The sequence below is a fragment of the Bradyrhizobium sp. MI1.3 genome (assembly GCF_055811695.1).
Window position 1 is genome coordinate 57,672 of record NZ_JBVVPQ010000017.1, and the last position, 57,671, is coordinate 115,342.

Consider the following 57,671-nt stretch of genomic DNA (forward strand, 5'->3'; position numbering starts at 1 on the left):
CAGGGTCGGCGGGCTCGACGAGTTGATCGAGACCACCGAATGCTTCGTCCATGCCGCTGTGCCCAGGGGGGACCGGCTCGCCGCAGTGACGCTATCCGGCGGCAAGCGCGGCATGCTGATCGACGCCTTCGATGCAGAAGGCCTGAATTTTGCACCACTCAGCTCGCATGTCCGCTCGGAGCTGGCAAAGATGCTCGGGCCGGGCTCGATCGTCGGCAACCCGCTCGACGCTGGCTTCGCCGCGGTGGTCGATCCCTCCGTCTACCTGAAATCGATCGGGCTGATGATCGACGACCCCGAAATCGACATCGTCATCATCGATGCCGAGCTGCCGAAAGCCCCGCACGAGCTGCGCGAGCGCAATCTGCGCATCGTCGACGAGATGGCGAGCCGGGCCGGCAAGCCGGTGATCTATATCAGCGCGATGTCGATCGGCTTCACCGAGTTCACCAAGACCTTGCGCAAGTCGCTGCCGCATCTTGCGGTGATGCAGGGCATGGACCGCGCGGTGACTGCGATCAAGTCGCTGCTCGACTACGCCAAGCTGCGCAAGGAAGTGCCCGATATCGTCTCGAGCTCGAAGCCGGCCGCGCGTGCCGTGCTTGAGAAGGCGCTGAAATCGGCAACGGGCGCCGCGCTCGACGAGGTCGCCTCGAAGAAGCTGCTGAAGGCCTATGGCATCCCGATCTCGAAGGAGGCAATCGCGCAGACGGCAGCCGAGGCCGTGAAGATCGCCAAGCAGATCGGTTTCCCGGTCGTGGCAAAAGTCGTCAGCGCCGAGATCCTGCACAAATCAGATATCGGCGGCGTGGTGCTGAATCTTACCAACCCGGCCGAAGTGAAGAAGGCGTTCGCCGACATCACCGCGCGGGTGAGCAGGCTGAAGGGCAAGCCGAAGCTCGACGGCATCCTGATCGCGCAACAGGTCAAGGCCGATCTGGAGCTCGTGGTCGGCGCCTCCCTCGATGCCGAGATGGGTCCGGTCGTGCTGTTCGGCACCGGCGGCATCGACATCGAGCTGATGAAGGACGTCGCGCTCGCCGGCGCGCCGCTGGACGAGGCTGAGGCCCGGCTCCTGATCGGCCGCACCAAAGCCGGTATCAAGATGCGCGGCTATCGCGGCAAGCCGGCTTTGCACGAGACCTCCGCAGTGAAGGCGCTGGTCGGCCTCTCCAACCTGATCGCGGATGCCGGCGACCGGATCGCCTCGATCGACGTCAATCCGTTCCTGATCAATGCCGGGACCGGCGTCGCCGTCGATGCCCTGATCGTGCTGAACAATGCTGCGGCCAAGCGCGCCGCCGGGCATTGAGACCGTAGGGCGGATTAACGCAGCGTAATCCGCCAAATCGCTCCACGGCCGCACGAGGCGTTGGCGGGTTACGCTTCGCTAACCCGCCCTACGTACCATTGCAGCTCCTTCCAACTTCCCTCGTTTGGCCGTAAAATCACCCTGCATGGCACGCGCGAGCAATCTGGTGATCGGAACGGCGACGCTGGCGGTGATCGCCGTGGCGTTCGGCGGCGTGCTCGGCGTGCAGAAATGGCGCACCCTCCAGAGCCGCAGCCAGTTGCGCGTCGTGTTCGAGGGCGGCTCGGCGAGCGGATTGCGCCGCGGCGGGCCGGTCAATTTCGACGGCGTCCCCGCAGGCCAGATCCTGTCGATCAAGCTGGACAATCCGCGCAAGGTCGTGGCCCTGGTGATGCTCGACAACTCCGCGCCGATCCGCAAGGACACCGTCGCGGGCATCGAGTTCCTCGGTCTTACCGGCGTCGCCGCGGTCTCGCTGATCGGCGGCGCGCCCTCCGCACCGCCAGTGCCGCTGGATTCGGACGGCGTCCCCGTGCTGACCGCCGATCTCAGCGACGCCGAATCAATCGTCGACACCCTGCACAGTGTCGACCGCACGATCGTCAGCAACGCCCCGGCGATCAAGGAGGGCCTGCGCACGTTCGAGAACTACACCGCCGATCTCAGGAGCAAGGGCGGCGAAATCGATTCCGTCATGGCCAAGGTCGACAGCGCCTTCGCGGGCTTCGACAAGGCGGTCACAAAGATCGAAGGCGTAGTGCCCGGCTTTGCCGACGGCAAGGCCGACGAGCTGTTCGAAAAGATCCAGGGATTGCACGAGCTCGCCGACACCATGAGAAAGAAATCGGCGAACTTCCTCGAAGACATCCGCCGATCGCTGCTCGACGTCAGCGAGGCCGCCAACAAGATGAGCGGGACATCCACGCCGGCCGCCGCTCCGCGACCGCCACGCAAGCCGGCGCAGCAGAAACGGTAGACCCTCATCACGCGGAGTGCATGACGCCGCCCTTGTCGGCGTAGGACCGTGTGGTTGATGCAGCCATGGCTCAGTAGTTGCTCGGTCCCGCTTCATTCGGGATGCCGTCGATCGGGCATTCGGCGGTCCCGGGCGTCGCGCGCGTCATCGCTTCGACCATGTCCCTTGTGCCTTCGGGATCCGCGATCCAGTTCCTGTAGAAATCATAGGGACAGGCCGCTACGCCGCGCGGGCTTTCGCCGGAATTGATCATGCCGGTGTAGCCGCGATGGACGAGCTTGTAGAGATGGTTCTGCGATTGGCCGTTGCGGCGCGCATCGCGGATCAGATGCTTCGACAACTGGGCATATTGAATGCCGTAGTCTTCCTCGCCGCACTCGCCGAGGGTGCGGCCGTCGAAGCCGATGATCGCGGAGTGACCGAAGTAGGAATAGACCCCGTCGAAGCCGGCGGCGTTGGCGACCGCGACATAGACGTTGTTGGCCCACGCCATGGCCTTCGAAATCAGGATCTGCTGCTCCTTGGCCGGATACATGTAGCCCTGGCAGCGTACAATCAATTCGGCCCCCTTCATGGCGCAGTCTCGCCAGATCTCCGGGAAGTTGCCGTCGTCGCAGATGATCAGGCTGACCTTCATCCCCTTCGGGCCGTCGGAGACATAGGTGCAGTTGCCGGGATACCAGCCCTCGATTGGCACCCACGGCATGATCTTGCGGTACTTCTGCACGATCTCGCCCTTGTCGTTCATCAGGATCAGGGTGTTGTAGGGCGCCTTGTTCGGATGCTCCTCGTGGCGTTCGCCCGTGAGCGAGAACACGCCCCAGACCTTGGCCTTGCGGCAAGCCTCCGCAAAAATCGCGGTCTCTTCACCGGGGACCGCGCAAGCGGTCTCATACATCTCCTTGGAGTCGTACATGATGCCCTGGGTGGAGTATTCCGGGAAAATCACCAGGTCCATGCCGGGAAGGCCGGTCTTCATGCCCACCACCATGTCGGCGATCTTGCGGGCGTTGTCGAGCACCTCGGCCTTGGTGTGCAGGCGCGGCATCTTGTAGTTGACCACCGCGACGCCGACGGTGTCGTTGCTGCTGGAGATGTCACCGTGAAGCATTTGAATTGCTCCTCTACTCTGTTTGAGATTGCCGCATGAATCAGTGACTGATCATCCAGGGCCGCGCGGTCGGGAAACCCTTCGCGCCGCTCCTGGTCTTGGTCACCAGCCGCGCCGGCTTTTTCTTGTCCGATGAGTTCATGTCCGAGGAGTTTCTTCCCGTCGAGCAGCAGCCGCAGCCGGGGCCATGCGAGGCCTTGTATTGCGCCAGCGTCTGCGGCGCGTGCGTGCTGCGCTCATTGACGGCGTGAGCCTTGCGCGTCTCCGACGGCATGCAGAAGAAGTTCGGGGCGGTCAGGATGACGCGCGGCGCCATGATTTCACATTGCGGACAAACCTGCGGATCGTCGCATTCGGCCATCGGGCGCAGATCCTTGAACGGACCGCAATCGTCACAGAGATATTCATAGACCGGCATCGCATCATCCCTACGCTGTTGTCTGTGAGAGAGTTCCGGCGAAGGATGCGGGGCGACAGCTACGCCGTCCCGCATCCCGTCGCGCAGGGATTACTTGTCCGGCGATATCGGCATCTGGATATCGCCCTTGATGTGCTTGATCGGACCCGCCGAGGACGGCATCACGTCGAAGTCGAAAATTTCCGTCGGCAGCCATAATGTGGCGCAGGCATTGGGCACGTCGACCACGCCAGAGATGTGGCCCTGAACCGGTGCGGTGCCAAGGATCGAATAGGCCTGGGCGCCGGAGTAGCCGAACTTCTTCAGGTACTCGATCGCATTCAGGCAGGCCTGGCGATAGGCGATGGTGACGTCGAGATAGTGCTGCTTGCCGGCTTCGTCAACCGAGATGCCTTCGAAGATCAGATAGTCCTTGTAGTTCGGCGTGATCGGCGACGGCTTGAAGATCGGATTCTTGACACCGTACTTCGCCATGCCGTCCTTGATCACCTCGACCTTCAGATGCAGCCAGCCGGCCATCTCGATCGCACCGCAGAAGGTGATCTCGCCGTCGCCCTGGCTGAAGTGCAGATCGCCCATCGAGAGACCGGCGCCGGGCACATAGACCGGGAAGTAGATCTTCGAGCCGCGCGAGAGATCCTTGATGTCGCAATTGCCGCCATGCTCGCGCGGCGGCACGGTGCGCGCGCCTTCCGCGCCGATCTTGTCCTTGACCTCGCCCTTGGCGCGGCCGCCATGAGCGGTCGGCGCGAACGGTGGATTGGCAAGGCCGGGCACACGAGTCGGATTGGTCGCTATCAGCTCGGCCTCGCGCTTGTTCCAGGTGTCCAGCATCTTCGGATCGGGCAGACAGCCGATCAGGCCGGGATGGATCAGGCCGGCGAAGTTGACGCCCGGAATATGCCGCGACGAGGTGTAGAGGCCCTTGATGTCCCAGATCGACTTCTGCGCCAGCGGGAAATGATCGGTGAGGAAGCCGCCGCCGTTCTGCTTGGAGAAGAAGCCGTTGAAGCCCCACATGCTCTCCTTCATCGGACCGACGTCGAGCAGGTCGACGACGAGGAGGTCGCCGGGCTCGGCGCCCTTGACGCCGATCGGGCCGGAGAGGAAGTGCACGATCGACAGATCGATGTCGCGCACGTCGTCGGCGGAATCGTTGTTCTTGATGAAGCCGCCGGTCCAGTCATAGGTCTCGATGATGAAGTCGTCGCCCGGATTGACCCAGGCCACGATCGGAATGTCTGGGTGCCAGCGGTTATGCACCATGTCATTTTCATAGGCCGACTTGGTGAGATCGACCTTGATCAGTGTCTCTGGCATCGAGAGGCTCCCCTTTTACACGGTTGGTTAGACGGACAGATATTTCGAGACCTGCGCGGCATCGACGGCGTCGCGCGGATCGTCGCGGACGATCTCGCCGTTCTCGATCACCAGCACACGGTCGGCGATATCGAGCGCGAAGCTCAGGACCTGCTCGGACACGACGATCGAAAGCCCCTTCTCGTCGCGGATGCGCTTGAGCGTGCGCGCCATCTCCTTGATGATCGACGGCTGGATGCCTTCGGTCGGCTCGTCCAGCAGCAGCACTTTTGGCTTGGTCGCCAGCGCGCGAGCGATCGCGAGTTGTTGCTGCTGGCCGCCGGAGAGATTGCCGCCACGGCGGTCCTTCATTTCCAGCAGCACCGGGAACAGTTCGTAGATGTCGCCGGGCACCTCGGTTCCGCCGGAGACCACGAGACCGGTCTCGATGTTCTCCTTCACCGTCATGGTTGAGAAGATCATGCGGCCCTGCGGCACATAGGCGAGGCCCTTGGCGACGCGCGCGTAGCTCGGCAAGGCACCGAGCTCGGCGCCGTCCATGGTCACCGAGCCGCTCTTCGCCGGCAGGATGCCCATCAGCGATTTCATGAGCGTGGTCTTGCCCATGCCGTTGCGGCCCATGATCGCCACGATCTCGTTGGGCGCGACCTTGACGTTGAGCCCGTGCAGCACCTCGCTCTGGCCATAGGCGACGTGAAGATCGGAAATTGCCAGCATGATCGCTCCCTAAATCAGCATGAATTCTGGTGAGGCCGCTCTGCCGTGAACTTTCTCCCTTCTCCCTTGTGGGAGAAGGTGGCGCGGGCGAAGTCCGCGATGGATGAGGGGTCTGCGTCCGCGAAGGCGAGAGGCAGTTTGAGCTGCGGAGAGATACCCCTCACCCGGATCGCTTGGGCGATCCGACCTCTCCCACAGGGGGAGAGGTGCACTGTCATTGCCGCAACAGACTGGCCCGAATTCGTCATATCTCAGTGCCCCAGATAGACTTCAATGACCTTGGGGTCGTTCTTCACCTTATCCATGGTCCCTTCCGAGAGGATCTGGCCCTGGTGAAGCACGGTGACCTTGTGCGCGATGTCCTCGACGAACTTCATGTCGTGCTCGATCACCAGCACCGAGCGGTTCTTGATGATGCGGTTGAGCAGCTCGGCGGTCTTGGCGCGCTCGGACACGCTCATGCCGGCGACGGGTTCGTCCAGCATCAGCAGGTCCGGGTCCTGGATCAGCAGCATGCCGATCTCGAGCCATTGCTTCTGGCCATGGCTGAGCTCAGAGGCATAGGTGTTGAGCTTGTCCTTGAGGAAGATCATCTCGGCGACCTCCGCGACGCGTGACTTCACCGGCTGGTCGCGCTGGAAGGTGAGCGAGCCGAACACGGTGCGGCCGCGCGGAAACGAAATCTCGAGATTCTCGAACACGGTGAGGTCTTCGAACACCGACGGCGTCTGGAACTTGCGGCCGACGCCGGCCTTGACGATCTCGTTCTCCTTGAGCTTGGTCAGCTCGGTGCCGCGAAACTGGATCGAGCCTTCGGTCGCTTTGGTCTTGCCGCAGATCAGGTCGAGCACCGTCGTTTTGCCGGCCCCGTTGGGGCCGATGATGACGCGGATCTCGTTCTCCTCGACGTAAAACGAGAGATCGTTGACGGCCTTGAAGCCGTCGAAGGAAACGGTCAGTCCGGAGACCGCGAGCAGGAATTCCTTCGGCTGATGTCCAACAAGCATGATGGTCTCCTCACTCTGCCGGTGCGCCATCGGCAACCGAATTGTCGCTCCAGCCCGGCTTCTTGCGCGAGGTGAACAGGCGGTCGATGCGCGGCTGCACATAGTCGGCCCAGAGCCCCGACAGGCCGTTCGGGAAAGCGAGCACGACGGCGATGAACAGCGCGCCGAGACCGAACAGCCAGAGTTGCGGGAAGGACTCCGACAGGCTGGTCTTGGCGAAATTCACCAGAATGGCTCCCCATATCGCGCCGAAGATCGACATCCGTCCGCCGACCGCGGTGTAGATCACCATCTCGATCGACGGCACGATGCCGACAAAGGACGGGGACATGAAACCGACATTGAGTGCGAACATGGCCCCGCCGATCGCGGCGAAGACCGCGGCCATGCAGAACGCAAAGATCTTGAAGTTGGCGACGCTGTAGCCGGAGAAGCGGACGCGGTCCTCCTGTTCGCGCATCGCCACCAGGATGCGGCCGAGCTTGGTCAGGCGTATGAACTGCGCGATGCCGATGCAGGCGAACAGCAGCACCACTTCGACGAAGTACAGGATGACCTTGGCGTGGTCGGGCCTTATGTCCCAACCCTTGAGGGTGCGCAGGTCGGTCATGCCGTTGATGCCGCCGGTGTAGCCCTGCTGGCCCACGATCAGGATGGTGAGGATGGCCGCCACCGCCTGGGTGATGATGGCAAAGTAGGTGCCGCCGACGCGGCGCTTGAACATCGCAGTGCCGATGATCAGCGCGAAGATGCCGGGGACCAGGATGATGGCGAGGATGGTGAAGGTGAGACTGTGAAACGGTTGCCAGAACAGTGGCAGTGACGTGATCTGATTCCAGTCCATGAAGTCCGGGATGCCTGGCGTCGACTGGATCTTGGTATTCTCGACGCTGGAGGCCTCCAGCTTGAGGAACATCGCCATGCAATAGCCGCCGAGGCCGAAGAACACGCCTTGCCCCAGACTGAGAATGCCGCCGTAGCCCCAGCACAGCACGAGACCGAGCGCGACGAAGGCGTAGGTCAGATATTTTGCGACGAGGTTGAGACGGAACACATCCAGCGAGAGCGGCAGGATCACGAACAGCACAACGGCCAGCACGAGGAAGCCCATGAGCTCGGATCGATTGAAGAAGCGTGAGTTGATGACCATGACTTGCCTGTTTCTTGTTATTTGCGGACCTTGAGGGCGAAGAGACCCTGCGGCCGCAGCATCAGGATTCCGACAACGGCAAGCAGCGTCAGCACCTTGGCCATCGAGCCCGACAGGAAGAACTCGAGGGTGGATTGGGTCTGCGAGATCGAGAAGGCCGATGCGATGGTGCCGAGCAGGCTTGCCGCGCCGCCGAACACGACCACCAGGAACGTATCGACGATGTAAAGCTGTCCGGAGGTCGGCCCGGTCGAGCCGATCATGGTGAAGGCGCTCCCGGCGACACCGGCAATGCCGCAACCGAGGCCGAAAGTGTAGCGATCCACCTTTTCGGTGTTGATGCCGACGGCACCGGCCATGATGCGGTTCTGCACGACGGCGCGCACCTGCCGACCCCAGCGCGATTTGTACATCACGTAGGCAACACCGACGGTGATCAGGACGGTGAGGCACATCACGAAGACGCCGTTGATCGGCACTTCGATGCTGTCGGTTACGTGCAGCGAGCCAAGCATCCATTGCGGCAGCTCGACGCCGACCTCGCGCGCGCCGAACACGGAGCGATAGGCCTGTTGCAGGATCAGGCTGAGGCCCCAGGTCGCAAGCAGCGTGTCGAGCGGGCGCTTGTAGAGATGCCGTATCAGCACCCATTCCACCAGCATCCCCAACGCACCGGATGCGATAAAGGCCAGGATCATCGCGAGGAAGAAGTAGCCGCTGAACAGGCTCGGCAAATAGGATTGGAAGAAACTCGAGGTCATCCAGGTGACGTAGGCCCCAAGGATCATGAACTCGCCATGGGCCATGTTGATGACGCCCATCTGGCCGAAGATGATCGCAAGACCGAGCGCCATCAGGACGTAGACGGAGAACAGGATCAGTCCTGCAAAGCCCTGCATGACGAAGATGGAGCCAAGGTCACCAAGCGAGTAGTCGCCGAACATCGATGTCCTCCGTCGGGAAAGGGTCCCGGGGGGGGGGCGGGGGGGCGGGGCGGGGGGCTTGGGCGTGGATTTGCGGTCCACGCCAGGGAGAGGGTTTGCCTGAGAGGGAAACGGCGGCGAACGCCGTGACTGACTGGTAGCTCTGGTCTTACTGGTAACCCTTGGGGAACGGATCCGGCTCGACCAGATCGGCGGTCTCGTAGATCAGCTCGAACTGGCCATCGAGCTTGGCGCGCCCCACCCGGGTCTTCGACCAGAGGTGATGATTTTCGTGGATGCGCACATAGCCTTCCGGAGCGCCCTTGAACTCGATGCCTGGCGACGCCGCCGCGATCTTGTCGATGTCGAAGGAGCCCGCCTTCTCCACTGTCAACTTCCACAGCCACGGGCCGAGATAGGCAGCCTGGGTGACGTCTCCGATCACGGTCTTCTCGCCCCACATCTTCTTGAACGCCGGGACGAAGGTCTTGTTGTTGGGATTGTCGAGCGACTGGAAGTACTTCATGCAGGCATAGGCGCCCGCGATGTTCTCGCCGCCGATGCCGTCGATCTCGTCTTCCGTCACCGAGATCGTCAGCAGCGCCTGCTTGGAGAGGTCGATGCCGGCGGCCTTGAGCTGCTTGTAGAACGCGACGTTCGAGCCGCCGACAACGTCGGTGAAGATCACGTCGGGCTTGGTCAGCTTGATCTTGTTGATGACCGAATTGAATTGGGTATTGCCGAGCGGATAATACTCTTCGCCGACAACCTTGCCCTTCAGCACGTTCTCGACATGCTTGCGCGCGATCTTGTTCGAGGTGCGCGGCCAGATGTAGTCGGAGCCGATGAAGAAGAACGACTTCGCACCCTTCTCCTTGGCGATCCAATTCAGGCCGGCGAGGATCTGCTGAGTGGCTTCCTGGCCGGTGTAGATCACGTTCTTGGACTGCTCGAGACCTTCATAGAAGGTCGGGTAATAGAGCATGCCGTTGTACTGCTCCATGACCGGCAGCACGGCCTTGCGGGACGCCGAGGTCCAGCAGCCCATGATCGCCGCGACCTTGTCGTTGACCAGCAATTTCTTGGCCTTTTCGGCAAAGGTCGGCCAATCGCTGGCGCCGTCTTCCTGGATGAACTTGATCTTGCGCCCGAGCACGCCGCCCATGGCGTTGATCTGCTCGATGGCGAGCTTTTCGGCTTCGATCGAGCCGGTCTCGGAGATCGCCATGGTGCCGGTCGCCGAATGCAGGATGCCGACCGTCACCTCGGTGTCGGTGACCGCGAGACCCGTGGTATTGACCGCCGAGGTCGCCGGGGCCTGCGCAAAAGATGCTCGCGGTAGCAGGGTGATGGCCGGCACGGCCGCCATTCCCATCAATAATTTGCGCCGGAGCGGCGATAACAGGCCCTTGTTCGCTTCGTCTGACATGAGCACCCCACTGTTGTTCGAGGACACGCGATTGGTGCCGTGAGGATGGCTCGAATTTGTGCACTGCAAGCATACGCAAGATCGCGTATACTGCACCGCAAAATGACGACGTAGGCTTTTGGTACAGGTTTTGCGAGGGATGCGGGAGTTCGGGAGTGGGGGTTAAGTGGCAGGGCGGCAGCGGATAGATCGCGTCAGGCGCCAGTACAACCAATGGGTCGCCAACCAGACGCTGGAAGACTACGCGCTGCGCTTCACCGCCAAGAGCGCGCGCCGGTGGTCCGCCGCCCGCGTCGCCAACACCGCACTGGGCGCCATCTCCTTTCTCGCTCTGGAGGCGATCGGCGGCACCATCACCCTGAACTACGGTGTTACCAACGCCACCGCCGCGATCCTCGTCGTCTCCGCCATCATCTTCTGCTGCGGCGTTCCGATTGCCTATTATGCCGCCAAATGCGGCATCGACATTGACCTGCTCACCCGCGGCGCCGGCTTTGGTTATATCGGCTCGACCGTCACCTCGCTCATCTACGCCTCCTTCACCTTCATCTTCTTCGCGATCGAAGCGGTGATCCTGGCCACGGCGCTCGAGATGTGCTTCGGCATTCCGCGCCCGATCGGCTATCTCATCAGCGCCGTCGCAATCATCCCGCTTGTCACCTACGGCATCACGCTGATCAGCCGCTTCCAGCTCTGGACGCAGCCGATCTGGATCATCCTGCACATCCTGCCCTTCGCGGCGATCGCCTGGGCCAATCCTTACTCATTCACGGAGTGGCGGAAATTCGCCGGCGAGCACGGCGACCCCAGCGGACATTTCGATCTGCTGCTGTTCGGTGTCGCATCTTCCGTGGTGTTTTCGCTGGTGGCCCAGATCGGCGAGCAGGTCGACTTCCTCAGGTTCCTGCCGCGCGACCGCCGCACCTCGCGAACGTCGTGGTGGGCCGCCCTGCTGATCGCGGGCCCCGGCTGGATCATCTTCGGCGCGCTGAAATTGCTGCTGGGCTCGTTTCTCGCCTTCTTCGCGCTGAGCCACGGTCTCTCCAGCGAGCTGGCGGCCGAGCCGGCGCACATGTATCTCGAAGCGTTTCGCTACGTGCTGTCGCAGCCGGACATGGCCCTGGCACTCACCGGCGCGTTCGTGATCCTGTCGCAGCTCAAGATCAACGTCACCAACGCCTATGCAGGCTCGATCGCCTGGTCGAACTTCTTCTCGCGTCTGACACATAGCCATCCCGGCCGGGTCGTCTGGCTGGTGTTCAACGTGATGGTGGCGCTGCTGCTGATGGAGATCGGCGTCTACAAGGCCTTGGAGCAGACGCTCGCGCTCTACTCCAATGTCGCGATCGCCTGGGTCGGGGCGCTGGTGTCCGATCTCGTGGTCAACAAGCCGCTCGGCCTGCGCCCACCGCAGATGGAGTTCAAGCGCGCCCATCTCTACGACATTAACCCGGTCGGCGTCGGCGCGATGACGATCGCGACCATCGTCTCGATCGCGGCATTCTACGGCCTGTTCGGCTCGACCATGAAAGCGCTCGCGGCCTTCGTCGCGCTGACGGTCGCCTTCGTCACCGCGCCCGTCATCGCCTGGCTCACTGACGGTAAATACTACATCGCGCGCAAGCCGAAGAGGAGCTGGGCCAATATCGAATCGATCCAGTGCTGCATCTGCGAGCACCATTTCGAGCCGGAGGACATGACCTCCTGTCCTGCCTATGCCGGCCCGATCTGCTCGCTATGCTGCTCGCTCGACGCGCGCTGCCATGATTTGTGCAAACCGCATGCGCGGGCGCAGGTGCAGTTCGCCGACGCGCTCGCCAGGATCCTGCCGCAGTCGATCTATCAGCGGATCAATTCGCAGTTCGGCCACTACATCGGTGTGTTCGTGGTCTCCGCGGGCCTCGTCGCGCTGGTGCTGGGGCTGATCTACCTCCAGACCTCGGTCAGCGTGCCAGGCGAGAACATGCTCGTCTCCAACGTGCTCTGGAAGGTGTTCTTCTCGCTCAGCATCATCATCGGGGTCGTGGCTTGGCTGTTCGTGCTGGCGCAGCAGAGCCGACGGGCCGCCGAGGCCGAGACCCGGCGCCAGACCACGCTGCTGATCCAGGAGATCGATGCCCACAAGCGCACCGACGCAGAGCTCCAGCGCGCCAAGGAAATCGCCGAATCCGCCAACCTCGCCAAGAGCCGCTACGTGGTCGGCCTGAGCCACGAGCTGCGCTCGCCGCTCAACGCGATCAGCGGCTATGCCCAACTCCTGGAGCAGGACACCACGCTCAACACCAAGCCGCGCGACCAGGTCCGCGTCGTCCGCCGCAGCGCCGATCACCTCTCCGGCCTGATCGACGGCATTCTGGACATCTCCAAGATCGAGGCGGGGCGGCTGTACCTGTCGCGCGACGAGGTGCGCTTGACCGAATTCCTCGACCAGCTCGTCGGCATGTTTCGCCTCCAGGCCGCTGCCAAGAGCATCGACTTCGTGTTCAGACGGCCGGCACATTTGCCGGTCGTGGTCTATGCCGACGAAAAGCGGCTGCGCCAGGTGCTGATCAATCTGCTGTCCAACGCGATCAAATTCACCCAGACCGGCAGTGTGCAGTTCGTGGTGCACTATCGCAGCCCGGTCGCGGAGTTCGAGGTGATCGACACCGGCCCGGGCATCCAGGGCGACGATCTCGAACGCATCTTCGCCCCCTTCGAACGCGGCGCGCTCGGTGTCTCGCAGCCGCAGACCGGCACTGGGCTCGGCCTGACCATCAGCCGGCTGCTCGCCGGCGTCATGGGCGGCGATATCAAGGTCTTGAGCACGGTCGGCAGCGGCAGCACGTTCAAGGTCAAGATGCTGCTATCGGAAGTCACCAATCCGCAGCGCATTGCGCCGGTGGAGGCCCCGATCTCTGGCTATCACGGCGCGCGCAAGACCATCCTCATCACCGACGACGATCCCGTGCATCGCGACCTCCTGCGTGAGGTGTTGACACCGCTCGGCTTCATCCTGCTCAGCGCTCCCGACGGACCTGGCTGCCTGGCGCTGGCCCAGCACTGCCGGCCCGATCTGTTCCTGCTCGACATCTCCATGCCGGGCATGGACGGCTGGACGGTCGCGGAGACGCTACGCGCGAACGGACACCATCAGGCGCGCATCCTGATGGTGTCGGCCAGCGCGCTCGAGGCCCACGGCACACCGCTGGCGCAGCCTTTCCACGACGGCTATCTGATGAAGCCGATCGACATTCCCAGGCTTTTGGAAGGCATCCGCCAGCTTCTCAAGATCGAATGGCAATACGGCTCGGATGAGATCGCCGTGCCGCTATGGCGGCCGGAGAGCGGCTCGCGGCCGCCTGTACGACACATCGAAGCGCTGATCGGGCTTGGTCAGATCGGCTACGTCAAGGCTATCCAGTTGAAGCTGGACGAGATCGGCAGCGAGCACCCTGAACATGCCGACTTCGTCGCGGAAATGCGGTCGCTGATCGACCGCTTCGATCTCGACCAGTACATGGCCACATTGAAGACGTTGCATGCGTATGAGCACTGAGTCGAAAAAGCGCGACGTCGCGCTCGTTGTCGACGACTCCCCGGAGACGCTGCGGCTGCTCACCGACGCGCTCGACAGCGCCGGGATGACGGTAATGGTGGCGCTCGACGGCGCGGCCGCGATGCGCATCGTCGACCAGATCACGCCTGACATCGTGCTGCTCGACGCGGTGATGCCGGGCATGGACGGGTTCGAGACCTGCCGCCGCCTCAAGCGTGATGCGGGTCTTGCCAATGTCCCGGTGATCTTCATGACGGGGCTCGCCGAGACCGAGCACATCGTGCGCGGGCTGGAGGCCGGCGGCGTCGACTACGTGACGAAGCCGATCGTGATCGAGGAGATGCTGGCGCGCATCCGCGTTCATCTCGGCAATGCGCGGCTGACGCAAAGCGCACGCGCTGCGCTCGACGTCTCGGGCCGATTCCTGTTCGCGGTCAACCGCCAGGGCAAATTATTGTGGGCGACCCCGCAGGCGCAGAAGCTGCTGGCGGACCACCACGGCGCGCAGGCCGACGACGATTTCGTCCTGCCGGTATCATTGCTGCAATGGCTGGAGCAGGCCAAGGGCAAGGGCAGCTCGAAGTCTCAGGCCGCTTCCCTGCCCGACAATCCTCAACTCCGGTTGTACTACATGGGCGAGACCGCGCCGAACGAGTTCCTGCTGCGGCTGTCCAGGGAGTCCGGCACCGCGCCGCCACCCGAATTCACCAGCGAGCTTGGCCTCACCACCCGCGAAGGCGAGGTGCTGGCCTGGCTCAGCAAGGGCAAGACCAACCGCGACATCGCGCAGATCTTGGGCTTGAGCCCGCGCACGGTCGACAAGCATCTCGAGCAGATCTACTCCAAGCTTGGGGTCGAGAACCGGACTGCGGCTGCGGCGATTGCAACGAATGCAACAAGAAGGAATTCCTGACCCCCCACCGCCGTCGTCCTGGACAAGCGCAGCGAAGCGGAGCGCCGATCCAGGACCCATTACCACGGTACGTCGTATGGCGAAGACTCTTGATGACAAGCTCGCGCCGCAACATCTCCCTGGGGTGATGGTCCTGGCTTTCGCCAGGACGACGGAGAAGTTTGTAGCGTCGCCTGCCGCGCCTCACCCGTACACGAACTCCCCGCCATCCAGATCCGTCTTCGGGATCTCGTCCTTTTCGGTCCAGTAATCCTGGCTGTGCTGCCATTCCGGTTTGTCGCCGCGCTTGGGCAGCAGGTCCATGTTGCGCATCATGTAGCCGGGGTTGAAGTTTTCCGGATCGATCCAGGGCAGGATCGGCATGTTGTGGTCTTCGGCGCGCAACTTGACCTCGACCTTCTTCTTGCCTTTGACCTTCATGTGACCGAGCAGGCGGCAGACGAAGTCGGCGACGAGGTCGACGCGCAGCGTCCAGCTGGCGCGGAAATAGCCGAACACCCAGACCATGTTCGGCACGCCCGTGAACATCATGCCGCGATAGGTGACGGTGTCGCCGAAAGCGAGCGGCTTGCCGTCGATCTCGAAGGCGATGTCGCCGAGCGCCGCGAGATTGAAGCCGGTCGCGGTGACGATGATGTCAGCTTCCAGCAGCTTGCCGGATTTGAGCTGGATACCGTTCTCGACGAAACATTCGATCTCGTCGGTGACGACAGACGCCTTGCCGCTGGCGATGCCCTTGAACAGATCGGCATCGGGCACGAAGGCGATGCGCTGCCGCCAGGGCCGGTAGCTCGGCGTGAAATGTGTGTCGACATCGTACTCCGGACCGAGCACCGCGCTGATCTGCCCGATCAGCTCTTGCTTCACCTGCTCGGGATTTGACAAGCAAAGCTTGGTGAACGCGTCCTGCTCGAACAGGATCTTGCGCCGGACGATCTCGTGGATCCAGGCCTCGTCGACCTGCAGCCGGCGCAGCTCCTCCGCGATCTCGATTGCGTTGCGGCCCAAACGGAAATAGGTCGGCGAACGCTGCAGCATCGTGACATGCGCGCATTTGTCGGCAATGTTCGGCACCAGCGTCGCCGCCGTCGCGCCGGAGCCGATCACGACGATCTTCTTGTTCGCGAGGTCGATATCATCGGGCCAGGTCTGCGGATGAACGATGCGGCCCTTGAAGCGATCCGTGCCCTTCCATTCCGGCGTATAGCCTTCCGAATGGCGGTAATAGCCTTGGCACATCCAGAGAAAGTTCGCCGTGAAAGTTTTCGGCTCGCCGGTGTCGGTCGTCACCGCCTCGATAGTCCAGAGGTTCTGCTCGCTCGACCAGCTCGCCGAATTGATCTTGTGCTTGTAGCGGATATGCCGCGCGATATCGTTTTCGTCGATCACCTCGTTCATGTAGGCGAGGATTTCGTCGGCGGTCGCGATCGGCGGCCCGACCCAGGGCTTGAAGCTATAACCGAAGGTGTGGAGGTCGCTGTCCGAACGAATTCCGGGATAGCGGTGCGTGGTCCATGTGCCGCCGAACGTCGCCTGCGTTTCCAGGATGACGAAGCTCGCACCCGGAAGCTGCTTGGTCATGTGATAGGCGCTACCGATACCCGAGATACCGGCACCGACGATCAGCACGTCGAAATGTTCAGAAGCTTGTTTGGCCGTGGCGTGACTGCGAACAGCGACATTCATTGTTGCTTCTATGCCTTGCTTGTTTTTGTGCCCGCCCTTGATTGGGCGGCGCGTTTCCTCCGCGACGGACGTGGTTGCCCATCGCGCTTCCGCTTCAAGATGACATAGATCAGGGCGCGGTCAAATCACAGCGCCGCACCCCAGATCCGCGCGGTCTGCAAGATCCAGTCGCGATAGAGCGTGAGCGGCGTGACGCCGGTCAGCCCGCCGCAGCCGGCGGCTCCGTTCGGCCCCGTGGACCAACTGATGACGCCGACGAGCACGGCTCCGGTCGGCTTGTCCTCGAACACGGGACCGCCGGAATCACCGGTGCAAGCCCCAATTCCGTCGCGAACACCGTTGGTTACGGGGTCGACCAGCCTGATCTGGAGCGTGCCGGGCTGCCCCGTCGCGACGAGGCCGGCAATACGCGTCGCGCCGCCACTCTTGCCGTCGCCACGCACGGTGACGCCAATACCGGCGATGACGAAGCGGCTGCCGACCTGGATCGGAATATTCGGCGCACCGACCGGCACCGTCGATTTTCCCTTGAGTGGAATTTCCAATTGCAGAAGCGCCAGGTCGGCGGTAGCGCGATGCGCTTGCATCGCCTGCATGTTGAAATTCGGATGGATCGCGACGGTGCGGACATTCAGCAGCTGCGGCTGCCCGTCGGTGCCGCGATCGACGATCTTGTAGTCCGCGCCGGGCTGCACGCAGTGGGCAACGGTGAGCACCAGCTTTGGCGCAACCAGGGTGCCGGTACAGAAATTACCGCGCGAGCCGACGATCGTGACGACGGCGCGCGCGACGCCATCGGCCTGCGGCGTGCCGCCGCCAACGATGGCATAAGCGGGCGTGGCGAGCAGCAGCGCGGTTGCGATGATGGTTACAAGCTTTTTCATGGGAACACGCTTTGGTATCGGCATCGCTGACGGCGGTGGGATGGCTTCGGACTGGCCCTTGCCGATAGCGCATGCTAGCGCTCTTGGAAAGGAATTGACGAGGGCGGGATCTTGACGATCGAGGCTGTGATCTTTGATTTTGGCGGCGTGCTGACGAGTTCGCCGTTTGAGGCGTTCACGCGGTTCGAGACAGAGCGTGGCCTGCCCATCGACATCATCCGGCGCACCAACGCCGCCAATCATCTGGAAAATGCATGGGCCAAGTTCGAGCGCGCCGAGGTCGACATCGACACGTTCGATCATTTGTTCGCGACGGAATCGCTGGCGCTCGGCGCAGAGGTGCGCGGCCGCGATGTGCTCCCGCTGCTTCAGGGGGATCTGCGCCCCGAGATGGTCGAAGCGCTGAAGCGCATCAAGGCGCAATTCAAGACCGGCTGCATTACCAACAATCTGCCGGCCAATGCGATCGGCAGCATGACCGGGCGCTCACTCTATGTCGCCGAGGTGATGGTGCTGTTTGATCATGTGATCGAGTCCGCCAAGATCGGCCTGCGCAAACCCGACCCGCGCATTTATCAGCTGATGGTCGAGGCGCTGAAGGTCGATCCGAAGAATTGCGTCTATCTCGACGATCTCGGCGTCAATCTGAAGCCGGCCCGCGAGATGGGCATGACGACGATCAAGGTCACCAGCGGCGCCCAGGCGATCGCTGAGCTCGAGGCCGCGACGGGATTGAAGCTGAGCTAGGCGGTGAACCGTAGGGTGGGCAAAGCGAAGCGTGCCCACCAAAGCTCGCGCGGCCCGGAATGAATATGGTGGGCACGGCGCGATGCGCCTTTGCCCCACCCTACGAACGCTACTCCGCCGCGGCTGCGATCCGCTCCGGAAACGCCGCGGCAAGTGACGCGCGATCGGCTTTCAGCACGCCGCGCTCGGTGATGAGGCCGGTGACGAGCCGCGCCGGGGTGACGTCGAAGGCATAATTCGCGACCGGCGAGCCCTCCGGCACGATGCGCACGGTCTCAAGTCTTCCGTCCGCAGTGCGGCCGGTCATGTCGGTGACTTCCGTGCCGCTGCGCTGCTCGATCGGGATGTCGCGGATGCCGTCATCGACGGCGAAGTCGATCGTCGGCGACGGCAGCGCGACATAGAACGGCACGTTATTGTCGTGCGCGGCGAGCGCCTTCAAATATGTGCCGATCTTGTTGCAGACGTCGCCATTGGCAGCAACGCGATCGGTGCCGACGATGGCGAGATCGACCATGCCGTGCTGCATCAGATGCCCGCCGGTGTTGTCCGGAATCACCGTATGCGCCACGCCGTGATGGCCGAGCTCCCAGGCCGTGAGCGAGGCGCCCTGGTTGCGCGGACGCGTCTCGTCGACCCAGACATGGACCTTGATGCCGCGCTCATGCGCCAGATAGATCGGCGCTGTCGCCGTGCCCCAGTCGACGGTCGCAAGCCAGCCGGCGTTGCAATGGGTCAGCACATTGACGGTCTCGCCCGACTTCTTTTTTGCGACGATCGCCTCGATGAGTTTCAGGCCATTGCCGGCGATGCCGCGGTTGATCTCGACGTCCTGCTCGACGATCTCGTCGGCGCGCGCATAGGCAGCTTCGGCGCGCTCCAGCGGATCGATCGGCGCGAGGCTCGCGCGCATCTCGTCCAGGGCCCATTTAAGATTGATCGCCGTCGGCCGCGCCACCACGAGCGTGTCGTAGGCGCGCTTCAGACCGGCGTCGGAAGCGTCCTCGCGCATTGCGAGCGCCACGCCGTAAGCTGCGGTCGCGCCGATCAGCGGCGCACCGCGCACCAGCATGTCGCGGATGGCGAGGGCCGCGTCCTCGCATGAGGTCAGCTTCGCAACGATGAACTCATGCGGCAGCCGGCGCTGGTCGATCGCGCCGACCGACCAGCCGTCGCGCTCACGCCAGATGCTGCGGAAATGCTTGCCGTCGACTTTCATGGCATTCTGCCTTTCGTATCACGTCCGCAGGATGCGCCCGGCCACCGCATCGAGCTTCTTCAGGAGCTCGGGATCGCGCGCCTCGGGCGCGGTGATCAGCGCGGTATCGAGCGCGCGGTCCGAGCCGATCGGGCACGGCTCATGCTCGCGCGGGAAGTCTTTCGCCAGCCGCGCCACCAGCGCTTTTGCCTTGTCGGCGTTCGAGCTCAGAACGCGGATGATGTCCTGCACGGTGACGGCGTCGTGATCGGGATGCCAGCAATCGAAATCCGTCACCATCGCAACGGTGGCGTAGCAAAGCTCGGCCTCACGCGCGAGTTTCGCCTCGGGCATGTTGGTCATGCCGATCACGGAATAGCCCAGCGTCTTGTAGGTCATGCTTTCCGCATAGGTCGAGAATTGCGGCCCCTCCATGCAGACATAGGTGCCGCCTCGCGCAAACGCGATGCCCTCGGCTTCGGCCGCCGTGGCAAGATGGATGCGCAGCCGCGGCGAGACCGGGTGCGCCATCGACACATGCGCGACGCATCCCCTCCCGAAGAACGAGCTCTCGCGCTTGTGGGTACGATCGACGAACTGGTCGACGAGAACGAAGGTTCCCGGCGGCAGCTCCTCCCTGAACGAGCCGCAGGCCGACAGCGAGATCAGGTCGGTGACGCCGGCGCGCTTGAGGATGTCGATATTGGCGCGATAATTGATATCGGAGGGCGACAGCCGGTGGCCCTTGTCGTGGCGCGGCAGGAACACGATCGGCAGGCCGGCAATGGAGCCGCGCCGCAGGGGCGCCGACGGCTCGCCCCAGGGGCTCCTGATCACCTCTTCGCGAGCGTCCTCCAGCCCCGGCAGATCGTAGATGCCGGAGCCGCCGATGATGCCCAATACCGCCTGCGCCATGCCTGCTCCACCCCGTTTGCGCCATCGCAATCCCGAGAGGAAGCTATGCCAGTTTTACATCGGTTTTGGAACGGGGGATGGGATCAGGAAGTGCCGTCAGGAGGATGCGCGCCAGCACTCCTGATTATGCCGCGGCCGCCGACTGCAGCTGGGTCGCGACCATGCGCTCCAGCGTCTCGACGGACTGGAAGTTCTCCGGTGTGATCTCGGACTGCGGAATCGTGAAGTCGAACTCGGCTTCGACGCCGAGCATCAGATTGACCATGTCCATCGAGGTCAGGCCGACGTCGACGAGCTTGGCCTGCGGCGCGACCTCAGCGGAGAGCGAGTTCTGGGCGAGGATGCCCTTCACCAGCTTGATGATGCGATTGCGCAACTCGGTATCGAAAGCCTGCATCGGTAAATTCCCATCTGTCGACAAAGGTCGGACCGGTTGCCGGCTACGATGGGCACGGCGGGCCGATCCCGCAATGGACGCCACCATTACTTCGCGTTTCTTAGTAAACGATGACTCAGATTGTCTGGAATTCCGGCTTCTTACAGATCCCTAACGCGACCGCGGAAATCCGGGCGATGCAAACAACCCGAACTTAACTGTTCGTTCGGAATTGGCCTTTGTTTACCCTCTATTTCATCGACGAATTTGAATTAAATCCGTAGCCTCATCTCATAAGCAAAGATGGTCGGAGGATCGCTTGCGGCATCGCGAATGATGCCGGCGATCCTGAACGGCAAACCGGAGGCGGACGAGTATGAACGTGCGTGAAGCAGTCCTCACTGTCGACGAGACGCAGACGAGCTTTCTCGAGCAGGGTCCCTCTCTCATTGAGCGCGCCGCCCGGACCGCCACCGTGGCGGCTGCCGACGCAGACGGGGTCGATCGCGATGCCCGCTTCCCCCACAAGGCTTTCGAGGTTGCGCGTGAGCAGAAGCTGCTCGGCGTCATGATCCCGGTCGAGTTCGGCGGCTTCGGTGCCTCGATCCACGACCTCACCGACGTCTGCTACACGCTCGGACGCGCCTGCGCCTCCACGGCGATGATCTACGCGATGCACACGACAAAGGTCGCCTGCGTCGTCAGGCACGGTCACGGCATTCCCTGGATGGAAACCATGATGCGCCGGGTCGCGCGCGACCAGTGGCTGCTCGCCTCCTCCACCACCGAAGGCCAGAACGGCGGCAACATCCGCGCTAGCGCCGCCGCCGTCGACGTCGCCGGCGACACTGTCTCGCTGCTGCGCGACGCCACCGTGATCTCCTACGGCGCCGAGGCCGACGGCCTCGTGACCATCGCCCGCCGCGCCACAGACGCTTCTGCGTCTGACCAGGTACTGCTGGCGCTCGCCAGGGACGATTATTCGCTGAAGCGGACGCTGGGCTGGGAAACGCTCGGCATGCGCGGCACCTGCTCGACCGGCTTCGAGCTGAAGGTCGACTGCCCGACCGACCGCGTCTTCCCGGAATCCTACGACAAGATCCACGCCCAGACCATGACGCCGTTCGCACATCTGTGCTGGTCCTCGGCCTGGGCTGGTATCGGTGCAGCCGCCGTCACCCGTGCGCAGACCTTCGTTCGCAAGGCCGCCCGCAGCTCAGGCGGACAGATGCCTCCGGCAGCCGCGCATTTCACCGCCGCCAAGATGTCGCTGGCCAAGCTGCGGGCGCTGATATCAGCCAATATCGACGCCTTTGCTCGCGCCGAGCACGACGAACGCGCGCTCGGCTCGCTCGACTTCCAGTCTTCGATTACGCTTCTGAAGGTGCAGGCCTCGGAGCTCGCGGTCGAGACCGTGATGCATGCGATGCGCACCGCAGGCCTTTCCGGCTACCGCAACGACGGTGAGTTCACCATGGGCCGCCACCTGCGCGACGTGCTGTCGTCGCCGATCATGATCAACAACGACCGCATTCTGGCCAATGCCGCGACATCGACCCTGATGAGCGGCGTGCCACTGAGCCTTCACGACTGACGTGCATTCACGACTAAACCAACAAGAATAATTTCGAGATAGCAGGATATCGACCCATGAACATTGCCGTCCTCCCCAATTCACCCGAGACCGCCCCGCAAATCGCGGATCCGCTGGATCATCTCGCCGGGAAGCTGTTCCACCCGATGGGCTCGGACGGCGTCTATGCCCGCACCGCGCTCTACGAGGGCATCGTCGAAAAGCTCGCCGCACTGATTACGAGCCATCGCGAGGCGGGCACCGAAGTGATGCGCTTCCCGCCGGTGATGAGCCGTTCACAGCTCGAGAAGTCCGGCTACCTCAAGAGCTTTCCGAACCTGCTCGGTTGCGTCTGCGGCCTGCACGGCACCGAGCGCGAGATCAACGCCGCGGTCAGCCGCTTCGATGCCGGCGGCGACTGGACCAGCTCGCTCTCGCCGGCAGACCTCGTGCTGTCGCCGGCGGCCTGCTATCCCGTCTATCCGATCGCGGCGAGCCGCGGCCAGTTGCCGAAGGGTGGGCTGCGCTTCGACGTCGCCGCCGACTGCTTCCGCCGTGAACCGTCAAAACATCTCGACCGGCTGCAATCGTTCCGGATGCGGGAATATGTCTGCATCGGCAGCCCCGATGACGTCGCCGATTTCCGCGAGCGCTGGATGGTGCGGGCGCAGGCGATTGCGACCGATCTCGGTCTCACCTTCCGCGTCGATTATGCGAGCGATCCGTTCTTCGGCCGCGTCGGTCAGATGAAGGCGGTGAGCCAGAAGCAGCAGCAGCTCAAGTTCGAACTGCTGATCCCGCTGCGCTCGGAAGAGCAGCCGACCGCCTGCATGAGCTTCAATTATCACCGCGAGCATTTCGGCACGACCTGGGACATCAAGGACGCCCATGGCGAGCCGGCCCACACCGGCTGCGTCGCCTTCGGCATGGACCGTCTGGCCGTCGCCATGTTCCACACCCACGGCACCGACCCTTCCGCATGGCCCGCCAAGGTGCGGGAGATCATGGGCCTGCAGCCGCAGATCGCGGCCGATGCCCACGGCGAAGGCTGGCGCTAGCGGAACGAGGCCGGTCATTTCCACGGGAAAGACGAGCGTGATCCATACCAAGGTCCGATGCCGCGAGATCACCGAGGCCGACGTCGATGCGGTCGCGGACTTGCTGACGCGCGGCTTCGTCGGCCGCTCGCGCAGCTACTGGATCCAGGGCCTGCGCCGGCAAGCCTTCCGACCCGTACCGGACGGCTACCCGCGCTTCGGCTACATGCTCGACAATGATGGTACGCCGGTCGGCGTGCTGTTGCTGATCTATACGGCGCGAAGGGACGGCGACGAGACCGCCATCCAGTGCAATTTGTCGAGCTGGTACGTCGACCCGGCCTACCGCAATTACGCCCCGCTCCTGACCAAGATCGCGCAACGTCACAAGGACGTCACCTATCTCAACATCAGCCCGGCGCCCTGGACCTGGCCGATCATCGAGACGCAGGGCTTTCGCGCCTATTGCCGCGGCATATTCTTTTCCGTCCCTGCGCTGGCGCGCGTCCCACGCTGGAGCAAGATCGAGGTCATCTCGCAGCACGCCAAGACGATCGACGGGCTTTCCGATGCCGAGACCGATCTCTTGACGCGGCATGCGCGCTACAATTGCCTCAGCGTCGTCTGCCGCACGCCGAAAGGAGCGTTCCCCTTCATCCTGCAACCGGTGCGCATCCGCCGTGGCATCATTGCGCCACCCGCGATGAAGCTGATCTACTGCCGCAACGCGGCCGAATACACCGAATGCGCGGGCCGCATCGGCCGGCTGCTGCTGCGGCTCGGCAAGATCGCGGTCGCCGTCGATTCCAACGGCCCGGTTCCCGGCCTCGTCGGCATCTATACCGAGCGTCGCGGCCGCAAATATTTCAAAGGCCCACACCGGCCGCAGCTCGCCGACCTCACGGATACGGAACTCGTGCTGTACGGGCCGTAGGCGCCGTTTGGGCCAGACATTCGATGTCATTAGGGCCTAACGCGCAATTGCGCAGGTCGACCGGCGCGACGCGTGCCTGCACGCCCCTCCACATTCGCACGCATCACTGCGATGCTGGTCACCCTCCGTAAACTACGGCGCTTAAGGGAATTTTCCCGCCTCTTCGCTAGCCTCGGCGACCGAATTACCTTGCGTTAGGTCTATTGCCCGCCGAGACCCCGCCGCCCCATGACGTCGATGCGCGACAACGAGCTTGATGCACGCCGCGAGCAAGGCCCGAAGGCCCTGGTCGGGCTGAGCCAGCTTGCGCTCGACCACATGGAGCAAGGCGTCTGCGTCTACGATGCCGGCAACCGGATCGTGCTGGTCAATCAGCGCTACCTTGCGCTGTTCAACATGTCGGCCGACATCGTGCGGGTCGGCACGACCTACCGCGACGTGCTCGCCCACAGCGTGGCCCTTGGCAATATCCCCGCAGACGAAGTCGACACACTTTATGCCGCGCGCATGGCGCGGATCGCGACCGGCCAGCCGTTCCGGACTGAACAGACGCTTGCAAGCGGCCTCGTCATGGCGCTCGAGCTGAAGCCGTTTCCCGGCGGCGGCTGGATGACGATATGCGACGACGTCAGCCGCCTCGCCCGGGTCGAGGCGGAGCTGCGCGTGCAGACTGAGCGCAGCCAGCACGCGCTCGCCAACATGTCGCACGGGCTGATCATGTACGACGCCGACAGCCGTGTCGTCGTCTGCAACGAACGTTTCCTGAAGCTCTACAATCTCGACGCGGACATCGTGAAGCCGGGCGTCACGCACGGCGCGACCATCGATCATTGGCTTTCGCGCGGCAACCTGCCGGGGATGTCGGCCGACGAATTCCACGACACCAGGCTGGAGGACGTGCGCACCAGGACGACGAAAACCCTGCTGGTGATGCGCTATGACGGACGGATGGTGCAGGTGGTTTCCCGTTTTCTGCCCGACGGCGGCTGGGTGACGGTGCACGAAGACGTCACCGAGCGGCTGCAATACGAGGAGATGCTGAGGCAGCAGAACTTCATGCTCGATGCGGCGCTGGAGAACATGGCGCACGGACTCGCCTTCTACGACAGCGACATGCGCCTGCGCGTCTGCAACACCACCTACCGAAAGATCTATCGGCTGTCGCCGGAGGAAGCCAAGCCAGGCACGCATCTCGGCGAACTGATCGAACGCTCGATGGCAAACGGCGCGTTCTCGTCCGAGTATAGTCCGCAACAACTCCTGGAAGCCGCCAGCGCAAGGATTGCAGACCGCAACTCCTCGCCGATACGCCGGCGGATGTCGAACGACACTACGATCTCGGTGCGCTATTGCGCCCTGGCCGAAGGTGGTTTTGTGTCCACCTACGAGGACATCACCGAACGCGAGCACGCAGTCGAGGAGTTGAGCGAGCAGTATCGACGCTTCGACGCGGCCCTGAACAACATGAGCCAGGGCCTGTGCATGCTCGATTCGAACTTGCGCGTCATTGTCTGCAATCGGCGCTACATCGAAATGTACGGACTGTCGCCCGAATTGGTGAAGCCGGGTGTGTCCATGCGCGAGATCATGGAGCACAGCTGCGAGCTCGGCATCCATCCAAAGACCACCGCCGCGCGGCTCTATGCCGACTATGTCGAGAGGCTGCGCGAGGGCGAGCACACGCTGCACCGCTATTTGGGCGACGGCCGCATCATCAAGCTCAATCACAAGCGAATGGAGCATGGCGGCTGGGTCGTCACCTATGAGGACGTCACCGAACGCCACAAGGCCCAGGCCCGCGTGGCGCACATGGCGCGGCACGATTCGCTCACCGACCTGCCCAATCGCACGCTGTTCCGCGAGAAGATGGGCGAGGGGCTGAACCAGGTCGCGATCGCCGGCGGCGCGATGGCCGTGCTGTGCTTCGACCTCGACAATTTCAAGACCGTCAACGACCGCCTCGGCCACGCGGCCGGCGACCGGCTGTTGCGGTGGGTCGCGGCGCAGCTGCAGGAGAATGTCGGCGAGCACGACACCGTCGCGCGGCTCGGTGGCGACGAGTTCGCGGTTCTCCAGCGCGGACCGCAGCCGCAATCGGCGGAAAGGCTCGCACGCCGCCTGGTGGAGATCATCGGTCACCCGCCGCCGCTGGAGCACCAGTCGATGCATGTCGGCGTCTCGGTCGGCATCGCAATCGCGCCCGATCATGGGCTCGACGCCGACGAGCTGATGAAATGCGCCGACCTCGCGCTGTACCAGGCCAAGGCCAAGGGGTGCGGCGCCTATCAGCTGTTCGAGCCCGAAATGGAGAAAGAGGCTCGCAGCCGGCACGCGCTCGAGCACGATCTGCGCGGCGCGCTGGAGGCCCGTGAATTCCACCTCGCATTCCAGCCGCAGGTGCGGCTCGACACCACCGAACTTACCGGCTTCGAGGCGCTGCTGCGCTGGAAACATCCTTCGCGCGGCCTCGTCTCGCCGGCCGAATTCATTCCGATCGCGGAAGAGACCGGGCTGATCGTTCCGATCGGCGAATGGGTGCTGCGCACGGCCTGCGCGACCGCAGCGACCTGGCCCGATCTCACCGTCGCGGTGAATTTGTCGCCGGTTCAGTTCCGCTCGCGCGGGCTGGTGGCAATGGTCACGAGCGCGCTTGCGGAGGCCGGCCTGCCGCCGCATCGGCTCGAGCTCGAGGTCACCGAGACGGCGCTGCTCGACGACAGCGAGGCGACGATCGAGATCCTGCACCAGCTGCGCGCGTTGGGCGTGCGCGTCAGCCTGGACGATTTCGGCATCGGCTATTCTTCGCTGAGCTATTTGCGCAAGTTTCCGTTCGATCGCATCAAGATCGACCGCTCCTTCGTCGGCACGCTCAGTGAAAGCCCTGAGAGTATGGCGATCGTCCGCACCATCGCCAGCCTCGGCTCGGTGCTCAACGTCGAGACCACGGCGGAGGGTGTCGAGACGATTGAACAACTCGACGCCGTCCGCGAATGCGGCTGCACCGCCGTTCAGGGATATTATTTCGGCAAGCCCTCACCGGCCGCGGAGGTCGTGCGAGTCATCGAGCGCCTGAACACCGTTCGGCGCGTGGCGTAGGGATCCGGCTCAGACTCCTATCCTGCCGCGGGCAGCACGCTGTCCGGCGGCGCGCCCCAGGGGCGATCGGCTGAGGCGAGCCCGATCAGGCGGCCCTGGATGTAGTCGCAGCCCCAGTCGCGCAGCATGTTCGCAGCTTCTTCGTCCTGCACCCATTCGGCCACCGTCTTGATGTCGAGGCGGCGGGCGAGGTCGATCAGGGTCTGCACGAAGGCGCGGTCGTCGGCCGAACGAGTGATGTTCTGCACGAACGCGCCGTCGATCTTCACGATGTCGACGCCGAGCTTGCGCAGATTGCGGAACGAGGTGTAGCCGGCGCCGAAATCATCGATGGCGATGCGACTGCCGAAATTCTTCAGCCGGGTGACGAAGCCGCGCACGTCGTCGATGTCCTGGATCGCGACGGTTTCGGTGATCTCGACGATCAGCCGCTCGGCGACGCCGGGATGGGCACGCATGAGCGATTCGATTCCGGCCCACCAATCCGGATCCATGGTGGTGTCCGGGGAGATGTTGAGGCTGAGGCAGATGTCGGGCGCGGCCGCGAGCTCGGCGACCACGAGCTCGAGCACGCGGTGATCGACCAGGCGGATCAGGCCGAGCCGTTCCGCGACCGGCACGATGTCGGGCGCAAGCAGCACCTGGCCGTCGCCCTGGTCCATTCGCACCAGGCATTCGTGAAAGGCGCACTCGCGCGAGAGGGCAGCGACCACCGGCTCATAAGCGAGCTTGATGCGGCGCTCATTCAGTGCGGTGACAATCTCGTCGGTGACGCGGATGTTGACGCGGCGCTGGGCGTCGCGCGCGGCATCCGGGCGCCAGGTTGCGAACGAGCCAACGCGGCGTTGTTTCGCCGTGTCCAGGGTCTCGTGGGCGCGATTGACGGCTTCATCGGTGTTGCGGGCATAGCGCGGCACGCTGACCGCACCGATCGAGGCGGTGACCGACACCGGCCCGGATTTGGTCGGCACCACCTCGTCGCGGATGCCGGCGAGGAAGCGCTCGGCGGCGACGTTCATGTCGTCGACGGTGCAATTCTTCAGGATCAGGCCGAACTTGTTGCCGGAGAAGCGGCCGAGCACGTCGCCACCGCGCAAGCGCGCGCGAATGCGCGTGGCGACGTCGAGTATCACGGCGTCGGCAACGTCGAAGCCGAAGGCCTCGTTGACACGCGCGAGATGATCGATGCCGACCAGCATGAAGGCCGCGGTCGAGCGGAAACGGGTCGTCTCCTCGATGGCCTCGGCCAGCGCGGCGATCAGATGCGAGCGATTGAGCTCGCCGGTCAGCGGATCGAGCCGGGCCAGCTTCGTCAGTTCCTCGTCGCGGGCGTGGCGTTCATTGTTGATGCGGACGGAGCCGATCGCACGCACCGGGCGGCCGTCGGGGCCGGCGAACCAGCGGCCGGTCTCCTCGATCCAGACCACGGGATCGGCGGCGCTCATGCGCACGCCGTACTCGATCCGGTAGGGGGTGCCGTCGGCGCCGTGCACGGCCGAGGTCTGCGCCAGCGCGGCGGTCCGCAGCGATTGCGCGGGCTCGATCAGCCTGGCGAATTCGGCGCCGGTGGCCAGCCGTTCAGGGGGAATGCCAGGAAAGATGGCGCCGACCTGCTCACCCCAAACGATGGCATCGCTAGCGATGTCCCAGGCGAACACGGCCTGGCCGAGGGCGGCCAGGATGTCGGAGGCTTGCGGCAATGCGGGGGTCAAAATCGCCTCGTTTCGGGACAGCGGGGAGTCCTGAGTCGGCACAGGATAAAGCCAGATTCGCCATTGACCCTAGGCAAAGTTGATAAACAATTTGGAAACCACGTTTCCTCACGCGCAGGAACCAAACCGGCCCGCCCGGCATAGGCCTTGCGAGTACATGACACGCACCGGCGCCAGCGTCTCGAAACGAGACGATCTTCGCCGGGTCAACGGTGATTGCGATGTTGAGTACCGATCGATCGAACGCCTCGGACAACAGCACGGGCTCGGCTCTGGTGCCGCTGATGCCGATTCTGCAGTGGGTCCACAAGGCACCGCTGCCGCGCCCCGATCCCAGCTTCGTCACCCAGCTCATCGCCAATGCCGAGCACCTACCCCAGGCGACCCGGCTCCGCCGCGCGTCTTCCGGGGATGCGCAGGTCGCCTATGGCAGCAAGCGCCCGCTTCCGAGCGTCACCGCGCGCACGCGGCAGGTGGCTTGAATCAGCGCGGCGCGTCGGGAGACGGCTGGGTGCCGTTGCCCGGCTGCAAATGCGGCGAGGGAATTTCCGGCGAAGGCGTACTCACAGGCTTCGGCGCCGGGTGATCCATCAGCACGGATTCGGCGACCGATTGTGCCGTAGGCGCGGGCGGCTCCGCCGGAGCTGGTTGCGGAGCGGGCACTGGCTCGAACTTGGGCTCGAACGTCCCTTCATCTGCCGGCGTCTCGGCCTGACGCCTGGCCTTGCGCGGCGCTGGTGCGGTCTCGGCGACATAAGCCACGCGGCGGCGGGTACGCTGGGCGATGCCGCCGAGGAAATCGGCCATCGCGAGCAGCACCAGAAGGAAATAGGTGGAGTTGCCGAATTTCGGCCACATCACGAATTCGGCCGCAGCCGCGCCGAACACGATCAGTGACAGCAAATGATCCATCAGGAATTTCGAACCGGGCCGCGCGCCCTTGACCACTTCGAGCAGCAGCAGCACGACACCTAGCGCGAGCATCACGTCGGCGAGCGTGACCGGCCAGGCCTCGCCCGTGATCATCGGCACCTTGAACAGCACGTCCGTAAAGGACACGCTCGGCATCAGGAAAGCGATGATGTTGTAGACCGCGAGCGGGATCAGGAGCAGCGGGAAACCGACCATCGGCGAAATGCCTTCTCGATCAAGATATCCAGACAGGACAATGCGGCGGCGAAGCATTAGCTCCGCCGCCGTCACTGTCATATCTCATGGGTTGGCCGAAATCAGGCAGGCCCGATCGTCCTGCCCAAAGAAAGGTCCGAACTCAGGACTCTTTCTTCTTCAGGACCTGACGGCCCTTGTACATGCCGGTCTTGAGGTCGAGATGGTGCGGACGACGGAGCTCGCCGGAATCCTTGTCTTCCACATAGGTCGGCTTCTTGATGGCGTCAGCCGAGCGGCGCATGCCACGGCGCGACGGCGAGGTTTTTCTTCTCGGAACGGCCATTTCAGTATCCTCTAGGGATTGGTGTCATCAGGGCATCGTCCGCGGAGGGACGGCTCAGCACCCGCAAACCGAGGCGAGCTGAATGCCGGTCAAGGCCGGGCTTATAGAGGAAGGCCTGCCTTAAATCTAGGGCTCTGGGGCCGGAAAATGCGCCCGAAAAGGACCCGAAATCAGCGATTCTCCCGCCAGCAGGTCGAAAGCGAGCTGGCCTGCGCCCTCGCCACATAGGTCCCGGCCAGCCGCCGGACACCCGGTCCCGGCGTCCTGGCGCTGCGTTTGACCGGATTCGGCAGGATCGAGGCCAGAAGCGCCGCATCCCGGGGGGAGAGGTTCGCCGCCGACTTGCCGAAAGCATAGGCGCTGGCCGCCTCGGCCCCAAACTGGCCCTGTGGTCCCAGTTCGGCGATGTTGAGGTAAATCTCCAGGATACGTGCCTTCGGCAGGACGAGATCGATCCACAGCGCCAACGGAAATTCCAGCGCCTTGCGGACGAAGTCCCGCCCCTGCCAGAGGAACAAGTTTTTCGCCACCTGCTGGGTGATGGTGGAAGCGCCCCGGAACGGGGTGCCGTCCTCCTTCGCATCGTCGATCGCCTCACGCAGCGCACCCCAGTCGATGCCGTGATGCTTGCAGAAATGGGCGTCCTCGGCTGCCACCACCGAGCGTGGCAGCGAGGGCGACATCGCCGCCAGATCGATCCATGCCCGCTGCATCGGCGCACCCCGAAGCGAGCGCCAGACCATCAGCGCCGAAACGGGATGGCCGGCACGGTAGAACGGCGCGATGAAATAGGGCGCGAGAGCCGCGACCGCGAGCACCAGGAGAAGGGTTTTGACGACGCGCAAATCAACCTTTCCGGCGCAGAACGAAACGCGGCCACGGGCCCGGCATTAAGTCTGTGATAATTCGGGCCTTTTCCAGCACTTTTTAGGCCTTCCAAACGATTGACTGAGGCGGGCGCATAAAGGATTGTCCCGCCGAATTTTAGTTCTGGAGCCCTTCTTGATGACCGGCACGTCCCCGTCCGATTTCGCCAAACGTCTGGACAAGACCGCTGATGACACCGAGGCCCTGCTCGGGCGCCTGCTGTCGGACGACATCCTGCACGATGAGATCGCCCGTCCCAAGCGACTGATGGACGCAATGCGCTATTCGAGCCTCAATGGCGGCAAGCGCTTGCGGCCGTTCCTGGTGGTCGAAAGCGCGGCCGTGTTCGGCGTGTCGCGCGAAGCCGCACTGCTCGCCGGTGCGGCGCTCGAATGCATCCACTGCTATTCGCTGATCCACGACGATCTGCCGGCGATGGACAATTCGGACCTGCGCCGCGGGCGCCCGACCCTGCACAAGAAGACCGACGACGCGACCGCGATCCTCGCGGGCGACGGCCTGTTGACGCTCGCCTTCGACATCATCACCCGCGACGAGATCCATCGCGACGCCAATGTGCGGCTCCTGCTGACGCGCGCACTGGCGCGCTGCGCCGGCATCGGCGGCATGGTCGGCGGCCAGATTCTCGACCTCGCCGGCGAAGGCCGCTTTGGCGGCAACGAGCCGATCGACGTCGCCCGCATTCAGCAGATGAAGACCGGCGCGCTGCTGCGCTACGGCTGCGTCGCCGGCGCGATCCTCGGCCAGGCCTCACAAAAGGAATATCAGGCGCTCGACGATTACGGCCGCGCGCTCGGCGAAGCCTTCCAGATCGCCGACGACCTGCTCGACGTCGAAGGCGATGCCGCCGCGCTCGGCAAGCCTGCCGGCGCTGATGCAGCGCTCGGCAAGACCACCTTCGTCACCCAGCTCGGCATCGAAGGCGCCAAGCAGCGCGTGCGCGACCTGCTCGCGCGCGCCGACAGCGCCGTGTCGATCTTCGGCGAACGGGCCGCCGTGCTGCAAGCGGCTGCGCGGTTCGTGGCCGAACGGAAGAGCTGATAGCGCGATGGCGGGCGGCAGCAAGGAAGACCCCGCCCTCGCCCGCTTTCGCAAGATGTCGCGGCCGATGCGGCTGATTTATGCGCGTCCGCGGACGTTCATGTCGCTTGCTGTTGGTATTCTCGTCTGCCTGCTCATCCCGGGTTCGCACCGGCTGGTCACGCGGCTTCTGTTCGGCTGGGATGCGTTGATCGCCGTTTATCTGGTGCTGGTCTACGCGATGATGCTATGCAACGACCACCAGCACATCCGCCGCGCCGCAGCGATGCAGGACGATGGCCGCTTCGTGATCCTGCTGGTGACGGCGATCGGCGCCTTCGCCAGCATCGCCGCGATCGTCTCCGAGCTTGGAACGCCGCATCGCGGCGTCCTGGAGCTGAGCATCGCAATCACCACCATCGTGTTGTCGTGGGCCGCCGTGCACACGATCTTCGCCCTGCATTACGCGCATGATTATTACCGGCACGCCACGCCGGGCGGCCTTCAGTTTCCCAGCGGCGACAAGGAAGACCACGCGGATTATTGGGACTTCGTCTATTTCTCGTTCGTGATCGGCATGACCGCGCAGGTCTCCGACGTCGGCATCTCCGACAAGACCATCCGCCGCACCGCGACCGCGCACGGCATCGTCTCATTCATCTACAATACGGCCTTGCTGGCGCTGACGGTCAACATCGCGGCGAGCGCGATCTCGACGTAGTCGTCGTCCTGGCGAAAGCCAGGACCCATTGCCACCGGCCGTGGTTTTGCGAAGACTGGTGGTTGGCTCCTCGGCGCCGCAACTTCTCCCTGGGGTAATGGGTCCTGGCTTTCGCCAGGACGACATTGGGAGTTAATTACACACCTCGGCATTGGCATCGTTGCCGGGGCCGCCGCCGCCGCGATATTCGAGATGGCAGCCGCGGTTGACCGGACGGCAGCCGGCGCTATTGCAGAATAGCTGTCCGCCGCTCGAGCGGCGGCTGGCGCCAGCGGCAGCAGCGATGCCCGCAGCGCCACCAAAGCCGCCGGCCGCTCCGGCAGCCTCACCGCCGGCTTGACGACGCTGCCGCGCGGGACGCTCGTCGCCATCGTCACGCTTTGCGGTCGCAGGCTTGGCGGTCGCAGGCTTGGCGGCACGCTGCTTCTCGCACTCGTTGTCGTCGTTGACCGCATAACCATCACGGCAGACGATCTTGGTGCATTTGTCGCCGTCGGTCTTGAAGCCGTGCTCGCAAACCAGCGGACAGACGCGCGACTGCTTCGACTTGACCGTGTCGAGCGCATCGGTGCTCGCCACCTTCACGTCGAGCTTGGTGCCGGCATAACGGTTGAACTGCGACAACGAGCGCTGCGCGGACGCGGTCCAGTTGCCGTCGGCGGCGCCGGAGAAGCAGCCGACGCGGCCGAGTTCGGTCTGCACCGAGCGGCTGAGATCGGCCGGCGCGGTGGCCGGCGTCAGCGACGCGACGTTTGTGCCGGCGGGGCTCGCCGTGGTGGCTGGCGCCGCACTCGGCGCCGCGGCGGCGAGATTGACGCGCTGCTGCTCGGCGGCGGCCGCCTGCTGCTGCGCCTGCTCCTTGGCCCTTTGCGCCGCAAGCTGTACCTGCTCGGCGGCCTTCGCATCGGCGACTGCCTTGGCCTGCGTATCCTTCTGCGCGCCAAGTGCGGCAAGACGATCGCGCTCGGCCTCGGCCTGCTTCGCCTTCTCGGTGGCCGCCGCATGAGCCTGCTCGGCGCCGATTTTTTCGAGCTGAAGCTTGGCAAGGCTCGCATAGAAGCCGTCGGAATGCTGGGCAAGGAACGCCTCCCATGCCGGCCTGTTGCCGACCTGGAGCGCGAGTTCGTAATCGCGGCGGATGTCGGCTTGCGGGTTCGGCGCGGGCGCGGCGGGAGCCGCAGCCGTCACCTTGACCGGCACCAGCGGCACGTCCTCGCCGCCGAGCGAGCCATAGACGAACGGCTCCTGCTTGTTACCTGTCGACTTGAGCACGTCGTCGCGCACGAAGCCGAAGGCGCGGCGGACGTCGAGGCCCGGCGTCGTCAGATGCTTGGACAGCGCCACGGTGAAGGGGCTGTTCGCACCGTCGCCATCCTGCGCCGTGAAGCCGGCCTTGGCCGAATAGGCGATCAGCGTGTTGGGGCTGGTCGGCTCGACCTGGGCGAGGCCGCGGCCGATGCCGCGCGACGCGACCGTGCGCTTCATGGTCTTGCCGAACGGATTGTCACGGCAGGCGTCCAGGATCACCAGGCGAAGCTGCTTGGCCGGTTCGACCGCGACCAGGACGCGGTCGAGGGAGAGCGCCTCGTCAAAGACGTCGGTGTCACGCTCCAGCTTGGCGTCGACAGGGATCAGATAGTTCGAGCCTTCGACCTCGATGCCGTGGCCGGCATAATAGACCACGGCGATATCGGCATCGCGGGTCCCGTCGGCAAATTCGCGCAGCACGCGTCGGGTTTCCTGCGCCGTCAGGTCGTGCCGGGAATCGACGATGTCGAACCCGGCCTCCTTCAGCGTCCGGGCCATCACCGAACCGTCATTGACGGGGTTCGTCAGCGACGGCGCATGCTGGTAGGCGGAGTTGGCGATCACCAGCGCGACGCGCTTTCCGGCGAAAGCGGGCCCGGTGCCGAATAGCAGCGCGACGGCGAGGAGAAGGGGGCAAAGTCTGAGCAATTTGCGCATGACACGACTTCCGGGTTCAGGGCCGTTCGAGCCCCTTTGGGACGGCTTTAGCAGGGTCCGTCGCGGACGCTTGTGACGGAGGTCACGAAGGTGGTGCCAGCGGCAGGCCGAAAGGCCCCTTTTGTTTGTCGCGCCAGTCCGGCCGCGGTTCGCCGAGAAACGAGTGCACAGCAGATTCCCTCAGGCATCTCCCACGTGGCCCCGATATTGCGGCAGATTATCCGTAATCTCGTGCCAAGGCGCCTTCGAGCCCACGAAAATGTGGGCGCTCGGTCGGATCGAGGGGGCATCGACCAGGGTTCCCATGGCGACATGGACCCATTTTCCCTCGCGCACCCGGGAATAAAGCAGCGAGCCGCAGCGGGCGCAGTGGGCGTCATGGGTGGTGTCGTCGCCGTAGATGGTGCGCTGGTTCTCGCCGCTGACGATGCGGAGCTTGCCCTGCTCGATACCGGCGAACGGCTTGAAGGCGGCGCCGGTGGTGCGGCGGCAATCCGAGCAGTGGCAGTTCATCGCATAAGAGAACGCGTCCGCCACCTCGTAGCGCACGGCGCGGCAGTAGCATTCGCCGACCAGGATACGAGCGTTCGAATTCTCTGATCCGGTCATCACAGTGTCCTCGCGCAAATGGTACGCACTCCCATAGCGCATTTTGACGTGTACGACTAAGTTCGCCCCGAGCCATCATTCAAAGGGATGACCCATGAGCCAGAACCGTTCGAGTGTCGAAGCCGTCGTGCAATCCTATTTCGACGGACTTTATGAGGGCGATGCCGAAAAGCTCGGCGCCATCTTCCATCCCTCCGCCGATTTGCGCTGGGTCGAGAAGGGTGAGCTGCAGGTGCTGACCGTGCCGGACTGGCTCGACCGCGTGCGCAAGCGTCCCTCCGGCAAGGCCGAAGGCAAGCCGCGCGAGGATTTCATCGTCACGATCGACCGTTCCGACGACAAGACCGCCTTCATCAAGGTCCGATGCCAACTGCCGCCGCGTTTTTTCACGGACTATCTGGTGGCGATGAAGCTCGCCGACGGCTGGCAGATCGTATCGAAGTCTTATCGGTATGATCTGCGGGAGTGAGGGGGGCCTAATCTTCCGCTGCCCGAAATCGGGCGCACTCGTCCCACATCCTCCGTCGTTGCGAGCGCAGCGAAGCAATCCAGAGTCTTTCCGCGGAGGCAGACTGGATTGCTTCGCTGCGCTCGCAATGATGATGCGGATGGAGTGCATGCCGCATCTCCACCCCGCCCGCCTCGCTCAAAAGGTTCCCCATGCTTCTCGACCGCCGTTCGCTGCTTGCCTCGCTGTGCTGGATTGCCGCCTCTCCCGCGCTCGCCGCGGACGCGCTACCTGAACTCGAAGCCTATGAGCGCGAGAGCGGCGGCCGGATCGGGGTCTATGCCGAGAACCTCGCGACCGGCGCGAAGCTCGCATGGCGCGCCGACGAACGGTTCGTCATGTGCTCGACATTCAAGGCTTCGCTCGCGGCCTGCGTACTGGCGCGGGTCGATCGTGGCGAGGATCAGCTTGCGGCCATGATCCCGTACGGCAAGGCCGACCTGCTGGAGTACGCACCGGTCGCCAAGCAAAACATTGCCGCCGGCGCAATGTCGGTCACCGAGATGTGCAAGGCGATCGTCGAGCTCAGCGACAACACCTGCGCCAATTTGCTGCTGGCGCGGATCGGCGGTCCCGCCGCACTCACCGCGTTCTGGCGGTCGCTCGGCGACACCACCTCACGGCTCGACCACAACGAGCCCGAGCTCAACCGCTCACCGCCCGGCGATCCCCGCGACACCACGACGCCGGCGGCGATGGCAGGCAATCTGCGCCGGCTTGTGACGGGCGAGGCGCTGTCGGCGACCTCGCGTGCGCAGCTCACGGACTGGCTGGTGGGTTGCAAGACCGGCGCGAACCGGCTGCGCGGCGGGCTTCCCGCAAGCTGGAAGATCGGCGACAAGACCGGCAACAACGGCAAGGACGCCTCGGGCGACATCGCGGTGGCCTGGCCCAAGCCCGATACGAAACCCGATGCCCCGATCCTGATCGCGGCCTATACCCAGGGCGGCACGCCGAGCGCGGCACAGATCGAAGCCGTGTTCGCACGCATCGGGCACATCGTGGCCGAGCGGCTGGCGTAAGCCGCACGCATTGACCTTGCGGCCGCTTCCGGGTGAAGACAGATCATCATGGAAGCGAAATTTCAGACCTTTCTCATCCTACTCGCCGTGCTGGCGGGCACCGCGCTTGTCGCCCGCCGCTTCAACATCGCGCCTGCCATTCTGCTGATGCTCTCCGGCGTCGGCCTCGCCTTCGTGCCGGGCATGCCACCGGTCGAACTACCGCCGGAACTGGTGCTACTGATGGTGCTGCCGCCGCTGATCTATTCGGCGAGCGTGGCGATGAGCTGGCGCGAATTCAAAAAGAATCTTCGCCCCATTGTGATGCTCGCGGTCGGCGCGGTGATCTTCACCACAGCACTGGTCGCAACCGCCACCCACTATTTGATCGGCCTGCCCTGGACGATCGGCTTCCTGCTCGGCGCCATCGTCGCGCCGCCCGACGTGGTGGCGCCGCTCGCGATCGCGCGCCGGCTGCATCTGCCGCGCAGGCTCATGGTCATTCTCGAAGGCGAAGGGCTCGCGAATGACGCCACCGCGCTGATCCTCTATCGGTTCGCGCTCGCCGCAATCATGGTCGGGCATTTCTCGCTGCCTCTGGCAGGCGGCGAGTTCCTGCTCATCGTCGCCGGGGAGATCGCCTTCGGCATTGGTGTCGGCTGGCTCTCCCTGCGTTTCCGCAAATGGTCGGGGGATCCGCAGGTCGAGCTGACGCTGTCGCTGATCACGCCCTACGTGTCCTATTGGCTGCCCGAACATCTCGGAGGCTCCGGCGTGATCGCCACCGTTGCCTGTGGCCTCTATGTGAGCTGGAACGGCCCGCTGCTGATCTCGGCATCGACGCGCCTGCAAGGAATCTTCTTCTGGGACCTCGTGATCTATCTGATTGAGGGCTTGCTGTTCCTGCTCACCGGATTCCAGATGCGCGCGCTCTACGAGAAGTCGAAAGCGTTCCCGCTCGACGACATCATGATTGCGACCGCCGTGGTGCTGGCGGTCGTCGTGATCGCACGCTTCGCCTGGCTCTATCCCGCGACCTATCTGCCACGAATGCTCAGCAAGTCGCTGCGTGCGCGCGATCCGTCACCGCCATGGCAATGGCCGTTCGTGCTTGCGTTCACCGGCGTGCGCGGCGCGGTGTCGCTGGCGGCGGCACTGGCGCTGCCGTTCACGCTGCCGGGCGGCGAGGCCTTTCCGTTTCGCGACCTGATCCTGTTCGTTGCCTTCGGTGTCATCTTCATCACGCTGATCGGCGTCGGCCTCACACTGCCCCCGGTGGTGCGTTGGCTCGGTGTCGCGGACGCCGGCCGCAGCGAGCATGCCGCCGAGCACGAGTCCGAGATCGCGGCACGGCGCCAGGCCCTCGATGCCGCCCTGACGTCGCTCGATGCGCTGACCGAGGAGAAGGACGTGTCGGACGAGGTGATGCGGCTCCTGCGCGCCCGCCACGAGATCCGGGTCAACCAGCTGCCCGATTCGCTCGATCCCACCCACCACGACGTCTCCGCCGCAGGTACCGCGCTGACCCGCGACCTGATCGCCGCCGAGCGCAAATTCATCCATGACCTGCTGCGCGACGGCCAGATCACCGACGAGACGCGCCGGAGGATCGAGCGGGATCTGGACCTGGAGGAGGCGAGTTTGGCAAACCGGGAGTACCGGGGAGGGCCGCTGTAGATTCCCGTCATTGCTGGCGGTGCAAACTACCGCCTCTCGCAAAATTCCCTCATCGCCACCGCCACGGCGCCCGCAATGATCTCCTGACGCTCCGGCGAGTTCATCGCCATTTCCTCGTCGCGGTTGATGATGGAGCCCGCTTCGAGCAGCACTGCGGCGCTACGGGTTTGCGAGAGCACGACGAGCCCGTCATAGCGGTAGACGCCGACATCCTTGTCGAGCAATTGGCGCCGGTAGCGGCCCATCACCGGCAGGCTGTATTGGCTGGCATAATGCAGGTCCTGCTCTTTCAACTGCCTGCCGATCATCCGGGCCAGCATCAAGCTTGCGGCGAAGTGCGGATTCCGCTCCGACACAAACAGAGAGTGGCCCGAAAAGCGGTCACTGAAATAGCTGTTCGCGCCGTCGAACTCCCAGGTCTCGATCAGCTTGTCCGGCACCGAATCGTGATGGATCGACAGGAAGAGATCGGCCCGGGCACCATTCGCGGTGCTGACGCGTTTGAGCAGGCTCGGCCGGGCCTTGCCGTCCGTGACGAGCAGCCGGGTCGCGGCAAAGCCTTCGGCCTTGAGCTTCGCCGTGATCAGACTTGCAAGCCGGAAGTTGAAGCCGAACTCGGTGTCGTTGCGTGCGCTCAACGCGCCGTAGGAGTCCGGGGTGTGCCCGACATCCACGACGATCCGGAATTTCGACATCTCACACTTGACCGGCGCGTGCGGCGGCTTGGGTTTCGCGATTTTCCGCGCGATCGCAGCATGGCCCTCACCTGCAGGCGCCAGCGACCATAGCAAGATCGACGCGACGAGCGTGGAGACGAGACTTGCAAGGATGCTGCGCGGCTGCCCCAAGTGCTACTCCGCTGCCGCTGTTCGCGGCCGGCCGACAAAGCCTGTGACGTCGCCGAAACGCTCCAGCATCACCGCGGAAAGGTCCTTGGCCTTGCTGGTGACGCAGGCGCCCGAGCGCACGGCGTAGCGATCCTGATGCGCGACCTGCGGCGGCGGCTCGCCCTGCTGAAGCGCTCGCGCCAGTTCCATCACGACTTTCCGGAAATGCATGATACCGAGATCGGTCGGACCGAGATGCTCGCGGGTGCGATCGGCGATGGGACCCTGGCTATCCTGTACGGCCGCGTCCTGTTCGGATACACCCTTGATGCCGGTGTAGCTCCTGGTTTTCTGCAGCTTGCGATCAATCAGATAGTCATTGCCGTTGTGGCGCAGCGGCACGTAATCGTCGCCGACCTCCGCGATCACGCCATTGCCGCGGTCAAAGGCGTCACGCTCGGCTTGCGTCAGCGGCCGCTCCGGATTCCAGGCATAGGTGTAGATCCAGCAATTGGTGTCGGTGACGGGCACGAAGGTCTGGCCAAAGATGTTCTCGCCCGGCATCGCGCTCGGGGCATAGGCGTGGAACGGCATCAGAAACTGCGCAATGCGCCAGTAGATGTCATCGCGGCCCGTGAGCCGCCCGCCGGCGATGGTGAGGCCCGCCGCGTGCGGAGCGATCTTGATCACAGGGCGCGGATCCTCCGCGATCCAGCGCATGTGATCGCTCGACATCCGCGCGATCGGATTCACGAAATGCTTCTTGATATCCAAAATCTCGTTCTCCTCCTTGTCGAAGGAGAGATGGGCGAAGGTGAAATGTGCGGTGTCGATCGAGCCTTCCAGCGCCTGCACCCAGTTGCAGTCCTGCCATTTCTTGCTGACGTAGCGGTGCGAGGCCGGCAGCAGCGCCATTTCGAGATCCGGCAGCTCGGGCATCGCATCCGCGGGACCCATATAGGCCCAGATCATCTCGCCCCATTCGCGCGCCGGATAGGATTTGATGCGGATGAGATCCTTGGCGTTGAGATCGGGATAGGAGGTCGGCATGTCGACGCACCTCCCGTCGGTGTCGAACTTCCAGCCGTGATAGACGCAGCGGATGCCGCATTCCTCGTTGCGCCCGAGCCAGAGATTGGCGCCGCGATGCGGGCAGTACTGATCGATTAATCCGACAACGCCGCGCGTATCGCGGAAGGCGAGCAGCTCCTCGCCGAGAACGATGATCTTCTTCGGCTCGCCGTCCAGTTCGGGAAGTTCTTCGGACAGAAGAACGGGAATCCAGAACCGGCGCAACAATTCGCCCATGCCCGTTCCCGGGCCCGACTCGGTCAGGAATTTGTTGTCCTCGGCGCGGAGCATGGAAAATCCTCCCGACGGTCTTTGTTTTCGGCAAGATTGGCGCGGACGCGGGAAGACGTCAACGCGGAAGCGGTGCGCAGGCGGATTAAACCGGCCGCTCCCCCTTCACCGTCACCCGTGTGCCTGAGCGCGTATGCGGCCAGTAGTCCCACATCGCACGGTGCTGGGTGCAGCGGTTGTCCCAGAAGGCGATGGCATTCTGGGTCCAGCGGAAGCGGCACTGGAACAGCGGGTTCTCGGCGTGCTGGTAGAGATAGGCCAGCATCGCATCGCTCTCGTCGCGCGGGATTCCGTTGATGTGGCGGGTGAAGCCGCGGTTGACGTAGAGCGCCTTCCTGCCCGTGACCGGATGTGTGCGCACCACGGGATGCTCGGCACTCGGATAGGAGGGACGGTCGACGACGCCGTAATTGGCGTAGAGCCCGCGATAGATCGGCTCGCCGTCATGCAACGCAGTCAGCCCGTCGAGATAGGCCTTCATCCGGTCCGACAGCGCCTCGTAGGCGGCGTACATGTTGGCGAACAGCGTGTCGCCGCCACGCGGCGGGCACTGCTTGATGTAGAGGATCGAGCCCATCGGCGGCTCGAGATCGCAGGACACGTCGGAATGCCAGCCCTCGCCGTTGGCGCGCGGCGAATTCGCATCCGCATAGATCTTCATCAGCGCCGGGTCTTCATCCTCATGCGGCGCGGCGGGATGAAAATGCAGCTCGCCGAACTTGCGGCCGAAGGCGAGATGCTGTTGTGGCGTGATGGTCTGGTCGCGGAAGAAGATGACGAGGTTTTCGGCAAGCGCGCGGTGGACCTCGTCGATCTGCCGGTTGGAGCGCGCATCGTCGGAAACGAGCTTGCCGATGTCGACGCCGGAGATTTCCGCGCCGATGATGGGCGTGAGCTTTTCGACCCGAAGCGTCTCGTAAGGCACGCCGTCGTCCGTAGCGTGGCGATAGCGCGGGCCCTGCTTGCCGGCGAGTGAGCTCATGGCGTGTCTCCCGATCGCTCTTGATTGGGGACATCGTAGCCCGGATGGAGCGAAGCGCAATCCGGGTTGAGTTCGTCAGCTTGCGAGAACCCGGATTTCGCTGCGCTCCATCCGGGCTACACGCCGCAAAAGGCCTACTCCGCCGCGGTCACCGGCACCTTGGCGCCTTGGCCGTAGCGTTGCTCGATGTAGTCGATCACGAGGGCCTTGAAGTCGGCGGAGATGGTCGGGCCGCGCAGGGTGCGGAATTTCTTGCCGTCGACGAACACCGGGGCAGCCGGCGCCTCGCCCGTGCCCGGCAGCGAGATGCCGATATTGGCGTGCTTGGATTCGCCAGGGCCGTTGACGATGCAGCCCATCACCGCGACGTTGAGCTCTTCCACGCCGGGATATTTCGTCTTCCAGGTCGGCATCTCGTCGCGGATGAAACCCTGGATCGAGCTGGCCAGTTCCTGGAACGTAGTTGAAGTGGTGCGGCCGCAGCCGGGGCATGCCGCAACCAGCGGCACGAAGGTGCGGAAGCCCATGGTCTGCAAGAGCTCCTGACCGACCTGCACCTCACGGGTGCGGTCGCCGCCGGGCTCCGGCGTCAGCGAGATACGGATGGTGTCGCCGATGCCCTGCTGCAACAGGATGCCGAGCGCGGCCGAGGACGCCACGATGCCCTTGGTGCCCATGCCGGCCTCGGTCAGGCCGAGGTGGATCGCGTAGTCGGAACGGCTGGCGAGATCCTGGTAGACCGCGATCAGATCCTGCACGGCCGAGACTTTGGCCGAGAGGATGATGCGATTCTTCGGCATGCCGAGCTCTTCGGCGCGCGCGGCCGAGAGCAGCGCGGACTGCACCATGGCTTCGCGCGTCACCGCGCGCACATCGCGCGGATCGGCGGACGCGGCGTTCTCGTCCATCAGCTTGGTCAGCAGCTCCTGGTCGAGCGAGCCCCAATTGGCGCCGATGCGTACCGGCTTGTTGTTCTTGTTGGCGATCTCGATGATGTCGGCGAACTGGGTGTCGCGCTTGTCCTTGAAGCCGACATTGCCGGGATTGATGCGATATTTGGCGAGCGCCTCGGCGCAGGCCGGATAGGCCGCGAGCAGCTTGTGGCCGATATAGTGGAAGTCGCCGATCAGCGGCGTGGTGATGCCGCGCTTGAGCAGGCCGTCGCGGATGTGCGGGACGGCGGCGGCGGCCTCCTCACGGTCCACGGTGATGCGGACCATTTCGGAGCCGGCGCGGGCGAGCGCTGCGACCTGGGCGATGGTGCCGTCGATATCGGCGGTGTCGGTGTTGGTCATCGACTGCACGACGATCGGCGCGCCGCCGCCGACGGCGACGTCGCCGACCTTGACCTGGGTGGTCTTATGCCGGGGCGCAGGGCCCGCAACGTCGGAATCGATGGTGTTTTCGAGCTTGTTCATGGCGTCCAAATATCAGGTTTTGGTGACGTTCAGCAATGCATCGCGCGGCGCCGCAGCGGATTGACTGGGACGGTTAACCAGAAAAAGCCCAGCAATGACAAGGACGGCGGCAGCCCCGAATGTCAGGTTCAGCGTGTCGTGCATGATGAAATAACTACCCACCACGCCAAACAAAGGGGTGATGAAGGTAAAAGCCGACAATTTGCTGGCCGAATAGGTCTTCACCAGCGCGAACCAAAGCGTGAACGTGGTTCCCACGACCCAGATCGCCTGGAAGGCCATCAGGCCCAGCGACAGCGGCGACGGGGTGTGCGGGATGGTTTCCCCGAACAGCCAGGCGGCCAGCCCCAGGATCGGGATCGAGGTCGCGACCTGGTAGCCCAGCGCCTTCTCGGGCGCCGCGAAGCGCAGCCGGGTGCCCTTGGCAACCAGCGTGGTCGCCGCCCACAGCGCGGCGCCGCCGACGATCATGAGGTCGCCGAGCAGGACATGCGAATCGACGTTGGGCTGCGGCACCCCGATCGCGAGTGCGACACCGGCAAAGCTGATGGCGAGCCCCAGCCATTGCGTCCCCCCAAGCCGCTCGTCGAGCACCTGGTAGGAGCCGAGCGCGACGAAGAACGGCGCGGTGTAGAGGAACACGACTGCCCGCGATGCCGGTGTGAAGCGCAGGCCCTGGAAGATCAGCACGAACTCGATGCCGAACATCAGTCCCGCGATCACGCCGGGCTTCCAGGTGCCGTCGCGTTCGAAGAATTTAACGCCGCGCAAGCTGCCGATGATGAACAGCACCGGCAGCGCGCCCATCGAACGGAACGTGGCCTGAAGCATCGGCGGGATGTCCGGCAGCACCAGTTTCACCGCGATCTGGTTGAATCCCCAGGTCAGGCACAGCATGAGCATCAGGGCGATGGCGCCGGCACTGAGGGGACGACCGGCGGACGGTATGGCTTGAGGTGAGGACATTTCTTCCTGAAAAACCGGCTTTGCGCCGTTGTTGCTCTAAGCAGCTTTCTGACAATGCGCGCAGACGCCCGTGATTTCCACCACGGACAATTTGGGAGCGAAGCCTGAGCTGCGCGCGGCGGCGTTGAGGTCCTTGGCGAAGGATGCCGACGGAATCTCGCCGACCAGGCCACAGCGCTCGCAGATCAGGAACGTCACCGCCGAGGTCGCGTCGTGGTCGTGAGCGGCGCAGGCGAGATAGGCGTTGCGGCTTTCGATGCGGTGCACGAGGCCGTTGGCCATCAGGAAATCGAGAGCACGATAGACCGTGATCGGCGCCGGCCGCGGCATCGATTTCGCCAGCTCGTCGATCACCTCATAGGCGCCGAGCGGCCGGTGACTCGAGAGCAGCGCCCCCAATACATGGCGGCGTATCGGCGTGAATTTCTGCGCGCGCTCTCCGCAAACGGCCTCGGCATGCGCCAGCGCATCCGCGGTACAGCGGCCGTGATCGTGATCGGGCGCGGGAAATGCCGGTTTTGCGAGGGTCATGCGACCGGCGTTCTACCATTTCGAAAGGGGAACCCAAAGCAGGACCGGCGATGCGGCCATCAGCCATGCTCGGCCTGCGGGACAGCGTCCCGCAAACCCGCCATGAAATAATCATAAGCTTGCTTATTATATTCCAAGCTTATTGGAGACCAAGCTCATGAGCCCAGGGCCCGTGGACCAGAACTTCCTGTTTACGCTCGCCGAGCTCTATCGCCTGCTCCGGGTCTATGCCGACAAGGAAGCTTCGCGCTTCGGCATCACCCGCGCGCAATGGGCGGTGCTGGCCAAGGTCGAGCGTAGCGAAGGCATGAAGCAGTCGGAACTCGCCGAGCTTCTCGAGGTGCAGCCGATCACGCTGACACGCCTGATCGACAAGCTCTGTGACAGCGACTGGATCGAGCGACGCAACGATCCTTCGGACCGCCGCGTCAAGCGGCTGTACCTGAAGAAGGCCGGGCGGCAATTGCTCGGGCGGATGAGCGGGCTGAAATCCGAGCTCACGGCCAACGCGCTCGACGGCATCACTCCGGCGGACGCCCACCGCCTCCTCACCCAACTCGAAACAATCAAGGAAAACGTGCGGTCCGCGATCCAGACCAGCGGAGCGGAACAAGCGCGTAAGGAGCAGCGCTATGGCTGATCAGGTTCTCAAATTCCAGCCCGAGCAGAAAATCGACGGCGGCAAGCCCACCAAGAAAGCCGGCACCAATCCGCGCCGCCGCCTGGTGGCGGGCCTGCGCCGTTATCGCCGCGTCCTGCTTCTGGTCGTGCTGCCGATCGTCGTCGCAGTTGCCGGCTTCACTTTCTATCTCAACGGCGGCCGTTACGTCGGCACCGACGACGCCTATGTCGGCGCGCAGAAGGTGCTGGTGACGCCCGATATCTCCGGCAAAATCCAGAAGGTTGTCGTCAAGGAGGGCCAGATCGTCAAGCACGGCGACGAGCTGTTCGAGATCGACCCCGCTCCGTTCCGTCATGCGCTGGAAGAAGCCAAAGCGCAACTCGCCCAGGCCCGCATCACCTATGACAATCTCGTTGCCAACATCAAGATCTACGGCGACATGCTCAACCTCGCCCAGCAGGGCGTCGACCTGAAGCAGCGCGACGTCGAGCGCAAGCAGGCGCTGGTAAAGAACAATTACGGCTCGCAGCTCGATCTCGATAACGCGTCGAATGCGCTGGTGACCGCCGGCGCGCAGGCGCAATACATCAAGCAGCAACTCTCCAATGCCAAGACCCAATTGCTCGGCAATCCCGAGTTGCCGCTGGAGCAATTCCCCGCCTACGCGCAAGCCAAAGCCAAGCTGGACGATGCCCAGCGCAACCTCGACCACACCGTGCTGCGCGCGCCGATGGATGGCGTGGCAACCCAGGTCGAACAGATTCAGCTCGGCCGCTACGTCGCCGCCGGCACGCCGGTGTTCTCCATCATCGACGTCGCCCATCCCTGGGTCGACGCCAATCCGAAGGAGAGCGACCTCACCTATGTCACCGAAGGACAGCCGGTCACGCTCGAGGTCGACGCGTTCCCGAACCATCTCTTCAAGGGCAAGATCGGCTCGCTCTCGCCCGGCACCGGCGCGCAATTCGCGATCCTGCCGCCGCAGAACGCCAGCGGCAATTTCGTCAAGGTGGTGCAGCGCGTGCCGATCCGCATCTATTTCGATGAGAGCGACAAATACGTGCGCAAGCTGAAGGCCGGCATGAGCGTCTACGCCACCATCGACACCGGCCACCGGCGCTCGCTCGCCGGCCTGCTCGGCCTGTCGGCGACCGCGAGCCAAGACAAAGATTCGGACAAAGACTGAGACAAGGACTGATCCGATGTCCGGCCCCAATGCCCATTTGATGGTTCCCGGCCTGCGCCGGAACATGGTGACGATCTGCGCCATGACGGCAACCATCATGCAGGCGCTGGACACCACCATCGCCAACGTCGCCCTGCCCTATATGCAGGGTACGCTGTCGGCTTCGCAGGACCAGATCAACTGGGTGCTGACCTCCTACATCGTCGCCGCCGCGATCATGACGGCACCGGTGGGCTGGATCGCCAACCGCTTCGGCCGCAAGCGCATCTTCATCATCTGCTCGGCCGGCTTCACCATGGCATCGGTGCTGTGCGGGCTTGCGCAGGACATCAACCAGATGGTGCTGTTCCGCCTGCTGCAAGGCGTGTTCGGCGCGGCGCTAGTGCCATTGTCGCAATCGGTGATGCTCGACTATTACACGCTCCAGGAACGCGCCAAGGCGATGTCGATCTGGGGCATGGGCGTGATGATGGGGCCGATCATGGGCCCCTCGCTCGGCGCCTGGCTGACCGAGACTTATTCCTGGCACTGGGTGTTCTTCGTCAATCTGCCGTTCGGCGCGATCACCGTGATCGGGCTGATCATCTTCATGGACGAGACGCGGAAAGATCTCAGTCTCAAGTTCGACTGGTTCGGCTTCGCGGCGCTGGCGGTCGCGATCGGCTCGCTTCAGCTCGCGCTCGACCGCGGCGAGCAATTGGGCTGGCTCGAATCGGGTGAGATCCTTGCGGAGTTCATCGTCTCGGCCGTCGCCTTCTACTTCTTCATCGCCCACTCCTTCACCACCTCGACGCCGTTCATCCGCTTCGCGCTCTTCAGGGATCGCAACTTCGTCACCGGCTGCATGTTCATGGTCGTGATGGGGCTCGTGCTGTTCTCGACCATGGCGCTGGCCTCGCCCTATATGCAGAACGTGATCGGCTATCCCATCATCACCGCGGGCCTGCTGCTGGCGAGCCGCGGCTTCGGCACCTTCTTCGCCATGATGCTGGTCGGCCGCATGATGCGTTATGTCGAGGCCCGTACGCTGATCATCACGGGCCTGACGCTGACCGCCGGCTCGCTGTTCCAGATGACCGGCTGGACCGATTTGACCCAGGTGCCGGAGATCGTGACCGTCAGCGTCATCCAGGGCTTCGGCTTCGGCCTTGTCTTCGTGCCGTTATCGACGGTGGCGTTCCTGACCTTGTCGAATGAGCTACGCACCGACGGCACCGCGATGCTGACCCTGATGCGCAACGTCGCGAGCTCGGTGGGCATTTCCGTCGTCATCGCCCAGCTGACGCAGGGCACGCGGCGGACCTACGCGATCCTGTCCGAGCATATCAATCCATTCAACCACGCGCTCCAGATGCCCAGCGTCAGCGGCATGATCAATCTCTCCACCGACGCCGGCCGCGCCATGGCCGATCGCATGGTCAGCGTGCAGGCGCAGATCATCGCCTTTGCGCACGACTACCAGCTGGTGATGTTCTTCATCCTCTGCACCATCCCGCTCGCCCTGCTGATCGGCTCGACCAAGGCCACCCTGCGCAAGCAGGCGGCCGGGCCGGAACATGCGGTGATGGAGTAACGTGGGTCACAACTTCCGCCGTCGTCCTGGACAAGCGCAGCGCAGATCCAGGACCCATTACCCCAGGGAGGAGTTTGGTGGTAAGTCGTGGTTACCAGCCTCGCGCCACAACCTTTCCCTGGGGTAATGGGTCCTGGCTTTCGCCAGGATGACACCGGTTTATCGCGTGAGCAGTTACAACAATTCCTCGCAACCCAAATCCTCGACCGCCATCATCACGCGCTCCAGATTATTCCACCAGACGACCTCTGGGGTGTTGACGCTCCATTGCCAAACCGGCTTCGTGATGTGCCAGAGCACCGACCAGCGATAGTCTTGGTCCAGCGCGCCGCGTGTGTAGCCGGCGACACCGTACGCGATCAGCGTCTCATAGTAGCGGTTGAGCAGCGCCCGTTCGAGTGCCTGCCGGCGTTCCGGATACCATTGGGTCGCCATCATGTAGGCGAGATCGCTCGTAGGCACACCGATGCGCCACCGGTCGAAATCAAAAATGCGTACGCTATCGGCGACGCCGGCGCGCGGCACCAGGAAATTCCAGCAATGCGCGTCGCCGTGGACGACGGTCACGTTGCGGTGCGAATGGTAGCGCTGGAGCAGGTGGCCCGACTGGTCGATGAAGCGCCGGTAGAGGATTCGGCGCTCTTCGCTGAGGCGGTCGCCGAGCAGATCGGCGAAGCGGTCGTAATGGCCGGCGAAGGTCTCCATCTGCCTCACGCTTTCGTCGACGCTTGACCAGGAGCCGACAGCCTCACCAAGGCTGGCATGATCCCACCACGCACCGTGCCAGCGCGCGAGTGCGGTGACGATCGCCGTTGCCCGATCGCGCGAAGGCGGCAGCGGCCAAGCTGCCGCGATCTCATGGCTGCCGGTGAGATCTTCGAGCAGCAGATGCCAGTCCTGGCTCTCCTCGTCGAAATGGCCATCGTAGCAGCGCGGTACGATCTGCGACGGCATATTCGGTGCAAGATGAGTGTAGAAGGCCACTTCCTGCCGACCGGAATTGGCCAACGTCTTGGCGTAGGTCGGATGCGGCATCTTGAGGATCACGGAGGGCGGTGCCCCGGCGGATTCCCCGACATAACGCAGCCCAAGGCGGATGACCTGTGACACCATGGCCGGGTGCTGATGCAGCACCTTCACTTCGCGCACTGCGCCGGCGTCCAGTACGCCACTCCTACGCAGCGCAGCTGTCAGTTGGGCGGGCTCAACGACCGCCGGCAATTGTGGAGGTGTCATGAACCACGATGCCCCTGTCCCGCGTCATACTGCACGATCACGGCCGCAGGCGCCAGCGAACGACGTCGCGCCCGGCTCAGGCCGCCGCTGTCGAGTCGCGCACCGTCCGGACCACGACCGACCGGAGCTGTTCGAGATTGGCCGCCATGCCGGCGATCGCCTGCCTGACCTCCGCGGCGCGCTCGTTCACGGAGGCGGCGTCGCGGCTGACATCACCGATCTTGGCCGAGACCTCCTTGGCCGCGGAAGCCGATTCGGAGATCGACCGCGTGATCTCTCGCGTCGCGGCGTCCTGCTCTTCCATCGCGGCGGCAACCGAGGTGGCGACGCCGTCGATCTCGACGATGTGGCCTCCCATGGTTTCGACGGCATCGACTGCGGCCTGCGTCGAGGCCTGGATCTCGGCAATCAGCCGCGCGATCTCCTCGGTGGATTTGGCGGTCTGGTCGGACAGGGATTTCACTTCGGCGGCGACCACCGCGAAGCCACGGCCTGCCTCCCCGGCCCGCGCCGCCTCGATCGTGGCGTTGAGTGCCAGCAGATTGGTCTGGCCGGCGATGCCGCCGATGAGGTCGGAGACCTCGGCGATCTTCTTCACCGATCCAGCCAGCGTCTGGATGGTCGAGCGCGCCTGTTCCCGACCGGCGACCGCCGATTTTGTAACCGTGCTGGTCCGCGCGACCTGGGTTGCGATCTCGCGGATCGAAGCACTGAGTTCTTCCGCTGCGGCCGAGACGGTCTGCGAGCTGCCGAGGGCCTGGGTCGAGGCGGCTGCGACCGCCTGCGACTGTGTCGAGAGCGACCTTGCGATCTCGGACAGACTGGAGGCGGCACGCTCCACGCCTTGCGTCGCCGCGCTCGCGGTGTCGACCGAGCGGCCGGTCTCGCGCTCGACGGTTTCGGCCATCTGGTGCAGGGCCCCGCGCTTGGCGAGCGCCGCCTCATGCTCCTTCTGCAACTGCTCCTCGCGCAGCCGGGAATTCTCGACCGCCGCCTGCTTGAACACCAGGAGCGCGCCCGCCATCGAGCCGACCTCGTCCTGCCGATGCGCGAAAGGAATGTCGGCGGCGAGATCGCCGGTCGCGAGCTTTTGCATCGTGCTGGTCATGCGCACGATCGGGCGCATCACGCCGAGAGCGACGCCGAGCAGGCCCGCCGCAATGAAGGCGAGGACGGCGGCGGAGACGCCGAGGAGGATATAAAGCATGGAGCTGTCGCGGTCCGCGGCCAGCTTCTCCATGTCGGCATTCTGCTTGTTGGCGCTCTCGACGATGCTGTCGATGACGGCGCGGTGCGCGGTGTAGGCATCCTTGAGCTGCGCGTAGGCGCGCTCGGAGCCGGCCGTGTCCTTGGACTTGAGGGCGGGGAGGAGCTGGTCGGACAACAGCTTCCAGAACTTCTGCACCTCGGCGTCGGATTTCGACACCAGGGCCGTCTTCAGGTCGGCCGAGAGGCTGGAGGTGACCCAGAATGCCTTGCGCTCGTCGTAGTCCTTGCGGAGCTGGACCAGGCGTTCGCCATGGGCCGCAAGCTGGTCGGGCTCGCGCATGGCGAGCGTGGCCTCGAGATAGGCCTCGATCACATATTCCGGCGGCGGCAGAATGTCGGCGATGAGGTCATTGCCCAGCTTGATGTCGGAATAGAGCGGACCGCCGACCTTGAGCTCTTTCAAGGCGTAAAGGCTGGTGGAGACCACGGCGGTGAAACCGATCGCCAGAACGACGCCGAAAGCAATGATTGCGGAAGAAAGCGAAAGGCGAATTTTCATGGAATAATCCAATGGGGCCGCGCCGAATCCCACGGACCCTAGAGGATTACGGTAAACACGGGATTGCTTCGCGCAGAAATTGCATCGCGCGAGCTCCGAAAAAATACGGGAAACGGCGTCAGGTGAACGGTTTCGGGCAGCGAAATCAGGCCCGTCCTCCGCTGTCGTCCCGGATCGGCGCTCCGCCTGACCGGGACGACGCTGGGGTCACACGTCGAAAAACACCGTCTCGTTGTCGCCCTGGAGCCGCAGGTCGAGCCGGTACACCGGCTTGCCGGCCTCGCGCACGGCCGTCAGCGTGGCGCGGCGGTCGGCCGGCACCACCGCCAGCACGGGATCGGCAGCATTGCCGGCCTCGTCGCTGAAATAGATGCGGGTATAGAGATGCCGCAGCATGCCGCGGCCGAACACCGCAAGCAGGATATGCGGTGCCTGCGGCTTGCCGTCGGGATCGGGCACCGCGCCCGGCTTGATGGTTTCAAAGGAATAATTGCCGTCCTTGTCGGTGCCGCAGCGGGCAAAGCCACGGAAGCTCGCATTCGGCAGCGCGCGTTTGTCCTGCGGATCGGCGAAGCGCCCCTGCGCATCGGCCTGCCAGATCTCCAGCATGGCATCGGGCACGGCGACGCCATCGCCGTCGAACACGCGGCCCTCGATGCGGACACGCTCGCCGGTGACGTCGGGCGTTAGCGTCGAGTTGGTAAACGCGTCATTCCAGGCGTACTCGCCGGTCGGCGTCAGGCCGTATTTGAAGAACGGGCCGACGGTCTGCGACGGCGTGATCCCATTGTCCTGCACTTAATGGTTCTCCATAGGGGTGGCGTTCTTGCCGCGCAGCACGACATCAAAGCGGTAGCACAGCGCCCATTCGGGTTGGGTGTTCTCGAGATCGAACGATGACACCATCCGCGCCCGCGCCTTTTCGTCCGGCACCGAATTGAAGATCGGATCGAACGGGAATAGCGGATCGGCCGGGAAGTACATCTGCGTCACGAGACGCGTGACAAAGGAATGGCCGAACACCGAGAGGTGGATGTGGGCGGGACGCCAGGCGTTATGATGGTTGCCCCACGGATAGGCGCCGGGCTTGATGGTGACGAAGCGGTAATAGCCCGCAGCATCGCTGACAGTGCGGCCCGCGCCCGTAAAGTTCGGATCGAGCGGCGCCGGATGCTGGTCGCGGACGTGAACGTAACGGCCGCAGGAATTGGCCTGCCAGATCTCGACCAGCGAGTTCGGCACGCCGCGGCCGTCCTCGTCGCGCACATGGCCGTGCACGATGATGCGTTCGCCGAGCGGCTCGCCGGTGTGTTGGGTGGTGAGGTCGCTGTCGCCCTCGCGCACGGTCTCATGGCCGTAGACCGGGCCGGTCAGCTCCGACAGCGTATGGCGCATCGGGATCAAGGGCTTGTTCGGCGCGCGCTTGATCGAGCTCTTGTACTCGGGCGACAGCGGCAGCGGATGCGCCGTGTTGCTGTCGACGGGATAGATCAATGTCATTGGCGAACTCCTCCCCGGCCTTTTTCCGACCGGTCAACGCTTCCGCCAATCATTATAGGATATAACTAATTGGGGGAAGCGGCTTTGAGCCCTATTTGATCGGCGGACGCGGCAGGACGGCCTCGCCGGCTTCGAGCCGGTAGACATGGTCGAGCGAATACCATGGCGTCGCGACGTCGCGCTCGCTCGGATGTGGCGTGTCATGGCGCAGGAACTTGCCGATCAGCGCCTTGGTCACGCCGAACTGCACGTCGCTGTCGATATGCGGATCGGCGGGGTCGTAGACCTGCGAGATCAGCACCTTGAATCCGGGCTTGAAGATCAACGCATGCAGGTGCGCGGGACGATAGGGATGCCGGCCTTGCGCCTCCAGAAGGCGGCCGACCACGCCGTCGGTCGGAATGGGATAGCCGACCATCATCACGGAGCGGAAAGAGAAGGCTCCGTCGTGGTCGGTCGTAAACTTGCCGCGCAGGTTCATGTCGGCCTGCTCGGGGTCTTGGTTTTCATAGAGACCCACGGGCGATGCGTGCCAGACATCGACCTCGGCGCCGGCGACGGGACGGCCGTCCTTGTCCACGACGCGGCCGTTGACGAACAGCGGCGCGCCCGGCGTCTCGGAGCGGACGATCGATCCCCCATTTTCCACCCGCGGCGAGTTCAATCGCCAGAACGGTCCGAGCAGCGACTGGTCGGTTTCCGTGTTGCCCTGGTCGCCGTTGTTCAGCAGGCACACCAGCGGCGAGACGCCGAGCGAGCCTGCCATCAGCACGACCTCGTTATGCGTGTCGGTCGAGAGCTTGCCGAGCTCGGCGATGACAGCCGTGGCGTCGCGAAACTCTTTCTCCGTCAGGCGAACGTCGCGGACGAAGGCATGCAGGTGCTTGACCAGAGAGACCATGATCTGGCGCAGCCGCGGATCTGACGTCCGCTCCATCACCGCCAATGCCGCGGCCGTGACGTCCTGCTCGCTCGCGATGATCATGGCACGGTTTTCTCCCTGTCGTTCCGGGGCAGCCCGAGGGCTGAACCCGGAATCTCGAGATCCCGGGTTCGGTGCAAATGCCCCGCCCCGGGATGACGGCACGCTGCGCGTCTCGTCAATTCAGCTTCTCGATCGCGACAGCCACGCCCTGGCCGACGCCGACGCACATGGTGGCGAGCGCCAGCTTGCCGCCGCGCTTCTCCATGCCGTGCACGGCGGTGAGCGCGAGGCGCGCGCCGCTCATGCCGAGGGGATGACCGAGTGCGATCGCGCCGCCATGCGGATTGACGAAATCGGCATCGTCGGCAACGCCGAGCTGGCGCATGCAGGCGATACCCTGCGAGGCGAAGGCTTCGTTGAGCTCGATCAGGTCGAAATCGCTGATCTTCTTGCCGAGACGCTCCATCAGCTTGCGGGTGGCCGGCACCGGGCCGATGCCCATGATGCGCGGCGGCACGCCGGCCGAGGCGAGGCCGAGGATGCGCGCGCGGGGTGTCAGGCCGTGCTTCTTCACGGCAGCCTCGGACGCCAGGATCATCGCGGCGGCGCCGTCATTGACGCCGGAGGCGTTGCCGGCGGTCACCGTGCCGGGATTGCGCACGATCGGCCTGAGCTTGGTCAGGGCTTCCAGCGTGGTCTCGGGACGCGGATGCTCGTCCTTGTCGACTGTAACAGGGCCGGCCTTGCCGCCGGGAATGGTGATCGGGATGATCTCCTCGGCGAAATAGCCGGCCGCGATCGCGGCGCCCGCGCGCTGCTGCGAGCGGATCGCGAAGGCGTCCTGATCGGCGCGCGAGACCTGGAATTCCTCGGCGACGTTCTCGCCGGTCTCGGGCATCGCGTCGACGCCATACTGCGCCTTCAGCAGCGGATTGATGAAGCGCCAGCCGATCGTGGTGTCGAAGATCTCAGCCGAGCGCGAGAACGCTTCCTGCGCCTTGCCCATCACGAAGGGCGCGCGCGTCATGGATTCGACGCCGCCGGCAATCGCAAGCTCGATCTCGCCGGAGCGGATGGCGCGGCCGGCGGCACCGACCGCATCGAGACCGGAGGCACAGAGCCGGTTCAGGGTCTGGCCTGGAACCGAATCCGGCAGGCCCGCAAGCAGGAGCGCCATGCGTGCAACGTTGCGGTTGTCCTCGCCGGCCTGGTTGGCACAGCCGAAGAAGACCTCGTCAACCTGTGCCCAGTCGAGATTGGGGTGCTTGGCCATCAGAGCCTTGATCGGGGCCGCCGCAAGGTCGTCGGCACGCACCTTGGCGAGCGAGCCGCCAAAACGGCCGATCGGGGTCCGCACGGCATCGCAGATAAAGACGTCACGCATCGTTGTTCTCCCTGAATGCCGCGATCCGGCCTAAATTCTTCAATGTCGGCGGAGTTTTAGGAGGGTGCCCGCGGGAGGTCAATTGACCGATACGCGCGTGTTCCTGGGGGTGCGCACGCGAGTTGCGCATGCCGCGGTGCGGACAACGTGGAAAACCTCCCCTCCCCGGCCAAAGCGATAGGAGCGCGGGGCGAAATTTTGTAGGTTGCGCCGCCCATGACAATGCAACAACCGATCCCTGTACCGCCCCCCGACGATACGCCCGCGCCGCAGGCGGAAGCTGCCGCGCGCGTGACGCCGATGATGGAACAGTACCTTGAAATCAAGGCGGCGCATCAGGGCCTCTTGCTGTTTTACCGGATGGGCGACTTTTACGAGCTGTTCTTCGAGGACGCAGAGATCGCCTCCAGGACACTCGGCATCGTCCTGACCAAGCGCGGCAAGCATCAAGGCGCCGATATCCCGATGTGCGGCGTGCCAGTCGAGCGCTCCGAGGATTATCTGCACCGGCTGATCGTCGCCGGGCACCGGGTCGCGGTGTGCGAGCAGACCGAGGATCCCGCCGCCGCCAAGGCGCGCGGCAACAAGAGTGTCGTGCGCCGCGGCGTGGTGCGCCTGGTCACGCCGGGCACGCTGACCGAGGACACGCTGCTCGACGCGCGCGCCAACAATTACCTGCTGGCGCTCGCGCGCGCGCGCTCGTCTGCGGGCGGTGACCGCTTTGGCCTCGCCTGGATCGACATCTCGACCGCCGAATTCACGGTGACGGAATGTTCGGGCGGCGAACTTGCCGCGACGCTGGCACGCATCAATCCGAACGAGGTGATCGTCACCGACGCGCTCTATAACGATCGCGAGCTCGGACAGACTCTGCGCGAGCTGCCGGCGGTGACGCCGCTGACCCGCGACGTCTTCGACGGCGCCACCGCCGAGAAGCGGCTATGCGACTATTTTGCCGTCGCGACCATGGACGGACTGTCCCAGCTGACGCGGCTGGAAGCCACTGCCGCCGCCGCCGCCGTCACCTATGTCGACCGCACCCAGGTCGGCAAACATCCGCCGCTGTCGCCGCCCGCGCGCGAAGCCTCGGGCGCGACCATGGCGATCGATCCCGCCACCCGTGCCAATCTCGAACTGACGCGGACCTTGGCCGGAGAACGCCGCGGCTCGCTGCTCGATGCGATCGACTGCACGGTGACCTCGGCCGGCTCGCGCCTGCTGGCGCAGCGGCTTGCCGCGCCGCTGACCGATGCGGCGGCGATTGCGCGGCGGCTCGATGCCGTCGGCAGCTTCGTTGCTGACTCGGCCGCGCGCGAGGACATTCGCAGCATCCTGCGCGGCGCCCCCGACATGTCGCGAGCGCTGGCCCGTATATCCGTCGGCCGCGGCGGGCCGCGCGACCTCGCCGGCCTGCGCGACGGCATCATCGCCGCCGACCAGGTGCTGACGCGGCTTGACGAACTCGACCAGCCGCCGCAGGAGATCGCCGTGGTGATGGCGGCGCTGCAAAGGCCATCGCGCGAGCTCGCGGCGGAATTCGCCAGGGCGCTCGACGATCAACTGCCGCTGATCAAGCGCGACGGCGGGTTCGTTCGCCAAGGCTATGAGCCTGCGCTGGACGAAACGCGAAACCTCCGCGACGCCTCACGCCTGGTGGTGGCCTCGATGCAGGCGCGCTACGCCGACAACACGGGTGTGAAGGGTCTCAAAATCCGGCACAACAACGTGCTCGGCTATTTCGTCGAGGTCACCGCGCAGCACGGCGACAAGCTGATGTCGGCGCCGCTGAACGCAACCTTCATCCACCGCCAGACGCTGGCCGGCCAGGTCCGCTTTACCACCTCGGAACTGGGAGAGATCGAAGCCAAGATCGCCAATGCCGGCGACCGCGCACTCGGACTCGAGCTCGAAATTTTCGAGCGGCTCTGCGCCAAGGCTCTGGCAATCAGCGAGGAGCTGCGCGCCGCCGCCCACGCCTTTGCGCTGCTCGACGTCGCGACGTCGCTGGCCAAGCTGGCGATCGACGAGAACTATGTGCGGCCCGAGGTGGACGCGTCTCTCGGCTTTGCCATCGAGGCGGGTCGCCATCCGGTGGTCGAGCAGGCCTTGAAGCGCAATGGCGAGCCGTTCATCGCCAATGCCTGCGATCTCTCGCCGGGCCCTGCGCAAAAGTCCGGCCAGCTCTGGTTGCTGACCGGTCCGAACATGGCGGGCAAATCGACCTTCCTGCGCCAGAACGCGCTGATTGCGCTGCTTGCCCAGATCGGCAGCTTCGTGCCGGCGACACGCGCGCGGATCGGCATCATCGATCGCCTGTTCTCGCGTGTCGGCGCTGCCGACGATCTCGCCCGCGGCCGTTCCACCTTCATGGTCGAGATGGTCGAGACCGCCGCGATCCTGAACCAGGCCGGCGAGCGCGCGCTCGTGATCCTCGATGAAATCGGCCGCGGCACTGCGACCTTCGACGGCCTCTCGATCGCCTGGGCCGCGATCGAGCATCTGCACGAGAGCAATCGTTGCCGCACGCTGTTCGCGACGCATTATCACGAGCTGACGGCGCTCTCCGCAAGACTGCCG

General features: G+C 64.2%; 50 protein-coding genes (2 of these 50 cut by a window edge). 19 read left to right on the forward strand and 31 right to left on the reverse strand.

Annotation, left to right across the window (positions count from 1 at the left end; genetic code table 11):
• Positions 1–1,312, forward strand: the 3' portion of a protein-coding gene (locus AC0L3A_RS15045) for an acetate--CoA ligase family protein (protein ID WP_354127072.1). The gene continues 908 nt to the left of window position 1, outside the view; only the last 1,312 of its 2,220 coding nucleotides appear in the window; the start codon falls outside the window, past its left edge; its stop codon occupies positions 1,310–1,312.
• Positions 1,313–1,457: 145 nt separating this feature from the next.
• Positions 1,458–2,288 (forward strand): MlaD family protein, encoded by an 831-nt coding sequence (locus AC0L3A_RS15050; RefSeq protein WP_354127073.1) that lies wholly within the window; start codon positions 1,458–1,460, stop codon positions 2,286–2,288.
• Positions 2,289–2,358: 70 nt separating this feature from the next.
• On the opposite strand, the gene AC0L3A_RS15055 is transcribed toward AC0L3A_RS15050, so the two are convergent.
• The 8 genes from AC0L3A_RS15055 to urtA all read right to left on the reverse strand — a co-directional run bounded on the left by AC0L3A_RS15055 (position 2,359) and on the right by urtA (position 10,363).
• Entirely contained in the window at positions 2,359–3,399 is a 1,041-nt protein-coding gene (locus AC0L3A_RS15055; protein ID WP_007598069.1) for an aliphatic amidase, read from the reverse strand.
• Between the two features lie 40 nt (positions 3,400–3,439).
• Complete coding sequence (locus tag AC0L3A_RS15060; protein ID WP_007598070.1) at positions 3,440–3,817, reverse strand: FmdB family zinc ribbon protein; 378 nt, start codon at positions 3,815–3,817, stop codon at positions 3,440–3,442.
• 90 nt (positions 3,818–3,907) lie between these two features.
• Positions 3,908–5,137, reverse strand: a complete 1,230-nt coding sequence (gene fmdA / locus AC0L3A_RS15065) for a formamidase (RefSeq protein WP_007598072.1) — start codon at positions 5,135–5,137, stop codon at positions 3,908–3,910.
• 27 nt (positions 5,138–5,164) lie between these two features.
• Entirely contained in the window at positions 5,165–5,854 is a 690-nt protein-coding gene (gene urtE / locus AC0L3A_RS15070) for an urea ABC transporter ATP-binding subunit UrtE (protein ID WP_007598073.1), read from the reverse strand.
• Positions 5,855–6,105: 251 nt separating this feature from the next.
• A complete protein-coding gene (urtD, locus tag AC0L3A_RS15075; RefSeq protein ID WP_007598075.1) occupies positions 6,106–6,861 on the reverse strand; it encodes an urea ABC transporter ATP-binding protein UrtD in 756 nt (251 codons plus the stop codon).
• Positions 6,862–6,871: 10 nt separating this feature from the next.
• Complete coding sequence (urtC, locus tag AC0L3A_RS15080; protein ID WP_007598077.1) at positions 6,872–8,011, reverse strand: urea ABC transporter permease subunit UrtC; 1,140 nt, start codon at positions 8,009–8,011, stop codon at positions 6,872–6,874.
• Positions 8,012–8,028: 17 nt separating this feature from the next.
• Positions 8,029–8,955, reverse strand: coding sequence for an urea ABC transporter permease subunit UrtB (gene urtB, locus AC0L3A_RS15085; protein WP_007598078.1), 927 nt, complete (start codon positions 8,953–8,955; stop codon positions 8,029–8,031).
• A gap of 148 nt (positions 8,956–9,103) precedes the next feature.
• Positions 9,104–10,363, reverse strand: a complete 1,260-nt coding sequence (gene urtA / locus AC0L3A_RS15090; protein WP_007598079.1) for an urea ABC transporter substrate-binding protein — start codon at positions 10,361–10,363, stop codon at positions 9,104–9,106.
• Between the two features lie 166 nt (positions 10,364–10,529).
• Between urtA and AC0L3A_RS15095 the strand changes: the two genes are divergently transcribed.
• Together AC0L3A_RS15095 and AC0L3A_RS15100 are read left to right on the forward strand one after the other, a co-directional pair.
• Entirely contained in the window at positions 10,530–13,901 is a 3,372-nt protein-coding gene (locus AC0L3A_RS15095) for a hybrid sensor histidine kinase/response regulator (protein WP_473254658.1), read from the forward strand.
• Positions 13,885–14,814: a response regulator gene (locus AC0L3A_RS15100; protein ID WP_007598081.1), complete on the forward strand. Its 930-nt coding sequence runs from the start codon at positions 13,885–13,887 to the stop codon at positions 14,812–14,814. Before AC0L3A_RS15095 ends, AC0L3A_RS15100 begins: the two co-directional genes overlap by 17 nt.
• A gap of 183 nt (positions 14,815–14,997) precedes the next feature.
• On the opposite strand, the gene AC0L3A_RS15105 is transcribed toward AC0L3A_RS15100, so the two are convergent.
• Together AC0L3A_RS15105 and AC0L3A_RS15110 are read right to left on the reverse strand one after the other, a co-directional pair.
• Positions 14,998–16,500 carry a flavin-containing monooxygenase gene (locus tag AC0L3A_RS15105; protein ID WP_473254660.1) on the reverse strand — a complete coding sequence of 501 codons (1,503 nt, stop codon included), beginning with the start codon at positions 16,498–16,500 and terminating at the stop codon, positions 14,998–15,000.
• 125 nt (positions 16,501–16,625) lie between these two features.
• The gene (locus tag AC0L3A_RS15110; RefSeq protein ID WP_473254661.1) at positions 16,626–17,384 is read right to left on the reverse strand and encodes a S1 family peptidase; all 759 of its coding nucleotides are present in this window, start codon (positions 17,382–17,384) and stop codon (positions 16,626–16,628) included.
• A gap of 111 nt (positions 17,385–17,495) precedes the next feature.
• Between AC0L3A_RS15110 and AC0L3A_RS15115 the strand changes: the two genes are divergently transcribed.
• Positions 17,496–18,131 (forward strand): HAD-IA family hydrolase, encoded by a 636-nt coding sequence (locus AC0L3A_RS15115; RefSeq protein ID WP_007598084.1) that lies wholly within the window; start codon positions 17,496–17,498, stop codon positions 18,129–18,131.
• A 109-nt stretch (positions 18,132–18,240) separates the two neighbouring features.
• On the opposite strand, the gene mtnA is transcribed toward AC0L3A_RS15115, so the two are convergent.
• From mtnA to AC0L3A_RS15130, 3 genes are all read right to left on the reverse strand, one after another.
• Positions 18,241–19,350 (reverse strand): S-methyl-5-thioribose-1-phosphate isomerase, encoded by a 1,110-nt coding sequence (gene mtnA / locus AC0L3A_RS15120; protein ID WP_473254662.1) that lies wholly within the window; start codon positions 19,348–19,350, stop codon positions 18,241–18,243.
• An 18-nt stretch (positions 19,351–19,368) separates the two neighbouring features.
• Positions 19,369–20,244: an S-methyl-5'-thioadenosine phosphorylase gene (locus tag AC0L3A_RS15125; RefSeq protein WP_007598086.1), complete on the reverse strand. Its 876-nt coding sequence runs from the start codon at positions 20,242–20,244 to the stop codon at positions 19,369–19,371.
• A gap of 124 nt (positions 20,245–20,368) precedes the next feature.
• Entirely contained in the window at positions 20,369–20,641 is a 273-nt protein-coding gene (locus AC0L3A_RS15130; protein WP_007598087.1) for a phosphopantetheine-binding protein, read from the reverse strand.
• A 355-nt stretch (positions 20,642–20,996) separates the two neighbouring features.
• On the opposite strand from AC0L3A_RS15130, the gene AC0L3A_RS15135 reads away from it, so the two are divergent.
• The 4 genes from AC0L3A_RS15135 to AC0L3A_RS15150 all read left to right on the forward strand — a co-directional run bounded on the left by AC0L3A_RS15135 (position 20,997) and on the right by AC0L3A_RS15150 (position 27,260).
• Positions 20,997–22,214 carry an acyl-CoA dehydrogenase family protein gene (locus AC0L3A_RS15135; protein ID WP_473254663.1) on the forward strand — a complete coding sequence of 406 codons (1,218 nt, stop codon included), beginning with the start codon at positions 20,997–20,999 and terminating at the stop codon, positions 22,212–22,214.
• A 56-nt stretch (positions 22,215–22,270) separates the two neighbouring features.
• The gene (locus AC0L3A_RS15140; protein ID WP_473254664.1) at positions 22,271–23,251 is read left to right on the forward strand and encodes an amino acid--[acyl-carrier-protein] ligase; all 981 of its coding nucleotides are present in this window, start codon (positions 22,271–22,273) and stop codon (positions 23,249–23,251) included.
• 37 nt (positions 23,252–23,288) lie between these two features.
• The gene (locus tag AC0L3A_RS15145) at positions 23,289–24,164 is read left to right on the forward strand and encodes an acyl-CoA acyltransferase (RefSeq protein WP_473254665.1); all 876 of its coding nucleotides are present in this window, start codon (positions 23,289–23,291) and stop codon (positions 24,162–24,164) included.
• A gap of 228 nt (positions 24,165–24,392) precedes the next feature.
• The gene (locus AC0L3A_RS15150) at positions 24,393–27,260 is read left to right on the forward strand and encodes a PAS-domain containing protein (RefSeq protein WP_473254666.1); all 2,868 of its coding nucleotides are present in this window, start codon (positions 24,393–24,395) and stop codon (positions 27,258–27,260) included.
• 17 nt (positions 27,261–27,277) lie between these two features.
• Here the strand turns inward: AC0L3A_RS15150 and AC0L3A_RS15155 are convergent, their stop codons facing one another.
• A complete protein-coding gene (locus AC0L3A_RS15155) occupies positions 27,278–28,972 on the reverse strand; it encodes a bifunctional diguanylate cyclase/phosphodiesterase (protein ID WP_354166592.1) in 1,695 nt (564 codons plus the stop codon).
• 221 nt (positions 28,973–29,193) lie between these two features.
• Between AC0L3A_RS15155 and AC0L3A_RS15160 the strand changes: the two genes are divergently transcribed.
• Entirely contained in the window at positions 29,194–29,454 is a 261-nt protein-coding gene (locus AC0L3A_RS15160) for a hypothetical protein (RefSeq protein ID WP_007598104.1), read from the forward strand.
• Position 29,455: 1 nt separating this feature from the next.
• Here AC0L3A_RS15160 and AC0L3A_RS15165 read toward each other — a convergent pair whose 3' ends face one another.
• The 3 genes from AC0L3A_RS15165 to mtgA all read right to left on the reverse strand — a co-directional run bounded on the left by AC0L3A_RS15165 (position 29,456) and on the right by mtgA (position 31,270).
• Positions 29,456–30,100 (reverse strand): hypothetical protein, encoded by a 645-nt coding sequence (locus tag AC0L3A_RS15165; RefSeq protein ID WP_007598105.1) that lies wholly within the window; start codon positions 30,098–30,100, stop codon positions 29,456–29,458.
• Between the two features lie 142 nt (positions 30,101–30,242).
• Positions 30,243–30,425 (reverse strand): 50S ribosomal protein L32, encoded by a 183-nt coding sequence (rpmF, locus tag AC0L3A_RS15170; protein WP_007598106.1) that lies wholly within the window; start codon positions 30,423–30,425, stop codon positions 30,243–30,245.
• Between the two features lie 170 nt (positions 30,426–30,595).
• Complete coding sequence (gene mtgA, locus AC0L3A_RS15175) at positions 30,596–31,270, reverse strand: monofunctional biosynthetic peptidoglycan transglycosylase (RefSeq protein WP_473254668.1); 675 nt, start codon at positions 31,268–31,270, stop codon at positions 30,596–30,598.
• Between the two features lie 160 nt (positions 31,271–31,430).
• On the opposite strand from mtgA, the gene AC0L3A_RS15180 reads away from it, so the two are divergent.
• Complete coding sequence (locus AC0L3A_RS15180) at positions 31,431–32,354, forward strand: polyprenyl synthetase family protein (RefSeq protein ID WP_007598109.1); 924 nt, start codon at positions 31,431–31,433, stop codon at positions 32,352–32,354.
• Between the two features lie 7 nt (positions 32,355–32,361).
• Positions 32,362–33,054 carry a DUF1345 domain-containing protein gene (locus AC0L3A_RS15185; protein ID WP_007598111.1) on the forward strand — a complete coding sequence of 231 codons (693 nt, stop codon included), beginning with the start codon at positions 32,362–32,364 and terminating at the stop codon, positions 33,052–33,054.
• Positions 33,055–33,186: 132 nt separating this feature from the next.
• On the opposite strand, the gene AC0L3A_RS15190 is transcribed toward AC0L3A_RS15185, so the two are convergent.
• Complete coding sequence (locus AC0L3A_RS15190; protein ID WP_007598113.1) at positions 33,187–35,019, reverse strand: caspase family protein; 1,833 nt, start codon at positions 35,017–35,019, stop codon at positions 33,187–33,189.
• A 180-nt stretch (positions 35,020–35,199) separates the two neighbouring features.
• Positions 35,200–35,628 carry a GFA family protein gene (locus tag AC0L3A_RS15195; RefSeq protein WP_007598114.1) on the reverse strand — a complete coding sequence of 143 codons (429 nt, stop codon included), beginning with the start codon at positions 35,626–35,628 and terminating at the stop codon, positions 35,200–35,202.
• 94 nt (positions 35,629–35,722) lie between these two features.
• Here AC0L3A_RS15195 and AC0L3A_RS15200 point away from each other — a divergent pair, with 94 nt between their 5' ends.
• The 3 genes from AC0L3A_RS15200 (at position 35,723) to AC0L3A_RS15210 (ending at position 38,814) form a co-directional block, all read left to right on the forward strand.
• Entirely contained in the window at positions 35,723–36,097 is a 375-nt protein-coding gene (locus AC0L3A_RS15200; RefSeq protein ID WP_007598116.1) for a nuclear transport factor 2 family protein, read from the forward strand.
• A gap of 191 nt (positions 36,098–36,288) precedes the next feature.
• On the forward strand, positions 36,289–37,158 hold the full coding sequence (gene bla / locus AC0L3A_RS15205) for a class A beta-lactamase (protein WP_007598118.1): 870 nt from the start codon (positions 36,289–36,291) through the stop codon (positions 37,156–37,158).
• 48 nt (positions 37,159–37,206) lie between these two features.
• On the forward strand, positions 37,207–38,814 hold the full coding sequence (locus AC0L3A_RS15210; RefSeq protein ID WP_007598122.1) for a Na+/H+ antiporter: 1,608 nt from the start codon (positions 37,207–37,209) through the stop codon (positions 38,812–38,814).
• Positions 38,815–38,840: 26 nt separating this feature from the next.
• Here the strand turns inward: AC0L3A_RS15210 and AC0L3A_RS15215 are convergent, their stop codons facing one another.
• From AC0L3A_RS15215 to AC0L3A_RS15240, 6 genes are all read right to left on the reverse strand, one after another.
• A complete protein-coding gene (locus tag AC0L3A_RS15215) occupies positions 38,841–39,662 on the reverse strand; it encodes an N-acetylmuramoyl-L-alanine amidase (protein WP_007598123.1) in 822 nt (273 codons plus the stop codon).
• Positions 39,663–39,665: 3 nt separating this feature from the next.
• A complete protein-coding gene (locus tag AC0L3A_RS15220) occupies positions 39,666–41,003 on the reverse strand; it encodes a Rieske 2Fe-2S domain-containing protein (RefSeq protein ID WP_007598124.1) in 1,338 nt (445 codons plus the stop codon).
• An 85-nt stretch (positions 41,004–41,088) separates the two neighbouring features.
• Positions 41,089–41,985 (reverse strand): TauD/TfdA dioxygenase family protein, encoded by an 897-nt coding sequence (locus AC0L3A_RS15225; protein WP_007598126.1) that lies wholly within the window; start codon positions 41,983–41,985, stop codon positions 41,089–41,091.
• Positions 41,986–42,119: 134 nt separating this feature from the next.
• On the reverse strand, positions 42,120–43,403 hold the full coding sequence (ispG, locus tag AC0L3A_RS15230; RefSeq protein WP_007598128.1) for a flavodoxin-dependent (E)-4-hydroxy-3-methylbut-2-enyl-diphosphate synthase: 1,284 nt from the start codon (positions 43,401–43,403) through the stop codon (positions 42,120–42,122).
• A gap of 12 nt (positions 43,404–43,415) precedes the next feature.
• A complete protein-coding gene (locus AC0L3A_RS15235) occupies positions 43,416–44,369 on the reverse strand; it encodes a DMT family transporter (RefSeq protein ID WP_219679767.1) in 954 nt (317 codons plus the stop codon).
• 36 nt (positions 44,370–44,405) lie between these two features.
• A complete protein-coding gene (locus tag AC0L3A_RS15240; RefSeq protein ID WP_007598132.1) occupies positions 44,406–44,900 on the reverse strand; it encodes a Fur family transcriptional regulator in 495 nt (164 codons plus the stop codon).
• Positions 44,901–45,057: 157 nt separating this feature from the next.
• Between AC0L3A_RS15240 and AC0L3A_RS15245 the strand changes: the two genes are divergently transcribed.
• The 3 genes from AC0L3A_RS15245 to AC0L3A_RS15255 are packed head-to-tail and all read left to right on the forward strand — an operon-like array spanning position 45,058 to position 48,281.
• Positions 45,058–45,540, forward strand: coding sequence for a MarR family winged helix-turn-helix transcriptional regulator (locus AC0L3A_RS15245; RefSeq protein WP_007598134.1), 483 nt, complete (start codon positions 45,058–45,060; stop codon positions 45,538–45,540).
• Positions 45,533–46,708, forward strand: coding sequence for an HlyD family secretion protein (locus AC0L3A_RS15250; protein ID WP_007598136.1), 1,176 nt, complete (start codon positions 45,533–45,535; stop codon positions 46,706–46,708). The genes AC0L3A_RS15245 and AC0L3A_RS15250 overlap by 8 nt, the downstream gene beginning before the upstream one ends.
• 16 nt (positions 46,709–46,724) lie before the next feature.
• On the forward strand, positions 46,725–48,281 hold the full coding sequence (locus AC0L3A_RS15255; RefSeq protein WP_007598138.1) for an MDR family MFS transporter: 1,557 nt from the start codon (positions 46,725–46,727) through the stop codon (positions 48,279–48,281).
• Positions 48,282–48,455: 174 nt separating this feature from the next.
• Here AC0L3A_RS15255 and AC0L3A_RS15260 read toward each other — a convergent pair whose 3' ends face one another.
• The 6 genes from AC0L3A_RS15260 to pcaF all read right to left on the reverse strand — a co-directional run bounded on the left by AC0L3A_RS15260 (position 48,456) and on the right by pcaF (position 55,094).
• Positions 48,456–49,430 (reverse strand): phosphotransferase, encoded by a 975-nt coding sequence (locus AC0L3A_RS15260; protein ID WP_245285954.1) that lies wholly within the window; start codon positions 49,428–49,430, stop codon positions 48,456–48,458.
• A gap of 163 nt (positions 49,431–49,593) precedes the next feature.
• Positions 49,594–51,285 (reverse strand): methyl-accepting chemotaxis protein, encoded by a 1,692-nt coding sequence (locus AC0L3A_RS15265; RefSeq protein WP_007598141.1) that lies wholly within the window; start codon positions 51,283–51,285, stop codon positions 49,594–49,596.
• Between the two features lie 207 nt (positions 51,286–51,492).
• Positions 51,493–52,083 (reverse strand): protocatechuate 3,4-dioxygenase subunit alpha, encoded by a 591-nt coding sequence (pcaG, locus tag AC0L3A_RS15270; RefSeq protein ID WP_007598143.1) that lies wholly within the window; start codon positions 52,081–52,083, stop codon positions 51,493–51,495.
• Positions 52,084–52,785, reverse strand: a complete 702-nt coding sequence (gene pcaH / locus AC0L3A_RS15275; protein ID WP_007598144.1) for a protocatechuate 3,4-dioxygenase subunit beta — start codon at positions 52,783–52,785, stop codon at positions 52,084–52,086. It lies immediately after the preceding gene.
• 91 nt (positions 52,786–52,876) lie between these two features.
• A complete protein-coding gene (locus AC0L3A_RS15280) occupies positions 52,877–53,770 on the reverse strand; it encodes a dioxygenase family protein (protein ID WP_007598146.1) in 894 nt (297 codons plus the stop codon).
• 115 nt (positions 53,771–53,885) lie between these two features.
• The gene (gene pcaF, locus AC0L3A_RS15285; protein WP_007598148.1) at positions 53,886–55,094 is read right to left on the reverse strand and encodes a 3-oxoadipyl-CoA thiolase; all 1,209 of its coding nucleotides are present in this window, start codon (positions 55,092–55,094) and stop codon (positions 53,886–53,888) included.
• Positions 55,095–55,310: 216 nt separating this feature from the next.
• Between pcaF and mutS the strand changes: the two genes are divergently transcribed.
• A protein-coding gene (mutS, locus tag AC0L3A_RS15290; protein ID WP_007598149.1) for a DNA mismatch repair protein MutS crosses the window boundary here: on the forward strand, positions 55,311–57,671 show its 5' portion. The gene runs 378 nt beyond the window's last position; 2,361 of the gene's 2,739 nt are visible here — the first part of the coding sequence; the start codon lies at positions 55,311–55,313; its stop codon lies beyond the right edge, outside the window.

Bases quoted from the DNA above. Each gene is read 5' to 3' on its own strand.
- fmdA (WP_007598072.1), bottom strand. From the start codon at position 5,137: ATGCCAGAGACACTGATCAAGGTCGATCTCACCAAGTCGGCCTATGAA.
- AC0L3A_RS15150 (WP_473254666.1), top strand. From the start codon at position 24,393: ATGACGTCGATGCGCGACAACGAGCTTGATGCACGCCGCGAGCAAGGC.
- AC0L3A_RS15140 (WP_473254664.1), top strand. From the start codon at position 22,271: ATGAACATTGCCGTCCTCCCCAATTCACCCGAGACCGCCCCGCAAATC.
- AC0L3A_RS15245 (WP_007598134.1), top strand. From the start codon at position 45,058: ATGAGCCCAGGGCCCGTGGACCAGAACTTCCTGTTTACGCTCGCCGAG.
- AC0L3A_RS15055 (WP_007598069.1), bottom strand. From the start codon at position 3,399: ATGCTTCACGGTGACATCTCCAGCAGCAACGACACCGTCGGCGTCGCG.
- urtB (WP_007598078.1), bottom strand. From the start codon at position 8,955: ATGTTCGGCGACTACTCGCTTGGTGACCTTGGCTCCATCTTCGTCATG.
- AC0L3A_RS15195 (WP_007598114.1), bottom strand. From the start codon at position 35,628: ATGACCGGATCAGAGAATTCGAACGCTCGTATCCTGGTCGGCGAATGC.
- AC0L3A_RS15130 (WP_007598087.1), bottom strand. From the start codon at position 20,641: ATGCAGGCTTTCGATACCGAGTTGCGCAATCGCATCATCAAGCTGGTG.
- AC0L3A_RS15160 (WP_007598104.1), top strand. From the start codon at position 29,194: ATGTTGAGTACCGATCGATCGAACGCCTCGGACAACAGCACGGGCTCG.
- AC0L3A_RS15180 (WP_007598109.1), top strand. From the start codon at position 31,431: ATGACCGGCACGTCCCCGTCCGATTTCGCCAAACGTCTGGACAAGACC.
- AC0L3A_RS15265 (WP_007598141.1), bottom strand. From the start codon at position 51,285: ATGAAAATTCGCCTTTCGCTTTCTTCCGCAATCATTGCTTTCGGCGTC.
- AC0L3A_RS15250 (WP_007598136.1), top strand. From the start codon at position 45,533: ATGGCTGATCAGGTTCTCAAATTCCAGCCCGAGCAGAAAATCGACGGC.
- ispG (WP_007598128.1), bottom strand. From the start codon at position 43,403: ATGAACAAGCTCGAAAACACCATCGATTCCGACGTTGCGGGCCCTGCG.
- urtE (WP_007598073.1), bottom strand. From the start codon at position 5,854: ATGCTGGCAATTTCCGATCTTCACGTCGCCTATGGCCAGAGCGAGGTG.
- rpmF (WP_007598106.1), bottom strand. From the start codon at position 30,425: ATGGCCGTTCCGAGAAGAAAAACCTCGCCGTCGCGCCGTGGCATGCGC.
- urtC (WP_007598077.1), bottom strand. From the start codon at position 8,011: ATGGTCATCAACTCACGCTTCTTCAATCGATCCGAGCTCATGGGCTTC.
- AC0L3A_RS15125 (WP_007598086.1), bottom strand. From the start codon at position 20,244: ATGGCGCAGGCGGTATTGGGCATCATCGGCGGCTCCGGCATCTACGAT.
- bla (WP_007598118.1), top strand. From the start codon at position 36,289: ATGCTTCTCGACCGCCGTTCGCTGCTTGCCTCGCTGTGCTGGATTGCC.
- pcaH (WP_007598144.1), bottom strand. From the start codon at position 52,785: ATGACATTGATCTATCCCGTCGACAGCAACACGGCGCATCCGCTGCCG.
- AC0L3A_RS15235 (WP_219679767.1), bottom strand. From the start codon at position 44,369: ATGTCCTCACCTCAAGCCATACCGTCCGCCGGTCGTCCCCTCAGTGCC.
- AC0L3A_RS15165 (WP_007598105.1), bottom strand. From the start codon at position 30,100: ATGGTCGGTTTCCCGCTGCTCCTGATCCCGCTCGCGGTCTACAACATC.
- AC0L3A_RS15050 (WP_354127073.1), top strand. From the start codon at position 1,458: ATGGCACGCGCGAGCAATCTGGTGATCGGAACGGCGACGCTGGCGGTG.
- AC0L3A_RS15105 (WP_473254660.1), bottom strand. From the start codon at position 16,500: ATGAATGTCGCTGTTCGCAGTCACGCCACGGCCAAACAAGCTTCTGAA.
- AC0L3A_RS15220 (WP_007598124.1), bottom strand. From the start codon at position 41,003: ATGCTCCGCGCCGAGGACAACAAATTCCTGACCGAGTCGGGCCCGGGA.
- urtA (WP_007598079.1), bottom strand. From the start codon at position 10,363: ATGTCAGACGAAGCGAACAAGGGCCTGTTATCGCCGCTCCGGCGCAAA.
- pcaF (WP_007598148.1), bottom strand. From the start codon at position 55,094: ATGCGTGACGTCTTTATCTGCGATGCCGTGCGGACCCCGATCGGCCGT.
- AC0L3A_RS15255 (WP_007598138.1), top strand. From the start codon at position 46,725: ATGTCCGGCCCCAATGCCCATTTGATGGTTCCCGGCCTGCGCCGGAAC.
- AC0L3A_RS15225 (WP_007598126.1), bottom strand. From the start codon at position 41,985: ATGAGCTCACTCGCCGGCAAGCAGGGCCCGCGCTATCGCCACGCTACG.
- AC0L3A_RS15280 (WP_007598146.1), bottom strand. From the start codon at position 53,770: ATGATCATCGCGAGCGAGCAGGACGTCACGGCCGCGGCATTGGCGGTG.
- AC0L3A_RS15100 (WP_007598081.1), top strand. From the start codon at position 13,885: ATGCGTATGAGCACTGAGTCGAAAAAGCGCGACGTCGCGCTCGTTGTC.
- AC0L3A_RS15135 (WP_473254663.1), top strand. From the start codon at position 20,997: ATGAACGTGCGTGAAGCAGTCCTCACTGTCGACGAGACGCAGACGAGC.
- AC0L3A_RS15185 (WP_007598111.1), top strand. From the start codon at position 32,362: ATGGCGGGCGGCAGCAAGGAAGACCCCGCCCTCGCCCGCTTTCGCAAG.
- AC0L3A_RS15210 (WP_007598122.1), top strand. From the start codon at position 37,207: ATGGAAGCGAAATTTCAGACCTTTCTCATCCTACTCGCCGTGCTGGCG.
- AC0L3A_RS15190 (WP_007598113.1), bottom strand. From the start codon at position 35,019: ATGCGCAAATTGCTCAGACTTTGCCCCCTTCTCCTCGCCGTCGCGCTG.
- AC0L3A_RS15240 (WP_007598132.1), bottom strand. From the start codon at position 44,900: ATGACCCTCGCAAAACCGGCATTTCCCGCGCCCGATCACGATCACGGC.
- urtD (WP_007598075.1), bottom strand. From the start codon at position 6,861: ATGCTTGTTGGACATCAGCCGAAGGAATTCCTGCTCGCGGTCTCCGGA.
- AC0L3A_RS15060 (WP_007598070.1), bottom strand. From the start codon at position 3,817: ATGCCGGTCTATGAATATCTCTGTGACGATTGCGGTCCGTTCAAGGAT.
- mtnA (WP_473254662.1), bottom strand. From the start codon at position 19,350: ATGAAAGTCGACGGCAAGCATTTCCGCAGCATCTGGCGTGAGCGCGAC.
- AC0L3A_RS15200 (WP_007598116.1), top strand. From the start codon at position 35,723: ATGAGCCAGAACCGTTCGAGTGTCGAAGCCGTCGTGCAATCCTATTTC.
- AC0L3A_RS15110 (WP_473254661.1), bottom strand. From the start codon at position 17,384: ATGAAAAAGCTTGTAACCATCATCGCAACCGCGCTGCTGCTCGCCACG.